The organism is Lysinibacillus sp. UBA6686 (assembly GCF_002455205.1).
Lineage (GTDB): Bacteria > Bacillota > Bacilli > Bacillales_A > Planococcaceae > Lysinibacillus > Lysinibacillus pakistanensis.
Genome location: NZ_DKJS01000036.1, coordinates 1 through 57,671 on the forward strand (window position 1 = coordinate 1; position 57,671 = coordinate 57,671).

The following is a 57,671-nucleotide window of genomic DNA, read 5'->3' on the forward strand; positions in this document are numbered from 1 at the left end:
ACCTTCATTTTGACTAAATATTTACAAAGGGTCCCTTGACCATTTAGTTTTTCAACACTATGAAAATAGTATGCTAATAATCAGCATACTACTTTGAACTTTTTATTTATCTTTGGAAATAGCTTATAAATTACTAAACATTGCAATGCTAATTATTTAAGAAAGGCAACAGCTCTAACTGGTGAGGCTGTTGCATTTTTTAATTTCAGTGGTAATGCCATAAAAGTAAAATGTTCATGTAAAGGTAGTTGTTCAAGATTTACTAGGTTTTCTACTATATATATAGGTGCACTTAACAGCTTTAAATGTACCTCACGTTTCATATTGTCATGTACATCAATATTGGCTAAATCTAGACCAATACATTTTACCTGCTTCTCCAACAACCAATCACCAGCACAGGTTGCGAATGCATGCTCTGCAAAAAAGTCTCCCTCTCCCCATTTTTCAGTTCGAGTACGCACAATAACAATATCACCAGGATTCACAGAAACCCCTTGTGTCTCTTCTGCATGTTTCAACAACTCTGCTGTTACTGGCTCATATGGTTTTTTAATAGAAGATACATCTAATAGGACTGCTTCACCGAATGTCTTAGTTAAGTCCATTTCAGCAGTCGATTCACCGTTTCTAATAAAGTGGATTGGTGCATCAATATGTGTTCCACTATGGTCTGACATACGTAAAAAGCGTGATTCAAAGCCCTCACATGGTTCAATATAACGGTGACCAGAGTTTTCAAAGGTAGATTCCTCTTGAATAGCAATTGGTGGGTGAGATGTGTATGAAACTAAGCCGTCATAAATTTCTAAAGTTAAATCAACAATCTTCATCTATATCTCCTCCTTAAACTCAATAACGACCTTGCCACTTACTTTATTTAACGCACTTTCAAAGCCCTGTATGCTGTCTTTAAATGGTACTGTACAAGCGACCAATTGTTGGAAAGGGAAGTTCGGATTTGCTGCCATCTGCAATATAGCTTCGTAATTCTCCTGTGTAATGCCATAGCTTCCTTTTATCATAATCTCACCACGTACAATTTGATCCATGGGCACAGAAAACTCAACTGAATTAATACCTACAAGTACAAGTTGCCCACCTCGCTTGAGTAAAGGGATTGCCTCAGTAGGGATAGTTGGGTGACCTGAACAATCAATAATCGCATCGTAACCAGAAAACATATCATCAACTAATTCATTTGAAGAGGTGAATGTTGCTTGTACGCCTATATTTTTCGCTAATTGTAGGCGACTTTGATCCTCTAGTACGCCTAGCATATGAACTTCTTTATTTCCTGACCCCACTAATATAGCTGCTACACCTAATCCTATCGGTCCTGGTCCAACTACCAGTATGGATTTCTTCTCAAACTCAGGAATCTTTAGCACTGCGGTATAACTTACTGCTAATGCTTCTGAGATTGCCGCCACCTGATCGGATACTGCATCATCTATAACAATAATGTTACGGCTATCTACTACCATATATTCTGCCATACCGCCATCTTCACGGAATCCGTAGCGCAATGCCTCGGAGGGTGTTTTTACAAATTTATAGTCATTAAAATCACAACAATTCGTGTCACCGTTCCTACAAAAATCACAAATACCACAGCTTTTATAAGGATTAACAACTACTCTTTTATTTAAGAAAGAAGGATGAACATCATCACCTAGTTTCATAACCACCCCTGTGACTTCATGTCCTAATACTAATGGATAATTGACCCAGTCATATCCACCATGGCCATCATACATATGAAGATCACTACCGCATATTCCAACTGCATTTACCTTTAATAAACACTCATTGTGCTTTAATTCAGGGACTTTATATGTTTTAAATTGAACATCTTTTTTCTCTGATGTACATTTTACTAATGCTTGATATTCCATACTTTCAGGTCAACTCCTATTCAACTTTTGACAGCTACTGCTATTGAATTAGCTTTATTATATCCCTCAATGTCTTTTCCTTTTTTGCTAAGTACTGTTGTTTATCAATGGATGACCAATTATAAAAGCCTTGCTCTGTTTTCATACCTAATTGCTTCGCATTGATTTTATCTTGATGGATTGTTAAAGGCTCTGTCCCATTCTCCAACGTTGGGTAAACGTAATTGACAATAGCATAATGTGTATCTAATCCGTTAATGTCTCGTTGTTCGAGTGGTCCTGTGTCTGCTAGACGAACACCTATGCTCATTTTAGCGATAAAATCTAACTCTTGCGCAGAAACGATTCCCCTCTCAACTAATGACATTGCCTCACGTGCAAGTGCACTTTGTAAACGGTTTGCTACAAAACCTTCAATTTCTTGTTTTAGTAGTACAGGTTTTTTCTTAGTATCTTGTAAAAACAGCATTATATCGTTTGCTACTTCCTTTGCTGTATAAGGACTAGGAATGACCTCTACTAAAGGTGTGATATCAGCTGGCGAAAAAAAATGTGTTCCTATCAAGCGCTCTTTATGCATCATTTTTTCTGCAACGTCACTAATAAGATAACTCGATGTATTGGTACAAAACGTTATATCTTTTGAAAAGAATGAATCTAATTGTTCGAATAAAGTTTGTTTGACCTGTAAATTTTCTATAATGGCTTCTATGACATAATTTAAGCCATCTATTTTTTCAAGTTGATGCAGAAAAGTAATGTTTTGCAATTCAGGCTGTTTCTTTAACTGTTGTAATCTTTCTACATCTGGCTCATATAGGAATACGCTTACATTATTTTGTTCTAAATATTTTGCAACTGCAGAGCCCATAAAGCCCCCACCAATGATTAGAACTCGTTTCATGGTTAAATCCCCTTTTTAAGCTTTTCTATCGGTATCATTCCAAATGGCTTTTAAACCAACTGCATAAATACATAGTGCTTTGATCTCGTCAAACATAGCAGCATTTGCTCCAAGTGCTGAGGCATTTGATTTATGGATTGAAATCCCCTTGTCATATGCATCACAAACATTAATAGCATATAATAATAATTCCTTTAGCAAACGTGATACTGCCCCATCACGTAGAGAAGTCGTACGAAGATTGCTATACTTCAACAATATATCCGGTGCATATTCAATTAAATATTGAATCCAGTTCGGCACAACCTCAAACTCTGATTGATAGTAGTTAATACATTCCTGCTGTGAAGAAAATGTAGCTACTTCATCTATACTTACTAGATGGATTTTACTTTCCTCTGAAAGACTAACTGCATATGAAATAGCCTCTATACCAGACAACCATGTTGGAATACCTCTTGAAATAATTGCTGATGCAATAAGCTCCGCAATTTCAACAACGCTATTGCCTGCTTCAACTGCTAACTCTACACAATACATCATTTCCTTTTCTTCACGTCTAGCCGCAAATAACCCAACCATTAGTAATGCTTTATTCTTTTTTGTTAAAACCCCTTCTACTAAGAGGGCTTGATATATGATAGACATTCATACTCCTCCTTGTTTGGAGAGCCTTCAAATCATTTCGCCTTGGCATAATTGTAGCTGCCGCTTTGCTTTCGCTTCAGAAAACATTTGTTGCTGTCGCTCCGCTTACGCGCATAAAACATCTTTCGCTATGCTTTCGATACAAATAACATTTGCTAAATGAAGATAAAGGCTCTCTGTCTACTAAAATAAGTATGACCAAGCTAAAGTAGCAATAATATAGATAACCCCAACAAAGAACATAATCATAACAAGGAAGCCCATAATATCTTTTAGCTTTAAACGTGAAAGTGCTAATGCTGGTAATATCCAGAACGGCTGTACTAGATCGTTCCAAGCATTCCCTAACATAACAGACATGGATGTCTCTGCTAAAGATGTTCCTAATTCTTTTGCCGCATCAATCATGAATGGTCCTTGAACTGCCCAGTGTCCACCTGCAGATGGTGCAAAGAAATTTATAAAGAAGGAACTAATTAAGCCCCAAAACGGTAATGTTTGTTCATTTGATAAATCAACAAATACCTTGGCAATTGTATCTACTAAACCAGAAGCAGCCATAATAGCCATGATACCTGCATAGAATGGGAATTGAAGTACAATCCCTGAAATTGTTTTAATACCATCTGCTAAATGCTCAGCATATTTTGCAGGTGTACCTAGTAAAATAATTCCCACGAATAAAATAATGAAGTTTAATATATTTAAATTTAGCGAACTGCCATTTGTAAAATAAATAACAATGTAAATTAGTCCAAGAATACCTATTGCATATGCTAAAATACGGCTATTATTTAATTTATTTGCCAGTGTATTCTCTTCTAATAGATTTAACTTTGCCTTAGGCTGATCCGCATATAATGCAGGATCAATTTCAATCACATTACTTGGATCTTTAGGATGTAGCATCGCATTAAATAAAGGTAATGTAATTAAGAGAACAATTGTAGTTAAAATCATTGGTACACTGAAAATTGTCTCAGAAAGTGTAACTAGGCCCATTGAATCCTCTAAAAAATGCCCAGGTGTTGAAATGAGGATTGGGATAGAAGCTGATAAACCTAATCCATAAAAAGTAAAGCCAGAGTATGCTGCAGCAATAATTAATGGATAATGAACTCCCTTAACTTGTAATGCTAATTTTTTCGCAATAATCCCACCAATTACTAAACCAAAACCCCAGTTTAAATAACTACCAATACCGCCTACAAGTGTTGCTACTATAATTGCAGTCTTAGGTGTATGAACCATACTGGCAATTTTATTTAAAAATTTATCAGTGATAGGAGCTGTAGCTAGTACATAACCCATAGCAAGAATAACGGCCATTTGTGTTGTGAATGCTAGTAAATCCCAAAATCCGCCACCCCAGGCTGTCGTTAAATCTACAAAGCTAATATCCTCAACAACTAATGCTAAAACAAATGTTACTAATGTTAACCCAATTGCAAATACAAAAGGATCTGGCAAATATTTCTTCATAATATTTGTGAAAAAATTCGTTAACTTTTCCATACTATTCTCCCCCTTGTTGTGTATGACTAAGTAATTTTTGGGAAGTGGCTCTTCCACGATAAAAAATGATAAACTATAATCACAATCTATCCATTTTGGAGGTCATTTCCTTGCAAAAACTTACTAGTATTTTAGTGACTGCTTATGCAAAAGCTCCCCAAGGCACATCCATGTATGAAATGTACAAGCATGCTGGCATTGTGTTAGAAATTGATAAAGAAACTCATCAGATTATTAATGCAGAATTTACATTTATCACTGGACTTGCCCAAGATTTCTTTAAACGTATGTTGATTGGCTTTGATCTTACAGCCAATATTGACGAGTTAATTGCTCGTGTAGATGACCACTATTATGCTCCATCAAGCGGCTCTGTTGTAGTGGCACTAAAATCTGCACAAAAGCGATACCTAGAAAAAATTCAAAAGGATTACTAAATATCCAGCACCGAGTCAAAAACTCGGTGTTTATTTATAGCTGGCAATTTTCAACGATAGTTGTTATACCTAGACCCCCAGCTATACATAAAGTGACTAGCCCATATCGCTTACCTGTTCGTTCTAGCTCATGAATGAGCTTTGTCATTAGAATAGCACCTGTTGCACCAATTGGGTGTCCCATTGCAATAGCCCCTCCATTGGGGTTAACACGATTGATATCTAATCCAAGCTCTCTGATTACTGCGATTGATTGGGCAGCAAAGGCTTCATTTAATTCAATGACATCTATATCCTGTATCGTTAAGTTCGCTTGCTTTAAAGCTTTGATTGTTGATGGTACTGGACCAATTCCCATGATTGTAGGGTCTACGCCAGCAGATGCTTGAGCAAGAATTTTTACTTTTGGTCGATATCCTAGCTCTAATGCTTTTTCTTTGGACATTAGTAACAATGCAGACGCACCATCATTCCGTCCACTACTATTTCCAGCAGTAACAGATCCACCTTTACGGAAAACAGGTTTTAGTGTACTCAACTTCTCTTCACTTGATAAAAATGGATGCTCATCTTTGTTAAAAATCTCAACTGTTTTTCTCTTTTTCACTTCATACGGAACAATTTGTTCTATAAAATACCCTTCTTGCTGAGCATTAGCTGTTCGCTCCTGACTTCGATGAGCAAAGGTATCCTGTTCATTACGAGTAATAGCATATTTCTCGGCTAAATTTTCTGCTGTTTCGCCCATTGTAGTAATACCATATACTTCAAAGGGCTGAGACCCTGGTTGACTTTCTGTATTCGGATCTAGAATCGAAGCATTTCCTACACCATATCCATAGCGAGCATTACGCAAATAATATGGCGCCGTACTCATTGATTCTGTCCCTCCAGCAATAATGATGTCGCTGTAGCCAAGAGCAATCTGTTGGGCAGCATTATTAATGGACTGTAACCCAGATCCACATTGACGATGTACTGTATACCCTGGTACAGAGATTGGTAAATCTGCTCTTAACGAAGCCACACGTGCCACATTCGATTGATCCGCACTTTGCTTGGCTTGTCCCAAAATTACCTCATCAATAATGGCTGAATCTAATTTTGTTCGTTCTAGTAGACCACGAATCACTTTTTCAGCAAGTTGATCTGCTGTTTCATTGACTAATGAACCACCTAATTTACCAATAGCTGTACGAACGCCATCTATAATAACAACTTCTCTCATGTTTCCTCCCCCTATTTCAAAGCATTCACAAAACTTGCTTCTGTACTTTTTTGCACTTGTTCTAATGTAACTCCTGGCATTAATTCGACTAAATGTAATTGCCCTTTAACAGACCTAAAGACAGCTAGCTCAGTAATAATTGTATCTACGCTTCTTGTTGATGTGATAGGGAATGTGCAATTCTTTAAGATTTTACTTTTCCCATCCTTTGAAGTATGAGACATCGTGACAATGACCTTTTTAGCTCCGATTAATAAATCCATTGCACCACCAACACCGATAATATTTTTCCCCGGGACTGCCCAGTTAGCGATACGTGCCTGTTCATCTACCTGAAGCACTCCTAATATCGCGACATCAACATGACCTCCACGGATCATGCCAAATGATTCTGCACTATTAAAAAAGGAAGAGCCAATTGCCTCTCCAACTGGCATTTTTCCTGCATTCACAATATTGGGATCAACATCCTCCTCATCGACCCCTACTACGCCAAGCATTCCATTTTCTGTATGGAAGAAGACATTGTTATTGTCAACGTACTTAGCCACCAATGTAGGAATACCAATTCCTAGATTTATAATTTGTCCATCCTGCACCTCTTCTGCTGCTCTTTTTGCTATTTGCTCTTGAATTGGGTTAATCATTTTCTACTACACCCTCCCTCGTTAAAATCTTTTTCGCTAAAATAATGCGATCTACAAATAAATGTGGAGTTATAATTTCATCGCTATTTAATTCACCAGGCTCTACTAATTCATCCACTTCAACAATTACAGTGCTAGCTGCCGTCGCCATTAAAGGATTAAAGTTTCGTGCAGTTTTGTAGTATACTAAGTTTCCTAACTTATCTGCCTTATGAGCACGAATAATAGCTACATCAGCCTTCAGTGCTTTTTCAAACACATACTCCTCACCGTCAATCATTTTTGTTTCTTTGCCCTTTGCTAAGTCAGTCCCTACGGAAGTTTTGGTATAGTAACCACCAATCCCTGCACCACCAGCTCGGATTGATTCAGCTAAAGTGCCTTGAGGTAGTAGATCAATTTCAATTTCACCTCGTTGGAATGCCTCACCGACATCACGATTCCCAGTAAAATAAGAGCCAATAGCCTTTTTAACCTTCTTTTGCTCTAATAATTTACCTAGACCCTTTCCTTTTTCTCCTAGATTATTGCTGATAATAGTTAAATTGTTTACATCCAGTTCCACAAGAGCATCAATTAACGTTAGGGGACCACCCACTAGACCAAATCCACCAACCATAATTGTTTGCCCACTCTTTACGCATGTTAATGCTTGCTCTACAGAATCATAAATTTTCATTGTACTCACTCCGTTATTTTTGAATAAGGGCATCACTCAACTCAAACCAAGAAGGTATGCCCGCTGTCAGTAGGCAAATATAGCCTAGCTCTGCTAATTCAGCTTCCACTACACCTACATCCCTCGATTTTTTAGCCCAATCATCTGTTTCTTTATTTTGTAGTGTAGTTGTATATATCCCTGTCATTAGGATGAATTTCATTTGAGTTGATACCACATTATCGTTAAGAAGTTCTTGCTTTAAAGCGTTTTCATCATTTGCTGTCAAGAAAGACAGTAATTTTTCAAAATATGCTTCACTTTTCTCTGTTGAAGCGAATGTACTGTAGTAACGTACAATATCAATGGCTGATGCTTCATGAGAAATCTTGTCTGCATCCATATTTGTTAGCTCTAAGGCATATTCAAATGATTGCAAGCCAAGCTGTAATGCTCTTTCTCCACCATAGTTAAAGGCTACAAGTAAATACTCAATTAGCTCTTCTAATGTAGCTCCACCATCTACTGCCCCCTTTGTGTGATACACCATGCTACGTGCATAATATCTTGCAGCATTTATACCAACTAACAGAATATCCTTCTCTTTCACCGACAGAGCTCCTGGTGCCATCGCTGCCCCTCGAAGCGCAGTATAATGATCAAGCATCGCTGGATTATAATCGTGCATTTTTTGTACCCATCCTGGTACAGCACCATAAACTTTTTTAAAATACGTTAAGCCTGTTGTCATCTAGTAACTCTCCTTTTAAGGTTGAATAAAAAAAGGCTACACTTTACCTAAAGCACGGACTTACCCGCACATTTAGAAAAAGTGTAGCCAACAGTCAAGCAGGGAAAATAGAAAAAGGTCATTTTTCTATAGCTGCTCGATAGGCATTTATTTTAGTTATTTAATTATTTGCACAAAATTTAAAAATCTGCAATAGTTTTTTATAAATTCTCTAAAAAACATTGAATAACTTGATTAACATCTTTTCTTTCTTCAAAGACTAATGTGTAATGATTGCTGCTAGATGTGTATTTCCAAATATTTTTAGCATTTTTCAATGTTTCAGTATAGGATTCTGCTAAAAACAATGCCGGCATAGCACCAATTTCACCTGTAGAATGTATTAAAAGAACTGGGCACACTATATTTTTGAAAACTTCCTCTGGTTTATAGGCATAAAAACTTTGAAAATCTTGACGTATTTTCTCTTCATCAGATTTATTTTCCCAATGACCATCTTTTTCTGCAATCTCATAACGACCTACATTTTCTAAATGATCAGTCCACTCAACACCAAGTCGACCATAGATTTCTTTAATTTCTTGAATATAGGCATTGGCATTTTCATAATGCTTACTAATACGACCAAGTGAAGGTTCAACAATTTTACGCTGATGATCCGTACAGGTTGCTGCCCCATCAAGTAAAACTACCCCTTTGACATCGGTACGTTTACTAGCAACATTCGCCATGATAAATGCTCCCATTGAATAGCCCATTAGAATGGGTTGCTTAATGTTCAATGCGTCCATTAAAGCCAAAATATCCTGTGTATGTAACTCTATTCCTGTATTTATCCCAGCGGGAGCACTTTTGCCACGCCCCTTTAAATCTACAGATATAAAACGATATTCACCTCTTAGCAACTCTGCATAATAATGCATTTGCATGTGATTACCTGTGAGACCGTGTACCGCGATAATCGTACCTTTCTCTCCTGGGTAATCAGCAAAGTGTAACTCACTACCATTCACATTTATTGCTTGATATTTCACTCCACTCATCCTCCTTGTAAAAGATAAAGCTAGTTTTACCACCCAAAATAAAAAAAGTCAAAAAAATTTTTATTTTTTAAGAATTTGTATATTGAATTTTATCTCTAAAAAGTTTTTTTACAATAATAAACCCCAGCCTAAAATATACACTATAATTTCTTTTTGGTACACTATTATAAAAAGTCAAAAAATGAGGTCAAAATGAAGAGAAAAGTATTTATTCTACATGAAATATATGGCATTAATGATTTTATAAAAATGCAAGCTAAAGCATATGAAAACGCTAGCACTAAAGTTGAGTGTATTTCTTTATATCCAGAAAATAAAATATTTACCTACGAACAAGAACAAGAGGCATATGTATATTTCATCAATAACGTTGGGTTTGAAGCTCCACTTAAACTACTTACTCACAAATTGCTGGAAGCGAAGAAGCAATATGATGAGGTCATACTAATAGGTTATAGTGTCGGAGCAACATTAGCTTGGAGACTATCCTCTCTCCCATTACATAGAGTTGTTTGTGTGTATGGATCACGTATTCGTCAATATCTTGATGTCGTACCTGTTTGTCCAACACTTGTTATTTTCCCTAGTAATGAGAGCAGCTTTAATGTACAGGAAATAAAGGAAGAGCTTGAGCAATTACCAGCAGTTGAAACGAAGCAATTTATTGGTCTACACGGTTTTATGGACTGTAATAATCCGAACTATTGTCATGAAAGCTATCTGCAGGCGCATTTTGATATCATCCAATTTTTAGAAAACCAACAATATCAAGGGGGACAACAAAATGAAACAAAATGAGGCAATAATGATTGACCCTTATATTGAAGGAGGCAATGTCATCTATCCATGTTTCCGGCTCTCCCTACAATCAGATAGTATTATAGGTATTTATACAGATGTTTCTAAAATACATACCTTAATGAATTGGTTTATGAAACACAATGAAGCTTTTACACATTTTCGTGAATGTGCTTTGTATGAGCGGCTTACAGTTCAAGAATACATCCGATTTTGCATAAAGCTTTTTAATACTCCTTCTGAAAAAACCGAGGATTTATTAGGTTTGTTTGCTTTAGTGGAGCAAAAAAACAAAAGAATTGACAAGCTTTCAAATGGAGAAAAACAGCGTTTAAAACTTATTCATACATATCTCCATCCTGCACAAATTCAAGTGTTAGAAGAGCCGTTTCAAAATCTTGATGAATTTTCTAAGCAAAATGTTCAGCAATTATTGGATGCTCTTCAAAAACAGCAGAAAAAAATTATTTTGCTGTCAAATAACATGGAAAATTTAATTATTTCGAGTACAGAAATATATAGATTAGATACAAATGGCTTACATACATTAGATGTAAAAGATGATGAATCAGAAATGATTATTCCTTCAATTGAAAATGCACCAATTCGATTTGATAAAATCCCAACAAAAAAGAATGATAAGATCATTTTATTTAATCCTCCAGAAATTGATTACATTGAAAGTGTTGAAGGATCTGTTTCTGTATATGTTGCAGGTGAAGCTTACCCATGTACATTATCTTTAAATGAGCTTGAGCAAAAATTGACACCATTCGGCTTCTTTAGAAGTCATCGTTCATATATAGTCAATTTACAAAAGGTACGTGAAATCATTACATGGACGCGTAATAGCTACAGTCTTTCCTTAAATAGCTCTGAAAAAACAGTAGTACCTCTGTCGAAAAATAAGCTAGCAGATTTAAAGGAAATACTCGGAATTTAGAAGATTTCCCAGGAAATAAACGACTCCTGTCAGATGAAATATCTCTCCATTAAAGATTATTTTTCTGCCTTTCACCTTTAATTTACTGCTGTGCTTTTAATTGTTGTTTATAGTGTAGACATCAACAACGCACAGGAGGTTAACACATGAACACAGTGATTGAAGTTCAACATTTAAAAAAGATATTTCATAAGGAAACAGCTTTACAGGATGTTTCCTTTAAGATTCAAAAAGGAGAAATCTTTGGATTCCTGGGACCAAGTGGCTCTGGAAAAACAACTACTATTAAAATTCTAACTGCACAAACAGACAAAACAGATGGCAATGTATTATTATTTGGTCGTCCAGCAAGTGAAATGAAAAAAAGCCAAAATCGTAAACGCTTTGGCATTTTAACAGATAATAGCGGTTTGTATACTAGGTTATCAATCGAGGAGAACTTACTTCTATATTGTAATTTATATCAATTATCAAAAACTGCTGTAAAAGAGGCTTTGGAGTTTGTTAATTTATACACTGAGCGAAAAAAGAAGGTTAGTCAGCTTTCTAAAGGGATGATTCAACGTGTAACACTTGCACGAGCAATCATGCATAAACCTGATTTATTATTTTTAGATGAACCAACTTCTGCACTCGACCCTGTTAATACACAGCATATTTATAATGGCTTACGTAAATTAAATGAAATGGGTACTACAATCTTTTTAACAACACACGATATGAGTGAAGCAGAAATACTTTGTGATCGTGTAGCCTTCTTACACAAAGGGAAAATTCGTGCAATTGGCTCACCAAAAGAATTAAAAAAAGAATTTGGCGATGAATCCATTTCAGTTGAATTAAAAAATGGTGAGATTGCTGTTATTCAAAACGGCTCAGAAGATGCGTCAAAATTGTATGAATGGATGCAATCTAACGAAGTTTCTCGTATTTATACAAACGAACCTACACTAGGTGATATTTTTATGCAAATAACAGGGAGTGATTTAGTATGAATATTTCAATGACACGTATTCAAGCTATATTTATGAAGGACTATAAGGAATTTTCACGGAACTATGCAGTATCTCTTATGATATTTGTACCATTTGTTTTAGCATTTTTTTATAACAAAACTGGAGTCAATTCTATCAGCGAGTATTATCTACCAATTAATATAGGTTTTTCTATGGTAACTGCCTATGTACAATGCTGTTTAATTGCTGAGGAGAAAGAAAGAAATACGCTTCGTAATTTAATGCTTTCCCCTGCTTCACTTGGAGATATTTTAATTGGTAAAAGCTTGTTTGTCTTTATTGTTACAATGATAGTAGTGGGAATCACTATTTTTCTTGTGGGCTATAATCCTGCCAACATATTCATCATAGCTATTGCTTTAATGCTTTCATCTGTGTTCTATATTGCACTTGGAACATTGTGTGGATTATTTGCGAAGTCTATTATGGAGGGATCTATAATCATCCTACCTGCTATTCTAATTTTCCCACTAGGCTCTTATGCTTCACCATTATCATCAATTTACCCAGCTTTGAAATTTATGGAGTGGTTACCAAGCTCCCAGTTGGTCCTATTAGCAGAGGCTTTAGAGGGAAGCTATTCAACAACAGATGTGATTATCCCGATTGTTACAATCATTGTTTGGTCAATTTTTGCTTGGATTATCACAGCATTTATCTATAAAAAAAGAATGGTCGACTAATTTTTATTAAAAGTCAAGAGTTAAAGTTATATATTTGAGATTCAAGTATTTTTTATATAATGTGTAACATCATAATTGGGTATTTTTAAGCTGAACTAAATAAAATAATTAGTTCAGCTTAACCTTTGATTAAAATTACATTTTGGAACATTTATGAAGTGGTACTACAAAAAGATGTGAATATTTGCTGTCAATATCTTAACTTAACTATTTTGTCCAAAATTTCGACTTAGATTTCCTCTTACTTTGTTAAGTTAGGCTCTCAATTTTTGCCTTTTCCACAGCTTCTTCACGGCTATGCACTTGCAATTTTAGGTAAATAGAGGAGATATAATTTCGTATCGTACCTTCCGACAAATGTAGCTTCTGTGCAATTTCCTTATTGCGAAGCCCTTCAGTCAAACACCAGAGAACTTCGATTTCTCGCTCGGTCAGCTCATACCGAGTTTGTACCTTATCTCCTGTCTTGTATTGAAACAATTGATGAGCTATATCTTGAGAGATCATTGTCCCTCCACTATATATGAGTCTAATGGTTGCGGCCAATTCCTTAGGATGTATCGATTTCAACATGTAGCCCTCTGCTCCGATACGAAGAGCTTCAGCCGCCAAGGAAACATCCTCTATTGTCGTAATCATAATGATCCGAATGTTTGGCCATGTCTCTTTAATAAACTTTGTGGCTTCGATGCCATCCATCTCAGGCATGTTGATGTCCATTAATACAATGTCGGGACGATCCTTCTCACATTCTTCGATAGCTCGCTTACCGTCTCCAACAACCCCCACTTCGAAATCCTGTTCTTCTCCTAACAGCAATCTTAGACTCTCACTGACCAAAGGTTGATCATCCGCCAACAAAATTTTTATTTTCTGGCCATCTTCATGAGATGGATTCGGAATCGTGCAGGTTACCACTGTGCCGACATCCAGCTGCGAATGAATAAAGAGTTTGCCTTGTAATGGAGCTAAACGCTCCTTCATACCTGTCAAACCGAATCCATATTGGAGGTTATCTTCACCCCTGCCGTTATCCTGAACCTGTAACATCATCTGTGTGTGATCATATTGCAATAGAACTTGAATTGTACTAGCTTGCCCATGACGACTGGCGTTAGTTAGAGCCTCCTGCAGACAGCGATACAAGGTAAGCCTGACCTGCTTCATAACAGGGTAAGGCTCACCCATTGTACGAAATACAATACGAATCCCAGTATTCGTCTTGAATTCATCCATAATTTGAAGCAGCGCTCGATCCAACGGTAGCGCCTCCTCGATTGGATCCATCTGATGCACCTGACGGCGAATATCATCCAGTCCCTTTCTAGCCAAGTTGAGCATTCCCTGCAGCTTGGCTTCTCCCTCTTTCGAATGAATATGAGACTTAAGTGTCTCCATTCCCAGAATCATAGAAGTAAAGGTATGACCGATTGTGTCATGAAGCTCACGTGCCATACGGTAACGTTCCTCCAACAGAGTCATTCTTTCAATCTGTGATGAATACTGTTCCAAAATCGTGTATTGCTCTTTTATCAACGAAAGCTTCTGCTTTATGGCATTAATCGCTAAGGCTCCTTTTTGCAACGCATAACTTACCCCGTAGAAGATAAGCGCATCTATTATGCCTTGCCATATGACGGGATGTGACAACGATGAACTGAAAGAATCCCCTGCACTTAGAACAAACAGTGTGACAGCGATAGGAATCGAGAACCAATGAGATAGTCTTCGGCTATAGAACGCAATCGTAAAAAGTGCCGGTGGAAACAGACGTATTAGCCCAAAATCATAAGCAAGAAATAATGATACTCCACCAGCAAACAAACACTCGGATATTAGGTATTGATAATAGTGACCCTTCACAAATAAAAAGGGGATAAGATTACACAGTAAAAGAGGAACAAACACTAGCCAAAAAGAAAATGTTGGCTGATCCTGATACATAAAAATGATAACGGCGACTACCCATAGACAACGAATAGCAAGCATAGTCCAGTCCTGCCATGACCACCGATTTTTATTTTTAATTTGAAAACGCATATGTACAACTCCTTTAATCTTTTTGGAATGGAAAAAAACAGTATGAACACGCCCAATTTTCTTTGTCATATCAAGGTTATGACTTCTTGTCACTCGGCTTTATGACAATCTTTCTGCTAGTTTGAAGTTGGATGAGATGCATCCCTAGAATACAGAAAAGTATATCTCATTCCAATTACTAATAAAAGGAGTGGTAGGAATTGTCGCTGCTACAAATTCGTGATCTCACGAAAAAAATAGGAAACAAGGTCATTGTCAATCAGGTAACGTTAAATATGGAAAAGGGAGAAATCCTGGGACTCCTCGGTCCGAACGGAGCAGGAAAAACATCAACAATTCGGATAATTGTCGGCCTAATGTCCAAATCAGGAGGCCAAGTACTTATTAACGGAACAGATACTCATACCAACTTTGAACAAACTATGAAACATGTAGGCGTAATCGTGGAGAATCCGGATTTGTACAAATATTTATCCGGTTATGACAATTTAATTCATTTTGCACGCATGACGCCTGGTGTGACAAAAGTAAGAATTCAGGAAGTCGTTGCACTAGTTGGTTTGGAGCATAGTATCGGTGATAAAGTGGCGACCTACTCCCTAGGCATGCGTCAGCGCCTAGGTCTTGCCGTAGCTCTCGTTCATAAGCCTTCCCTGCTTATACTCGATGAACCTACCAACGGACTTGATCCTGCTGGTATCCGTGAACTGAGAGGTCACTTGAAGCATCTGGCTCAAAAAGAAGGTGTGGGAGTTCTAATCTCTAGCCACCTCATGTCCGAAATGGAGATGATGTGTGACCGGGTAGCTATTATGCAAAAAGGAAAATTGATTAATATTCACAAGATATCAGATATCTCAGAAGATGAACAAACACAAGTTCGATTTGAAGTCGACCGACCAGATCTAGCTGTACAAATCCTTCAAACGCTAATGTCCGGTGATGAAATTACGACAGATCAACGACATATACAAGTCAGCATCGCAAAGGCGCATATTCCAGAGATTAGCCGTAAGTTAATGGAAGCAGGAATTAACGTATTTGGTGTTCACACGGTCAAAAAAACGTTGGAAGACAAGTTTATAGAGATAACAGGAGGGGAAGACCATTGATTTCAATCATTCGTAATGAAAATATGAAGATTTATAAACGAAAGCGAACGTGGGTCATGATTGCAATCGTCTTATTGTACGTAGCGCTTCAAATCGTGAATTTGAAAACGGCTGGAAGTGGCGCTACCAACAACGATTGGAGAGCGCAGTTAGAACAAGAGAATGCGCAATTCCGCAAAGAAGCCACCAAGCCAGATGCGTTGAACATTGAAATCAAGCAGGCGGAAAAACACATAGTGCTGAATCAGTACTATTTAGACAAAGGCATTCCACCTAGCACCAATGGATGGAGCTTTGCAGTGAGCCAAGTGCGGAATATCATTTTTGCGGTTTCCCTCATCTCCATTATTATCGCAGGCGAGATTGTTGCCGCTGAATTCGTATCTGGTACGATTAAGCTTCTATTGACCCGTTCGGCCAGTCGCACTAAAGTCTACATCTCCAAATATGCCGCTGCCATCTTGTTCGGGCTTATGTTATCAGTAGCTGGAATACTAACATCGATTTTCCTTGGTGGTTTCATATTTGGTTTCGATGGATTAGCAGACAGCCATTTCTATGTAAAGAACCAAGCTGTAGAAGAAGTTCCAATGCTGCAAGCTTTACTTGCGGGATATATGCTTAATATTCCATTCTTGCTCATCACGGTTACATTGGCATTTATGATCTCTGCCGCCTTTAGAAGTACAACCTTCTCCATTGTTATTTCCCTGCTCGTCTCGTTGACTGGATTTATTATTTCGATTGCAATGGACGGTTGGAGTTGGACGAAATACTTCGTTTTCTCTCATACTGACCTTACTCCGTACATATACGGAAATCCTTCTATTGATGGGGTAACATTGAGCTTTTCCCTCGTATTTATCGGGATTCATCTGGCGGTCATGTATTTGATATCATACCCTATATTTGTAAAACGTGATGTGGTCTGAGTGACAGCTTCAAGATTAAGCAACAAAATCGGAATTTTAGAACAACCTATCTCTGCAAAAAAGGAGGATAAATATGAACATAATGAAGAAAATAAAGGGCGCTATGCTTGTAGTGTCATTGATGCTGATTGCTGCCTGCGGAGCGAAAGAAGAATCAACGGCAAAAAACCTGGAATTATCGTCAGTCGGTCTGACAAAGCTTGTCATTGACCATCGGAATGGGGAAATTCAGATTTCCGGGAGCTCCGATTCAGATAAGATCGAAGTTGTTGCTTTGGCCAAGGGCAAAGGGGTCAGCATGGATAAATTGGAGCTAAAGTTGGAAGCACAAAAAGATATTGCTTATTTAGATGCACGGTTTAGAGGGCAATTCCTTGCTATGGGATCAGGGTCAGTCGATCTGGAAATCAAAATTCCGAAGCAACTTATGCTGGATATTAAGTCACACCGTGACGGCAATATCCAAGTTTCAGAGTTATCGTCTAGCGCCAAGATTGACAACATCAATGGCGATATTAAAGTATCGAACCTAATCGGCTCACTTGAAATTGATAATCGAGACGGTGACATCATCGCTCGTGATATCGGTTCAAATGTAGTTATTAATAATATCAATGGACATATTGCAGTTGATCAAGTAGGTGGCTCTGTAGAGATACAAGTGGGTGATGGTAGTCTGGATATCAACCATGTGGCGAAAGATGCGTCTATTTCGCAGTCAGGAAACGGAGAAGTTAAAATTGGTGAGATAAAGGGAAAGACTCTTAAGAATAAAAAATAACATCGTAAGAAAACAAATTTAGTCCAGAAGAATAAAAAAAGATTCCTTCCCAAGTTGATAAAGGAGAAATTATTTGGAAAGGAATAAAGAACAAGAGAAGAGCATTGCTTTTTAGCAGTGCTTTTCTTTTGATTCTAACGGATGTAACTGTGAATTTAGAAGTTTAATTTTGATCAATCTTTTTTCAAAATGAATTCTTTATCTATTTAAATTTTTCAAAATGACTTACAATCCACCGTTTTTGATTTTGAGCTACATATTGTTCTAGCGCTATTAGTTGATTCACTAACTGTTCCTTTGTGAGCTGCATATACTTCCTCTTAACCACGTTTATATCACGCTCTGGTGAAATTTTTCGTTATGCTGATTCATCAAATTTTGACGGTTCTACGGCCTTTTTACGTATTTTATTCACTTTATAGGTCTTACTATGTTTTTGGTAATAAATATATAAATCCTCATTACGTTTGTATTTGGATGAATCCCTTTGCAAGTTTGATCAAGTAGCTTAGAATACTCACTAATATTGTGATATGTTACTGGAATGCTTTGATTAACAAGCATATCAATTGTTTCCATACCGATTGAAATGGAACGTTCTCTACGCTGCTTATGAACCTTTTCGAGCCATTGTCGCTTATCGGAATGGGTTATGTTGGATGATTGGTTCATATTGTCGTTCCTCTCTATATTTCTTGATAAGGTCTATTTCTTCAATTCGATTTTTGCTTGCTTTGCCATTTCCTTTGCTTTCATTACTTCGATCTCTAATCCTAATTGTTTAAAACGCTTCTCATATCTTTTGATAATTGAATCACTTCTAAAAGTTCGTCCTCCTGGTCTGGTTCAGGAACTTTTGCTTTACAGCCCAAACATTGCATTTTCGAAGGGCAAACAAAATCTGTCACACATGTCCCACCTATTACTTTATTAAATACACCTACCTTTTCCCTGATAGATGCCCCCTATATATTTAGACTCGTTCTTGCTTGTAAACAATGTTACATACTATCCCTCTATTTTGACCAACGGAAATAAAAAATGTACACCACTAAAAGTTCATTTTAGTAATGTACATTTTATAATATGTGCAACATATTAAACAAGTAGGTGTGAATTTCAACTTCTTGTACCATTACTTGTCTTTAATAATACAGATTAGACCATTCTTTTTCTAATATAACAATTCACGTTCATATGTTTCTATTTTCTCTAATGTATCAGCATACCAGATTCCCACAAATCTCGATTCAACAGACTCAGGAAAATAGTCCCCATCATAAAAGGATAATGGAAATAGGACTCCTTGTGCTATGAATTTTTTGATTGTTTGATAAAAGGATTCATTTTGCTGAGGACTTTGAGCTACATAGGAGGCAAATTTATTAATAGGCTTGCCCAATGCATCATGAAACATTAGCATAGAGGTTGAGCCATTCTGTCTGAAATTCAAATCTATTGCCTGAACGTCTCCAGCCTCGGTAACAATTAAATCAAAGCCTGCTACTCCTACAAAGCCTTCCGCTACTCCTCTTTCCATAATATGTCGCCCCACCTCAATAACCTTTTTCGGTACTTTATCAATGATGATATTTCCTTCATAGATACCATTATCATCCGTTATTTGCTGAGAGGCTCCCAAAAATTGAATACCTAGCTCTTCCGAATATACAAACTGACAGCTATAGTTATCCTTTGTCTGTAATAGCTCCTCAATAATAACGCTCTCCGTACCAGTCATACGAAACTGTCGTAACCCATCTGTGAGCTCATTTTTGTTTTGGCAAATAATGACCCCATACCCTCCAGATGTGGGAGAATCATCACCGGGCTTCAATACGACGGGTGGCTGCCAATTTTTAATAGCATCTGACAGTCTATACGTTTCCACATTTAAACGACTAGGAACAAATTTACTATCAATTAAATGATCAATATATGCTTTTGTATTTAGCTCATTAAATTTCTCTGCGTCCATCCAATAACAATTCCGATTTATATGTTCTATATCATGAATATATTGGCAGACAATGGTTTTCCCCTCCTCACACCAAGCTTGCACTTGTGCAATATACTCTTCTTGTGTTTCATAACTATAAGGCTGTTCCACCCATGGTATCCCTGCCAATTCATGAAGCTCTTGTGCTTTTGCTGTTTGCGTAGCACGATGTACTAACACAGGTATATCTGCTATTGCCACTTCCCTAGATGTTAAGGCGTCTAGTTTATGTGGATCATCCATCATCCAGGGATTATCACTGTATGGCGTTCTCGGTGTATACACAGCATGATTACCGTAAATTTGCCTTAGTGTCAATTTTGGTTTCAAGTAGATTACCCTCTTTCAAGTTTTAGGTATTCTACCCTTCCACTTTATTTTCAACACTTTTTCAGATAAAAATAGATATATAGCGTAATTAAATACTATATTTTTCCTAATTAATAGGAGAATAAACCAATAACTTCTGTAAATGCGTTTTAATCTCTGGCCAATCCTCTTTTGTGATACTGTACATAACTGTATGGCGAATCGTACCGTCTTTACGAATCATATGATTACGTAAAACACCCTCTTTTATTGCTCCAATACGTTCAATTGCCTTTTGAGAACGGTCATTTTCATGGTCGGTTTTAATTTGTACACGTTGCAATTTTAAGATTTCAAAACAATATTGTAATAATAAATATTTACAATTTGTATTGATAGCGGTCCTCCAATAAGCTGGTATCAGCCAAGTTGTGCCTATTTCTAGCCGTTTATGTTTATCATCTATATCCATAAATCTAGTTGAACCGATAATTTGTCCAGATACCTTATCTATAATGACGAATGGAAATTCTGTTTTCTTCTCTTTCGTCGCTAAGGCATTATCCACAAAGCCATTCACATCCTCTATATTTTCCATAGCAGTAGACATGTGCAGCCATATTTCTGGAAAATTGACAGCCTCTAAAATACCCTGTACATCCCCTTTATCCAGTGGTCTTAATAAGACTGTTTCATTTTCTAATGCAATAAAATTCATGAGGCTTCACTCCTTTTTTAACTATTAAACGGCAATTTTGATATGATAGATAGAACCAAAAGTAAAAAAACACACCATACCAGGCGAGGTGCATAATGGAACTTTCCATTTCATTTACTAAAGATACAGCAAAATATGTTCAAATTTATGAAGAAATCAAAGTAGCTATCATCAACAAAAAACTTTGTACCCAGGATAAGCTTCCTTCCAAACGAGCTCTTGCTAAAACATTGAATGTTAGTATCCATACGGTACAGGAGGCCTATGAACAATTACTAGCTGAAGGCTACATCTATAGTAAGGAACGCTTAGGCTATTTTATAGCTCCCTTTGAATTTGAATGGAATCAGCATTTACAGGATCACTCCTTCTCAGCATCAACAGCAAACTCTCATACGATCAAATATGACTTTCACAACGGGCATGTGGATAAAACTGCTTTCCCTATTGCAAGCTGGCATAAGTTGTTGAAAAAACACTTAAATATGGAAAATTTAACGATTAGTCCGTGGCAAGGTGAATGGACATTGCGTGAAGAGATTGCACGCTATGTGGCACGTTCAAGAGGTGTGCAATGTGAGGCATCACAGGTGTTTGTTTATAGTGGTACGCAAAATCAGCTTCAAGCATTATGCCATTTCTTTGGCTCAAAATCACATGTGGGCATAGAGAACCCTGGCTTTAAACGGGTATGTTCAACAGTCCAGCAATGTGGATTGTTCACCCACGCTATTCCTGTTGATCAATCAGGTATTACAATCCCGAATGAAACTCTACACTTGTTATACACTACGCCTGCACATCAGTTCCCACTTGGAATGGTCATGCCTATTGAGCGCCGCGCTGCTATTTTGCAATGGGCTACATCTAAAGAGGCCTTTATTATTGAGGATGATTATGATTCAGAATTTCGCTTTAAGGGGCTTCCCATTCCCTCATTAGCGAAAATGGATCAGCTTCAGCGTGTAATTTATTTTGGCACGTTTTCTAAAACGCTAATCCCATCTCTGCGTATAAGTTATATGATCTTACCTCATTCATTAGTAGATGATTACCAGCTTTTTCATCAAGATCAAAAATCGGTTGTGTCAAAAATCGATCAGCTTGCTTTAGCCGAGTTTATTGCACAGGGTTTATTTGATAAGCATTTAGCTAAAATGCGTACGATTTATCGTAAAAAGCAACAGGTATTACTTGCAGCTATACATGCCCATTTTTCAGAAGAGTTCAAGGTGATTGGTGAAAAGTCAGGGCTTCATATTGTTGTGAGATTACCATCAAGGCTTTCCGAGCAAAATGCCATACAGCTAGCCATGCAAGTAGGAATTGCTGTCTATCCGTGCTCAACCTCTTATCAACAAGGTTCTCACGAGGCAATGGTCATTATAGGCTATGGTGGGTTAACACTTGAACAGATTCAAGAAGGTATCGCTTTACTTGCGTCTATCTGGTAAGCGATTCAATAGTTCATGAAAAGCGTTATGTTTTATAGAAATTGCTTATTTATTGAACTAGACAATCTTTAAAATATTATTATATCCAATGAAAGTATTAGAAAATGACCTTTTATTTAAATCCTAATTTAATACAACTTTTCCAAAAATAAAAGAGGTGTCTGTATGAAAAAATACTTTGTATTGATAATACTACTTGTCGTAAGCGGATGCTCCAATCCAACAACAACAATTGAGGATTACCCCTCTTCTTCCATTTCTGGCTATGTAACAGCTTTACAAGAAGGAAAATTTTTAGTAGTGAGTGAATCCCCAAAATCTAAGGATGCACACAACAATGAAATCTTTGATGCCATTTGGTTTTCATCAGAGGAAAGTGAAGATGTTGAAATCGGGGATTATTTGCATGTTTGGAGTGGTGCTTCCTTTTTATCGTACCCAGGACAAGCTACTGCCACAAAATTTGTTATAGAAGAACAAGAAAGACAAAGAACAAATTTAACAAAAAAAGAAGTTATTCAAAAAGCTATTATTGAGCTTGACAAACTTACTGAAGAACATTATTTCTCCCCAATTTTAACAAAAATACAGTATGAAAAACAAAAAGATAGTTGGAATATTAGCTTTGAAAATATTAATCTAAATAAGCCTTATCTAACTATACATATTAAAGATTCTAAGTAGAATAAGTAAAATCAAGCTTGGGAAAAGCGTCAAAAGGATTTATGATTTTAGGAAAAACTAGGACATATTCCATTTAAAATTTTAGACAAGATAACTTCTTCTTTTCTTCTATTATAAGATAACCACGCGTGTTTATTATCTAATTTCTACCAATAATGCTAAAAAAGAGAGATTCTCATGTATACTGTTAGTTACGACACAAAGCATTGAATCTTTTTTTCGTTGGATTAAGCAAAACTACAACACGTCAAACGTAAAGCTAGTTAAAATTTCACTAAACTATCGAAACCTTTTACCGAATTTCCTCGTATTGTAAATAAAGAAGACTTCATTCAGTAAAGATTTTCCTCATCTCTACTTAATGGTAGTTAAACAAATCGAGCTATCACTGGCAGTTCATCTCTTAATTTTTGAAGTGGTGGTCATACTGTCCGTTTTATGCAGGATCATGCATAACAAAGGGGAATCAACAAAATGGAGAATCAAGAGCAATTAGAAAATCTTTTGCAAGAAATTCAAGCTTGGGAAAAGGATCAAAAGGATTTATGGTTTTGGGAGAAACTTGGACGTATTCCATTTAAAATTTTAGACAAGATGACTCCTTCTTTTCTTCAAAATAAGATAGCCTTACTTGTCGATGAATTAGGGAGCTATGTTCAATCTGGCGGTAAATATTTAATTAATGAACAGGCCATGATGCAAAAAATTCGTAGCACTTCTTCGTTTCAGCATATTTTTGATATTTCCGATATTGGACAAATGCCTTTAGAGGATATGATTGCTCTTAGTGACAAACTACAGGAAGAACGTGTGAAATTAGCAACTGTGCAAGGTGCTTCTACGGGCTTTGGTGGTATCTTTACATTGGCCATTGATATCCCGTTTATTTTAGGAATGGCTTTAAAAACCTTACAAGAAATCGCCATTATTCATGGCTATGATCCAAATGATAAAATGGAACGTATTTTTATTGTTAAATGCCTACAATTTACTTCTGCTGATATCGTGGGCAAGGAGGCTATATTAAAGGAGCTTTCTTCTATGCATGATACAAATCATGCATCAGAAAACATGGTTTCACAGCTTCAGGGCTGGCAGGAAGTATTCTTTACGTATCGAGATCAGCTAGGCTGGAAGAAGCTATTTCAGATGATTCCTATTGCGGGAATGATTTTCGGTGCCTATGCTAATAAGGGGATGATGCAAGATGTATCTGAAACAGGAATTATGCTCTATCGAAAACGAAGAATCGTTGAAAAACTTAATACGTTGAATCAATAGATAATGTAAGAAAGACTCTTTTTCCTTCAAAATACTATCGAGGAGTGAAATCATGACAACAAAATTGACATCAGATGAAGCTATCCGATTTTTTAATGAGCATTTTCCTGAAGGCTGTTCCTATAATGAAAATTATTCACAAGTAGCCGCCATTCGTTCTGGAAGTAATGGTCAAGAAGTTAATCTTCGTTTTCAGCGTTTGGGCAATCAATTACAATTTTTAGCAAGCTTATACGATAAAGCCCCTTCCATAAAGGAACAGGTGAAAATAGCCATTTTAGCTACCTTAACTGCTATGGAAGAATTACAGAATGCCTCTGGTGAATCACTTTTATTTAGCAACGCGACTTTAGGTGGCTCTCCTTCTGGTGGTATTGTGTTAGCAGGCTTAGTAATAGCTTACGAGCGAGTTTACAACGATTTGGATACTATCGACCAAAACCGTCTACTGCATGCAACAGAATCTTTGGCCAATCAAATTGCCTCTTGGATGGATAGCACAGCAAATCCAAGTTTCAATGCTTTAGAGGACGCTGTTGATTGCTGGAGAAATCAAAAATTTGCCAATTTCGCCGTCAATGGCCCTATTTTGCATGTTGGGGGTCTTGGTTTATATTTAGATGTTTTGTCAAGTCATGCTTCTGCTATCGATTATCCAAAATATGATGTTTTATATAAATATGGAACATATGTGATGGACAGATGGTCTACCTTGGACCCTTCAGAAACAATGGCCTCTCTAGCTATAGGTGGCTTAGTAACTATAAATTCAGGTCGCAAGTTTTTCCCTTCATCAGGATATAATGCCTATGTTGGTATGGGCTTAGCTTGGTTAGCTCATGGGATTGCTTATACTGGCTCTACTGAAGTCATACCCGATTGTCGCTTAATCGATGATTCACAAAAAATAAATAATTTTTATAGAAATACTTTTGATTCTCAGCCTGATATGAAGGCCTATGAAATAAGTGAGCCAGCAGATTTTACAGGTGAGCAATTAAAAGAGGAAACCATTCTTGCAGTTGTCGAGCAAGGGTACACTAGAACAGAGATTGATCAATTGCGCTCTGCTCATCTTGATAGCTCTACCGGTTATTTATATACCCTCTCTTGGAATGGCGATGCGGCTTTTTTAATAGCATTGGACAAGGCTGTTAGAACTTCAGGCGAAACTGTGTTTTTAGCAAATGAGGTCAATGACGGCTCATCCGTAATTGTCGCGTACGCACGCGTAGGTGAGGCTGCTGCACATAGGGCTATGGCTGGATTTGCCGGTATGCTTCAACGTGGCATCTTGACCGTCACTGATGGAAAATAGAAACAATCAGCTCTCTGTACAATCATCCTACAGAGGGCTGACATATTTTATATTTTTATTAAAATCTTCCCTTGATGCTGACGACTTTCCATTAACTTATGCGCTTCTTGCATATCCTCTAATGCGAAAACTTTAGCAACTGGTACTTGAAAGCTCTCATTCTTTAATATAGTAAAAATATTTTGGGCAACCTGCTGCAATAACTCAGGCTTAAGCTTTCGGGAAGTTCCTAGACTAAAGCCCTTGATATTCCGGCAACTATTATGTAAATCTGAGGTCATGATTTGCCCAGCTCTACCACCGCTATTCCCAAATTGCACAAGGGTACCATATGGAGCTAAACAACTTAAGCTTTCTTCCGTTATATGGCCCGCAATAGAATCAAAAATGATATTTACACCAAGTCCATTTGTACAGTCATTGACTTGCTCACTAAAATTTTCATAGGTTAACACCTGATGTGCACCAAGCTCATAAACAATACTTGCTTTATCCATTTTACTAACCGTTCCAATAATCTTTCTTGCCCCTAGATTTTTGGCCATTTGAATAAGCATTGTCCCTACTCCGCCAGAAGCTGCATGAATTAAAACAGCATCACTTTTTTGAATTGGCGCAATTTGATGTGTCAACAGATAGGATAAAAATAAAACTGTTGGAGCTGCGGCTGCCTTCTCCACTGGCACACCATTAGGGATACGAAATACTAGCTGCTCCTTTGCCACTACAAATTCCGCATAGGCTCCATTTTTCGGAAATGCAATAACAAGATCTCCTTTTTTAAACATACTTCTCTCATCAAAAACCTTTTCAACTACCCCTGCTACATCCAAGCCTAAAATCATTGGAAAATTTGCTTTAGCCTTATTCCCTGTTCTGTTTTTAATATCAGCGAAATTTACACTTGTGTAGGTTGTACGTATTAATACCTCCCCAGAACTTATACTAGGTATTGGGCATTCTACATATTGCAAAACATCAGCAGAGCCAAACTCATTCAAAATCACAGCCTTCATAAATGTCCCCTCCTTGTTATGGTAACATTATAAAAGAGAATATTTTTTATAAAAAGAGACAAAAGGAGATAGTAAATGTCCACCTTTCTTTCGAAAAATAAAACACTTTTCTATTTACTTTCACTTTATTGCCATCAAAAAGGTAGCACTTTCAATCAACAGCAATTAGCAGCTTTACTACATATTAGTACGAAGCAATTAAATCGTTATCTTAAATTATTTCAGCAACACAATTGGCTAACTTATCAAGCAGGAAATGGGCGCGGACACTTATCCAAAATTCAATGGCACCAGGATATTGAAAAAATGATTGTAGATGCTTTGAAACCTCATATTTCAGTAATGACGATGATGGATTGGGAAGAGTTATTTGCATTTCCCCATTTAACAGATTCTCTAGCTATAAGCTTAAAGCAACTATATCAACAAAATATTACAAATAACATCCTATATAATGAACGATTGATAGTGCCTATCTATCACCCTATTTATAATCTTCAACCCAATCATGTGAATGATGCTTATAGTGCCGCACTTATATCCAATATTACAAATCGACTGGTCGAGGCAGATACTAATGGTGCTATTATTCCGTCTCTTGCCCATCACTGGAAAATGAATGGTCAAAAATTGCGTCTTTATCTGCGAAAAAATGTTACTTTCCACAATGGTGATTTACTAACAGCAAAAGACGTCGCATGGTGTTTATGCCAATTACTCCACCTTCCTCTATGGAAGCCCATTCAAGAAATCACAATCGTGGATATGTGGACAATAGATATTATTCTTTCGGAATCTTGCACATACGTGCTAGACTTACTAACCGATATTCAATCAAGTATCTATAAAATTGTAGATAATGTCGTTTACGGAACAGGTTCATTTGCAATTTCTACATATACAGACGATCAAATTATATTAAAAGCTTATGATAATTATTTTGGTATGAAGGCTTTATTGCAAACAGTGGAATTAAACTTACTACCCAAAACCTTAAATTCATTTTTTCAAACAAATTTCTCTACTTCTATTCATCATAAAAAGATGAATATCCAAAATGGGATTTGTGCCATTATATTAAATAAAAATACAGAGGTTTGTTCTACTAAAGCTCAAAGACAGCACATAAAAAACATTATACATAAGCACTTATTTACATTGCTTCAAAAGGATTCATCCTTAAAAAATCATTTAAGCTATTTTAGTAGTAATATCCCACCACTATGTAGAAATGAAAATTTAAAAATTACTGTTTCGAAAAGAAAGAGCAAATTGAACCAACTATTAATTTCATCTTTTAAACGATATGGTTATCAACCACAAGTGGATACATTAACACTATCTCAATATATTAAATATAGTCTACAACAGCTTAATCATGATGTATTTGTGTATACGAATGTTGTATCTATTCCAACAGCCTTTCATAAATTACAGGCTATGTTCAGCCCAGACTCCCCTATTTATAAAGTCTGCAAAGATGATTTATATTTTAACAATATACTTAACCAATTCAAATGTGCTTCAAAAACAGAATGGCCATTACTGTATGATGCTCTAAACGACTATTTAATGGAAGAAGCCATTTTGATACCATTATTTACAAATATTGATGAAATACCTTTTGCTCATGATATTTTAGAATTAAACTTTAATTACTTAGGGTATATTGATTTTTCAACCATTTGGTATGATAAGGAGGAATCTTTATGAAAGTTAAACAAAGAAAAGCTCAATACAATAATATCCCATACAATTTTTTTGATAATACGAGTAACAAAGTTTGCTTTATGTTCTCTGGCACAGGCTATACCTATGACAGACCGCTTCTTTATTACTCTACTCAGTTAATGCTAGAGCTGGGCTATGATGTTGTACAGGTGTGCTATGCATTTGAGCAACAGCAGTTTGAACAGGATCCAAAAGCTATATCAGATATGGTTTATCAAAAAGCAAACACTATCGTAGAATATATTTTACGCACAAAACCTTATCAGGAAGCTGTATACATAGGCAAATCACTTGGAACATTACCGATTATTGATTTTTATATGCAGCAGTGTCCAGCTATATTTTCCCGCTATGTTATTCTCACCCCACTGCTGTCATTTGAGCATATTGGACAAAGCCTTATAGACAAAAATACATTTCTAGCAATTGGAACGGCTGATCCTCATTATTCGAAGGAAATAGTCGAGCAACTTTCTTCCCATCATCTTTCTATTATCGAAAGTGCGGATCATTCTCTTGAAATAACAAATAACACCGTAGAATCCATAATTATATGTCAGACATTATTAGCAGAGCTAAAAAAATACCTAAAGAAAACTAGTGCTTTACCAAAATTATAGATTTATGCTACAATATGCAAAATACAATGAAGAGAAGAGTAAATAAGGCTGTTCTTCCCAGAGAACTCGGGATGCTGAAAACGAGTAAGAACGAATTATTGAAACAAGTCTCGGAGTAGCGCATTGGATTTCTGCATAGAATGATGGTGCGACGGGAGCTCCCGTTACAGAGGAACAGTATAAGCATAAGTCGTTATGCCGTACTGAAAAGGCTATTATGGTGACATAATGGCGAACTAGGGTGGCACCACGTGAATATAAATTCCACAATCTCGTCCCTAAGACAAATCGTCTTGGGGGTGGGATTTTTTTTATTTTGCAAATTATGACTTTGCTTAAGGAGGAATTTATATGAAAAAATCTTTAGAGACATGGCGCTATCCTGTCATTCTATTGTGTAGTATTGGTATCTCTAGTATTGGTGAATGGATCTATTTTATCGCCTTAAATCTCATTGTTTTAAAGCTTACAGAATCAGCTCTTGCTGTCTCTGGCTTGTATATTGTCAGAGCATGCTCATCCTTGCTCACTAATTTTTGGTCAGGAAGCCTAATCGACCGTTATAATAAGAAAAATTTAATGATTATTTTAAACCTTTTTCAATCTATACTAATCGTTTTACTCCCTTTCTTTTCTAGCTTAGTATCGATTTATGCCTTAGTGTTTATCATTACAGCTGCTAGCTCTATGTATCATCCAACTTCTATGACTTATATCACTAAATTGATACCTATTGCACAACGGAAACGTTTTAATTCATTGCGTAGCCTTCTCGATTCTGGTGCATTTCTAACTGGGCCTGCTATTGCTGGTTTGCTTTTTACACTTGGGACACCCAATATGGCAATATACTTAAATGCAATTGCCTTATCTCTATCAGCCTGTATAACCTTTAAAATGCCAAATGTTGAAGCCCATGAAAAATTTGATGGTGATACAGAAAAAGCATCGCTTTATCGTGTATTACTGCATGATTGGCAAATGGTCACACGCTTTAGCTTTAAAAATCGCTACGTAATGATGATCTATATGTTGTTTAGTGCTACCGTCGTCTTAATGACAGCAACGGATTCTTTAGAGGCAGCTTTTGCAACACAAGTACTAGCTTTATCAGAGGGGCAATATGGAATGTTAGTCAGTCTCGCAGGAGTAGGTGTTTTAATTGGCTCTTTAACCAATTCAGCTTTTGTTGAAAAAATTCCTACTGCATGGCTGATCGGTATGGGGGCTCTTATAACAGCATTAGGCTATTTAGTGTTTACTTCATCCTTTACTTTTCTTATTGCAGCTTTGGGATGCTTTCTATTGTCATTTGCAACGGCTTTTGCGAATACAGGGTTTTATACATTTTATCAAAATAACATTCCTTCTAAGATCATGGGCCGAATTGGAAGTATTTATGGATTCTTTGAAGCTCTTTTTATTATTATATTTACTGCTATATTTGGTTTAGTTGCTGAATGGATGACAATCCGTGTAGTTGTCGTTAGTGCTTCCTATATGATGTTGTTTATCGCCGTTATACTACTATTGTTAACGATACAACGTTCAAAAAGAAGCTACTATCAAGGTATTGTGAGTAGTAGGAAACAGTAATTCAAAAAGGAAGTAGATAAAAAAATTAACCATCTAATGTCGGCTTAATATTGACACTAGATGGTTATTAAAAAGTTTTTATATAAATCCTAATTCATGTGATAGCTGCTGTGCCGTTTTCATGACCTCTTGTGCTATACTCTCTAATTTTTCAGCATCTGTATCGTATTCAAAACACTCTGCACTAATTGCTGCAATAGGTTGTTTATTTGAATCAAAAATAGGTGCTGCTATTGATACTGTCCCCTTTGTTTTTTCCCCAAAGCTTATGGCAAAGCCTTTATCTCTCACACCATTCAGATTCTCAATCAATTCTTCTTTCTCCTGCTCCTTAAGCTGTTTTAAAAATTGCTGCTGTAGATCACTTTTAGAAAATGCAAGCAATACTTTATTAGGAGCTCCAATAGGATATGGAATTTTCTCGCCAATCATATCGATAATACGAACATTTTTAGGACTATCAATTCGATCAATAATAATGGATGCAAACTGTTTCGCAATACTTAAGTAGATAGTTTCACGAACATTATGGGCAAGGTTTTCTAAGAGAGGATGCGCTTTTTCCCTGATATCTGTTTCGTGATACATTTTCATGCCAAGCTGTAACCAAGTATAGCCAAGTCTAAATTCCTTTTTATTGTCATTCCTCTCTACTAAATCAAAGCTTTCTAATGTATATAATATTCTGTAAATTGTGCTAGTTGGTAATTCTGTTTCATTAAAAATTTCCTGCACAGAAAAAAAACGTTTTGGATGTCTTGCCAGCATATTTATGACTAACATTGCTCTTTCTATTGATTGAATCATTACATTTTCTCCCTTCCATTATCCTGTATTGACCTCTATTCTAATGCTTTTACAGATCCAAAATAGCTGTTAGGGGAATAATTAAGAAATTACAATACATGCCTTTGATGTACTTTAAAATAAAGCCCCTGCTTTTGAACGTAGTTTCATTTAATTTTAACTAATTTTTAAATATTTAAATAGATACTAGATGAAATATGTATATAGGAATCCACCTAATTAGTACGGAAAATTACAAGTATTCATAAAAATTAAAATTGACAATTTTATATTTTCCCTTTACGATAATTTATATTCCACTATGCAGATTAAATTTCGTATAGTGGAATATATAGTGATCAAAAATATCTTGCTTAATAATTAATATCTAAAAAATTCACAGTCTACTATAAAAGGAGCAATAAAATGAATACTTATATGTGGAATACACCTGAAAAACTACGTGCCCTACTATGTGAAATTGTTAGCTGGGAAAGCAGAACTTTAACAAAGGGAGAAAATGAATTCGCCTATAAATTAAAAGAAAAATTGTTAACGCTTCCATACTATAAAAAACATCCTGAGTTCATTGAGTTACACGATGCAGGACTTGGAAGAAATGCTGTTACGGCCTTATATAAGCATCCAACTGCAACTGAAACAGTTGTGTTAATAAGTCACTTTGATACAGTGCATACAGAGGAATACGGAGAGCTAGAGCCATTAGCTTTTTATCCAGAAGAATTAACTAAAAAGTTGATGGAACCTAAATATAAAAAAGATTTACCAGAGGCAGCTAGAATGGATTTGGAGTCAGGCAATTATTTGTTTGGACGCGGCACAATGGATATGAAAATGGGACTGGCATTACACATGCAGTTGGTTGAAAAAGCAAGCTTTGAGCAATGGCCCATTAATCTGATTTTGACAGCTGTTCCTGACGAGGAAGTCAACTCTGCTGGAATGAGAGCAGCAGTTGTAGAGCTTGTGAGAATACGAGAACAACATGGTTTAACTTATAAATTATTTTTAAATAGTGAACCGTCCTTTTCACAAGGGCCATCCGATACGAATGAATATATCTATTCAGGAACAATTGGTAAGATCATGCCAGCTGCACTGTTCTATGGTAAGGAAACCCATGTAGGTGAACCATTAAAAGGGATGACGGCTAACTTTATTGCTTCCTATATGACACAGCATATGGAGTGGAACCCACTTTTCCGTGAAACAGATTTGGGTGAAAGTACACCATTACCAGTCTCTTTACAATTAAAAGATTTGAAAATGGAGTATTCTACACAAACACCATACCGTGCGGCGGCACTTTACAATGTCTTTTTGCTAAAGCGTACAGCTGCGGAAGTCATGACTATTTTTGAGCAAGTAGCGTTACAGGCTATGGCTGCATGTAATGAGCAATATCAGCAAATTTGTACACGAGAAAAAGTTCAGGGTGTGGGCAACGTAAAGGTATTACGCTACGAAGCACTATTGGAGCACGCTACTCATAAATTAGGCGCTGAAGAAGTTCATGCCATTAAACAGCAAGTTCTGCAGCATAGTGAATGGGATGATCGTGAAAAATCGATTCGCATCGTGGATCAGCTCATGATTCGCTGTCAGGAATTAGCACCAGCGACGGTACTGTTATATGCACCACCCTACTACCCTGCCATTAATTCATCCAATCATCCATTAGTGATACAGTCGATTGAATTAATGAAAAAGACGGCACAAACTTTCGACGTTGAAGTGGAGCAAATTCACTATTTTAATGGTATTTGTGATTTAAGCTATGTGAACTATACAGATAATTCCAATGAGTGGCTAGCATTTGAACGGAACACACCAGTATGGGGGGATACGTATAGTATTCCATTTAAAGAAATGACAGCCCTACAAGGTCCTGTGTTAAATGTCGGTCCATTTGGCAAGGATGCACACCAAAAAACAGAAAGGTTGCATGTAGATAGTGCTTTTAAAGAAATGCCTATGATGATTGATACGTTAATTAAAAGTTTATTTTAAGAGGAACCTCATACAAAAATGGTTTCCACTTTCTCCAATTTGAATTGTTACCTATTTATCTGAGTAGAAATGAGGTTATTATATGGATTTTGCCACTTTAACAGGGAAAATAGCAGGAATCATCTGGAGTAATGCTTTAGTTTTTCTTTGTTTAGGAGCTGGCGTTTACTTCTCGCTTCTTATGAAGTTTCCCCAGCTACGTCTTTTTAAAGATATGATTACACAATTGTTTGATAGAAATAATTCAGCTAATGGCGTTTCATCTTTTCAAAGCTTTGCTATGGCATTAGGTGGACGTGTTGGTATTGGGAATATCGCAGGGGTAGCTACAGCTATTTATTTCGGAGGACCTGGAGCTATATTTTGGATGTGGGTCATTGCCTTTTTAGGAGCTGGAGCTGCCTATATTGAATCAGCTTTAGCACAAGTTTGGAAACAAGAAATTGCGGGAGAATATCGTGGAGGACCAGCCTACTATATCGAAAAGGGGCTAAAAAACAAGCCATTTGCTATACTTTTTGCCATCGCTACTATTTTAGCAACTGGTTTTACTGGCTCTGGTGTCCAAGCCTTTAATATTGCAGATTCTACAAAAAATGCATTCGGTATTTCACCAATAATCACTGGTATTATTGTTTCTGCAATATTTGGATTTGCTATTTTTGGCGGTATTAAAAGAGTTGGTAAAGTTGCTGAGTATGCTGTACCGTTTATGGCAACTGCTTATATCCTTCTTGCATTCGTCATTTTATTTATCAATATCAAAGAAGTACCTGCTATATTTGCTTTAATTTTTAGCTCTGCCTTTAATTTAAATGCTGCATTCGGGGCCGTGTTTGGGAATGCAATTATGTGGGGAGTAAAAAGAGGTGCTTATTCAAATGAGGCAGGTCAAGGTACAGGAGCACAAGCAGCCGGTACCGCAGAGGTATCTCATCCTGCCAAACAAGGGCTTGTTCAAGCATTCTCTGTCTATGTAGATACATTACTTGTTTGTACAGCAACAGCCATTATGATTATCTCCACAGGTAGTTACAATATTGCCCATCCTAACGGTGGATTTATAGTCGAGAATCTTCCAGGAGTTGAAGCTGGTACTGCTTTCGCTCAAGAGGCAATCAACTCATTTATCCCTGGCTTAGGAAGCCCGTTTGTAGCTATCGCTGTATTTTTCTTTGCGATTACTACTATGCTTGCTTTTGGGGTATATACGGAAAGTAATGTTGCTTACTTATTTAAAAACAATAAAAACTTTCCGACTATTGCAGTTGTTGTAAAAGTATTATTGGTTATTTCCATCTTTTTTGGAACTATTCGTTCATCCTCAACTGCTTGGAATCTTGCGGATATTGGTGTAGGTACTCTTGCTTGGTTAAACTTAATTGCTATTATCCTCTTAACAAAGCCAGGTATTGCTACGTTAAGAGATTATGAAGAACAAAAGAAGATGGGCCTTGATCCAGTCTTTATTCCAGAAAGATGCGGTATTAAAGATGCAGAATTATGGACTGAAATTACTGAAAAGAACTATCCAGATCAATTAGCTGCATTAAAAGAAAAAGTTGGCGATTTTAAATAATCAAATGAACCCTGTAGTAGACACTTTAGAAGGAGCTCTGCAGGGTACTTTCTTTTTTAAAATCTCCTTAAAAATTTTAGAGTGGTTTCAAGAGTTAAACATATCTTCATTTACGAAGTTTTATTATTTACTTTCGGTTGGAAAATGTTTCACTTGCTCTACTGCTTCTAATAATTTTTTTGTCACGATTTCGGACTCATCGATATGGCTTATTAGAACACGATTTGTTTCATCGAATAAGGCAGTTGTCGTCTTAAATTTATGCATAACATCTTCGTTTGATAGTTTTTGATCTTTAATGGAGCCTAGTAGCTCATTAATCCCAGTTTGAACATTGGTCATAATTTGTAGTAATTGATCAATTTTTACTGAGGTTTTAGTGCTTTTATCAATTCCTTCCGTTACTAGCTGCATATTATTTTTATTATCCTCGTAAGCAAGTCCAATTTGCTCCTCAATTTTCTTTGTTAAATTTGCAATATCCTCTGTGCTAGTCTTCGTGCTTTCAGCTAATTTGCGAACTTCCTCAGCAACAACTGAAAAGCCTTTACCATGCTCTCCTGCTCTTGCTGCCTCAATAGATGCATTCAGAGCTAGTAAATTGGTTTGATTTGAAATTTCCCCAATAACATTTACAATTTCTGCAATTTGTTTTGATCGCTCACTTAAATTAGTCATGCTTAAAGATGTTTTTTGAGATTGCTCTCCTAATGCATCAATAAGCTGTTCTACTTCATGGACAGCCTGCTTGCTTTCTACTGATAATGTCATCATTTGGTTGGAGGAAGAAATTAATAAATTACCCTTATCTAGTGCGTTTTCAGAAATTTTATTTGATTGAATTGTGCTAACCTCAACTTTATTAAATTCTCCAACAATATCAGTAACCATTTCTCCTAAAATGGCATGCTGATTATTTACCTTATTATGTTGTTCAATAGTTTCAATGATATCCTTATGTAATAGATTTAAAAATAGTTGAAATTCATTATCTTTTTTATCCAGCGTCTCATTCAATTCATCAATTTTCTTTTTAAATTGCTCAACATCCTCTTCTTTTGATCGAAATATCGTGAACATCGTCCTATCACCCCATGAAAAATTTCCTATCTCCTTGATTTTATCCATTTTCTTATGATTAATCAATGATATCCCAGTATTTTACACATAAAAAAAATCCCCTTAAACACAAATTGCATTTAAGGAGATTCCTTATTTTAATATGCTAAACCGAATAAAGCTTTAATATGAGTTAAATAACGAATGTTAGAAGCTTCTTTCATTAATGTTGCTGGAAGACCTTTAAGCTCTGTGTTGCTAGCACCAATCGTCGCAACAGCATCTTTACGACCTAAGCTTGCAAGTGTACCAGAGTTTACAGCAGAGAATGATTTCATTTCTTGGTTTTTGTATTGTGCGAATACGTTGTAGCCAGCACATTCACCCATTTGCCATGCAACTTGAGCAGTTGGAGCGTACAGTGGACGACCACCATCAGCTGGTAATGCAACAGATGCGTCACCAATAACAAATACATCTTCGTGAGATGTAGATTGTAAGAATTCATTGATTGTTGCTTTACCGCGATCTGCTGCAAGACCTGATTCGCCTACGATTGGAAGTGGTGCTACCCCACCAGTCCAAACAAGCGTGTTTGCAACGATTGGTTCACGGTCTTTAAGAGAAATAACATTACCATCTACACCTGTTACAGGCGTACCTGTAATAAATTCTACTCCGCGTTTTGTTAAGCTTTCAGTAGCGCGTTGGATAAGTGTATCTGGAAGTACTGGTAAGATTTTTGGACCAGCTTCAACAAGTTTAATTTTAAGATCAGCAAAGTTAACACCGTGTTTGGCAGCGATTTTCGGGAAGTTGTCCACGATTTCACCAACAAGTTCAACACCTGTTAAACCGCCTCCACCGATAACGATTGTTGCATCTGCTTCATCTTTAGATTGTGCATATGCTTTAATACGGTCTTCAATATGTCTGTTAATTTTATTGGCATCATTTACAGATTTAAGTACCATTGAGTTTTCTTCTAATCCAGGGATACCGAAGAATCCAGTTTGGCTACCTAAAGATACCACAAGTGTATCGTAAGTTAATGTATAGCCTGTATCTAGGTCTACTTTTTTAGTGTCTACATTGAATTTTGTTACTTTCGCAATTTGTAGATCAATGTCTAACCCTTTAAAGATTTTTTTAAGTGGTAATGCAACAGCACCTTCAGCAATTGTACCACCAGCTAAACGGTGAAGTTCAGTGATGATTTGGTGTGTTGGGAATTGGTTTACTACAGTAATTTTAGCTTCATCAGCTGATAGATACTTACGTGCTGTTAATGCAGTTAGAACGCCAGCGTAACCAGCACCTAAGATGACGATTTCTTTTGACATGATTAATTAATCCTCCGTCCTTACGAATTGAATTTACCTTGAGTCTTATTTAGCTTTGCGTTCTGAGCTTACTTGTAAGAAAGCATTAACAAAACGGAAAACATTTTGAACTTGAGGGTCTTTTAACATTTTCACAAGACCGAATAAACCAATTACTTCATGGCTTTCAGATGCACGGTCTTTTGCTTCAATTGCAGTTGCTGCAAGGTTTTTTGCAGAGCCTACTACAGGACCAGCCATTTCTGTTACTGCTCCCACTGTATCGTTTTTAAGCACTTCGTCTGTTGCAACAGCTTGAGCAAACTCGTATGATTTCGTTAATAATGTCATCATTTCAGTTAACTTTGGTAATTGCTCAACTAAAGTTGTAAGAGATTCTTGAACTTCAGGCTTTAATAATTGATCTAGGACATCTAATTGTTCTTTACTCACAGTTACTTGCTCAGCCTGTGTTTGGTTATTCGTTTCTGACATGTTGAACTCTCCTTTGCCATCACTAATACTTTTTTTTATTACTTACATGTAAAAAAGACCATTAAGGTAAAACTTAACAGTCGTTACAGCGTATATCTTCCACATTCACCAGTCACAAGGGCTGGATAGCAATTCGTATGACTTGTTATTACAGTGTTAACTTCAATCCGCAAAAAGCGCATCATAATTCCATCCTTATCTTATCTTGGTGACATTACAACCTTCATTATAAGACTGTTTGTCCATTATTTCAATGAGCTAAATCACAATTTCGACAATCTTTTCAAAATTCATTGTTTTGGTCAACTATTAACTGTTTAACTATAATAAATTTGGCTCTTCACCATAACTTATGGTTGACTTCCGCTCCGCCAGTGTGCTTTCCAGGGGGCGTCCGATGAGCCGCTTCACTGCTCGCTCCAGGGTCTCATCCAGGACGCTTAATCCCCTAGGAGTCACACTGGCTCCGCTCCAGTCAATTACTATTACAATTAAAAATGTCAACCACATCTTTTGATGATGACCCATAAATTTTCCAAATTAGCAAAATTAAGAATCGTCGTTTTTTGTCGTTCATCCTTTTGTCCCCCACTTTTTGGAAGCAGATAAACAGCGACTTGATGTTCCTTATTAAGGTCATCATTCGCCTATTGGGGTCTTGCTCTGCGTGAAAGCGAAACGTTAGCGACAAAGCGATAGTCTGGAACGAAAATCTCTTTCATTTTGACTTTTGATTTTTTAGGACATTACCGGATAATACCTTTCGAAAGGAGTTTAAAGGGGCTTATTCATTATTATGAACAGATTGCCAAAAGAAAGTGGTCACTTCTTTAGCAGTTTCTTGTACTGTGTTAAACAATCGCTTTCCTTCCCCATCTTTGAAATATCCAATGGACATCATCGCCATAAACGTATGTGCAAAGAAGGTAGCATTTCCTTTACGTATTGTCCCCTTCTCCATCTCTAGCTGCATGGCTTGTTCAATTGTTTGATATATTTTATTTTCTGAGATATGTACTTCCTTTAACTGAGATTCCGATAAATTAATGGATGCCTCTCTCATAAAGTTTTTCATATCAATATCTACAGTAGCAGATAAGTGAACTTCAACAAGTTGTTCTAGTCGTTCTTTAAAGAGGCTTGGCTGCTCTAAAATATGTAGAATAGCTAGTCTAATCCTATCCATCATTGCAATTAATGCAGATGTATATAGATCGCCTTTAGTTGGGTAATAATAATAGACTGTTGCCTTTGTCACGTTACAAGCTTTTGCTACATCATCCATCGAAATATTTTTGTAGCCCTCTTTTATAAAAAGTCTTGTGGCCGTTTCAAGGACAATATCTTTTGTTGGTTTTGCATTTTCATTATGGCGAGGTCTTCCGAGAACACGCGGCGATTGTTTCATCATATCGCCTCCTTTTAAAGCATTATTTTTAAACATAGTATAACATATTAGTATTTCGTAATTGATTAATTAACCTACTAGTATATATAATTAATAATACTCATATGGAATGGAGGTCTTCTTGTGAAAAAACATCCACTCGAGCAATGGGGCTCGATGGTAGCAAGTAAAAAGGGACGCATTTTAACTCTTGTCTTTTGGGTTTTACTTGTTACTGCACTATCCTTTGCTTGGCCACAAATCAATAGCATTGAAAGTGAATCAGGTAAAAATCTACCTAGTACAGAAATGTCAGAACAAGCCGCTGCTATTATTGCAGAACAATTTCCTAATGAAGCAGGTACACCTTTATTACTTGTTTGGCACCGAGAAAATGGTCTAACTACTGATGATTTTGGTGTTATCCAAAAGATTTATGGAGAGCTAACAGATAAACCTTTAGCTCACCAAACACTGATTCCACCTTATGATCAAATGCCTACACAAGCCATTGCTGCATCCGCATCTGAAAACAGCACAACCATTGTTACTCCTGTTTTCTTTGAGAAAGGGCTAGCAACTGATGTTTTGCAAGAGAGTTTAAATGCATTAACGAAAACAATGGATGAATATAATGTCCAATCAACAAAGGACTTGGCCAGTGATGCACTTCATGTCCGTTATTCTGGACCAGTTGGCATTGCAACAGACGCCGTCAGCCTTTTCTCAAAAGCTGATACAAAATTATTAATGGCGACTGTACTCCTTGTTTTAGTGCTATTAATTATTATTTACCGTTCACCACTATTAGCTGTTATTCCTTTAATCGTCGTTGGTCTTGCTTATGGTGTCATCAGTCCGACACTGGGCTTCTTTGCTGATCAGGGATGGATTGCTAAGGATTCGCAGGCTGTTTCTATTATGACCGTATTACTCTTTGGTGCAGGTACAGACTATTGTCTATTTTTAATCTCAAAGTACCGCGAAATTCTCTTTGAGGTTGAGGATAAATCAACTGCTATGAAGCTTGCTGTAAGGGAATCTGGCGGCGCAATCTTGATGAGTGCCTTAACTGTTGTGATTGGACTAGCTACTCTTAGTCTTGCCCATTACGGTGCATTTCAACGCTTTGCAGTTCCATTTAGCTTTGGCATACTTGTAATGGGAATTGCGGCACTTGTTGTCCTACCAGCAATTCTTGTCTTAATCGGTCGCGTAGCATTCTTCCCATTCGTACCTAGAACAGAGGACATGGCTCAAAGGAAAGGCAAAAAACAAAACAAGCCTTCCCATAAAACAAGTCATAAAATCGGGCATTTCGTGACACATAAACCATGGATTGTGATTGTAGCAACTTTATTATTATTAGGTGGTTTAACCGTATTTGTGCCACGCATTCAATATACATTTGATTTATTATCTTCCTTCCCAGAGGATATGCCGTCACGTGAAGGCTTTACTTTAATAGAAGAAAATTTCTCCCCTGGTGAATTAGCACCTATACAGCTAGTCATTGACACTAACGGAAAAGATATTAACTTACAACAGCAATTAGCATCTATCTCTTATATTGATAGTGTTTCAAATGTTCAAATTGGAGAAAAGAATAATCATATACAATTGTATGAACTGACTTTAAATTTAAACCCTTATGCTAAGGAGGCATTAGCACATATTCCAGAGCTGAAAGCAGAAGTTGGAAAAATGCTTGAAACTGAAGGCATTAAGGAGGCAGATCAGCATCTATGGATTGGCGGCGAGACAGCTAGTCAATATAATACGCAGCAAATTACTGTAAGGGATGAAACAGTTATTATGCCAACGATGATTGCCTTGATTGCTCTATTATTATTTATCTATCTTCGTTCCCTTACAGCGACAGTTTATTTATTAGCCACTGTTATTATTTCCTATTTCGGTGCACTTGGGGCTGGCTGGCTTATTTTACATCATGTTATGGGGGCTGAAGCCATTTCAGGAGCTATTCCACTATATGCCTTTGTCTTTTTAGTAGCACTTGGAGAAGATTATAATATCTTTATGATTTCAGAGATATGGAAAAAACGTAAGACTTCAGATCATTTAACTGCAGTAGAAGAGGGTGTTGTTAGAACAGGCAGTGTCATTACATCTGCTGGGCTAATCTTAGCCGGAACATTTGCAGTACTTGCAACATTACCAATTCAAGTATTAGTGCAGTTTGGTGTTGTTACAGCAATTGGCGTACTTCTAGATACATTCATTGTGCGTCCTTTACTAGTTCCAGCGATCACTACCGTTCTGGGTAAATATGCTTTTTGGCCAGGGGCATTATTTAAAAAAGATATTTAATATCAACCCGTTTTGTATTCACTATTGTGTCTACAAAAACGGGTTATTTTTATTCCTACTACAAAGAAAAAACCTGCCAGTATAGAATTTTTTCTGGCAGGTTATAAATTATTTAGTTGGTTTTTTCAAATCCATATGTGCAGCTGTACTTTCAATTTTTACACGTTTTAAGAAGAATGCAAGGACAAAGGCAATTACTGTAACACAAGCTGCTATAAAGAATGAGTGTGTAATCCCATCCAATAAGGCATTTTGCATAATTTGGTCCTGCATTTGCTGCATTTGTTCAGGTGTTGGAGCTACTCCTGATTGCGCTGCATTCGCTTTAGCTTCTGCAATTAAATCCTGGGTTGTAGCTTTTGTACGGTTATTCATAAACGTAACCATTACAGCACTACCAATTGCTCCTGCCACTTGCTGTACAGTATTATTAATGGCTGTACCATGGGGGTTCATCATTTGTGGTAATTGATTTAAACCATTTGTCATAATTGGCATCATAACCATTGACATACCGAACATACGAATTGTGTACATAGACACGATAAATGTATAGCTTGAATCTAATTCTAATTTTGTTAACCCGAATGTTGCAGCTGTTGTAATAGCTAACCCGATAATTGCTAGGATACGCGGTCCGAATTTATCAAAAAGTTTCCCTGTAATCGGCGACATAATCCCCATTACAAGTGCTCCTGGAAGCATCATTAGGCCTGCTTTAAATGGATCAATTCCACGAATCGATTGTACATAAGCAGGAGTTAAAATCATACCAGAGAACATAGCCATTGACACGATAATTGAGATAGCTGAACCCAATGCAAACATTGGATATTTATAAATACGTAAATTTAGCAAAGGTTGATCCATGCGTAGCTGTTTAAAGATAAATATTAGTAAAGCAATAGATCCAACTGAAATTGGGCCATATACCCAAGGACTTGACCAGCCCTTATCCCCTGCAGTACTGAAACCATATAAAATACCACCGAATGCGATTGTTGATAATAGGACTGAAAGTAGATCTAAATGAACCTTACGTGTCTCCATCACGTTCTCTAATTTCCAAATACCAAACAACAAACTAATAACAGCAAACGGAATAATCATTTGGAATAGCATTCGCCAATCATGGTGCTCAACAATATATCCTGATAATGTAGGACCTATTGCTGGCGCAGAAATCATTACTAGACCGAAGATTCCCATTGCTGCACCGCGTTTTTCTTTCGGAAAACTAATCAGCATTACATTCATTAAAAGCGGGGACATACTTGAAGCACCAGCTGCTTGCACCATACGACCTGCTAATAATATTTCGAAGTTAGGTGCAAAGCCAGCCATAATTGTACCAATTGTAAAGACTGACATCGCTGCAATAAACAAATGTCTATTTTTAAAGCGTGTAACGAAGAACGCTGAAGCTGGCACTAGAATACCACTTACTAGCATATAACCTGTTGCGAGCCATTGTACCTTTGAATACGTTATACCAAAATCATTCATGATTGTTGGTAAAGCAACATTTAACAATGTGTTATTTAGAAAAGCAACAAATGCCCCCACAAATAAAATCGAAATCATTCCATATGGGGGCTTTTTCATTGTTTGCTCACTTTCCATATAAATCCCTCAATTCTTTCTTGTTTTTCGATAAAACTTATTTTATACTCGCAGTCTACTTTTTTCAAGAATTAAGTCTATAAAAATTTTAAACGTTGATAAATAAGCATTTTAGCTATAGAATAAGAGTATAATATTGATAAAAAGGTGAGGTTATGAATAAAAGAAAAAGACAAATTATTTCTGCAGCTAGAGACTTATTTATTGAAAAAGGATTCGTTGATACATCCATTAACGACATCATCGGTGCAGCTAAAATTTCAAAGGGCACTTTTTATAATCATTTTGCTTCTAAAAATGAATGCTTAATTGCCATATTGGATGAGGGGCGTGAGGAAGCTAGTAATCGTCGTCATGAGCTTCTATACGGGAAAGATCCTACCGATCTAGAAGTCTTAACTCAGCAAGTAGCAGTACTTATGTATGTCAATCGTGAGCATAATTTAATCCAAATCTTTGAGTCTATATTCCATTCTCGGGATAATGAACTTAAAAAAATCATTATAAATTATCACTTACAAGAGCTGGAGTGGCTTGCAAATCGACTTGTTCAAGTATTTGGAGAAGAAATTAGTCCAATAAGCTATGAATGTGCCGTGCAAACACTTGGTATGATTAACCTGACATTGCGAGCTGTTTTAATTGCTGATTATAAATATATAAATCGCGAGGCCATTGTACGTGTAGCATTACGCAATATTAGCGTAATTATACCTGCTATGCTTGAATCAAAAGAAATCATTGTCAGTGTTGAAATGATTAACACCATCCAAAATGTTGTGAATTATAAAGCAGTTAATAAAGACACAGTTATTGAGCAATTAAGAGGCTTTAAAAAGGGTTTATCTAAGAATGAAACAGTGGAAGGCTTAGAATACGTGGAATTTTTATTAGAGGAACTACAGCGTGAAAAACCAAAGCTTTTTATCATTGAATCACTTCTTACACCTTTCCGTAAAGCTTTCGTTGGAACGGAGCACGTAGCAGAAGCACGCGATATTGCCAATAGCCTTTGGCGATATGTAAAAGTTGAGCAGCCATCTGAGAGATGCAAAAAATAAAGCAAAGGGTAGTACAAAGTGAATCATCACCTGTACTACCCTTCTTTATAATGATTGACATTGAAATGTTAAAACAAAAACTGTGCCATCCGAGTCTGTTCGAACGCTGATCGATCCATTATGCAGATCAATTAATTGTTTCGTAATAGCTAGTCCCAATCCTGTACCAGTAGTATCATCCGTAGTATTAGTACCTCTATAATATCGTTCAAATAAATTATCTAACTCTTCCTGTGGTATGCCAGGTCCTTGATCAGTGATTGTCATTACTACAGATTTATTGATTTGCTGTGCATCTACCATTACTTTGGTGCCTTTAGGTGTATATTTTTTCGCATTGGTAATCAAATTATCTAAAATTCGTTTTAACAAAAGCTCATCAGCTTCCAACATAACATCTCCATATACATTTACAGATACTTGCTCATCCACGAACTTTGGTAGCCACGAAGCAAGTGGTATCAATACTTTTTCAAGTTGAATGGCTTTATTTTTTAATTGATACGTATAGGTTAAATCCTGAATAAGTGCATCCATATACGTTGCTTTTTCCTGCATTGTACTTGCAAAAATACGCATTTCCTCCATTGACCAATTATAGTCTTCTGAAGCAAGCATAGTGGAGTAGCCATAAATTGAGCTAAGAGGTGTTTTTAAATCATGTGATAGCCCTGTAATCCACTCTTCGCGTAATTGCTCTGCTTGTTTAATTTGCCGTTCATTAAAAGAAAGTCGTTCTGATAAATGGTTGAGAGATTCATCCACAGGTTGAAATAATTTAAATTTCTTTTTTAGCTTCCCTGTCTTCTGATGATGAATATTCTTGTCACTTACCTCACTATAATCAAACTGAGTAAGTCGGTCGATTCGAGATAATACATAAACAAGTGGTCGTACAAATTGACGAGAAATGCTTATCGATAAAAATATTACACCAATTAACAAGATAATGTGCCCTCCAAAAAAGGTGGAGATAAATAACAGCATTGCTTTATTAAATGGCTCCTCAAATGGCTTATACGATGGATTTGGCATGCGCACAACCAGTGTTGAACCATTTTCTAAAGCTGCACTCTGTATTAACTCAGCATGCTCAAAAATATCGTATTTTTCTTCTAGCAACTGTGGCTTATGGAGTTTTTTATAACGCTCTCCAATGACTTCTACACGGTCCCATTGCTCATTATAGATTTCAATAGATGCCTTTTTATCCTGAATACGTTGAAGTAGCTCTGACGGTATCTCTCCTTTTTCTTCCCAACCTTGAAGTGAATCCTCAATAATTGACTGAACAGGTGATATTGGCAGAAATAATAAATAATAGCCAGGAATCTCCCATGTATGCATACCTAGTCTCTTAAGATTCAATACCTCACTATCCGTCATTCCACATAGCTCACATATGTCTCCTGTGTAATCAACAATGTTCATGGATTGATCAAATAAGTATAATTGTCCTGCATTCTCATTCGCTCTCTTCACTAAATAATCAGCAATTTTAATAGATGCTCCCTTTTCTACAACAGCATCATCTTTAATTTCGTAGGAGGTCATTACATGAATATTATCGCCCACTCGTTTATTGATAAAGATCCCGAAGGACACCAAACTAATGACAAAGCCTGAGATAATTAACAAATAAAAAACAATGAAATAAGATACAAAGCGAAGTGTTAATTTTCTGGCTGGCTTCATGAAAGAGCATCTCCGACAAGTTTATAACCAATGCCTCTTACAGTTATAATGCAAGTTGGTTTACCTGGATTCTTTTCTATTTTTTCTCGCAGTTTTCGAATATGCACCATTACAGTATTATCATCAAATAAGCAATCGCCCCATACACGCTCATAAATTTGCTCCTTAGATAATACCTGCCCAGTATTTTCACATAAATATTTTAATAAATGAAATAAACGCCCACTAATAATTTCCTTTGTCCCATCTACGATTATCTCTGCTGCATCGATATTAAATGTAAATCGACTACATACAAAAAGATGGTTTTGTGATACATCCTTCTTTTTAAGATAGCGTCCAAGCTGTACCTTCACCCTCGCTACCAGCTCAAGTGGATTAAATGGCTTTGTAATATAATCATCTGCTCCATTCATAAACCCCCGAAGCTTATCAGCATCACTACCCTTGGCAGTTAAAAAGAATACAGGCGCATCGCTACGCTCACGAATTAAATTCGCCATTTCTATCCCATTTCCATCTGGTAGCATTATATCTAATAAATAAAAATCAAAGGCTTTCATCTCTAAGTTCTTTTTCGCTTCTTCTACAGTGCTACATAATGTAATGTTTGAAAATCCATCTTTCCCCAATATAATTTCAATCATTTCCGCAATAGCACGTTCATCCTCTAACACTAAAATTGATGCATCTTGCATTCTACCACCTACTTTTAAGATTACTTTAAGGCTGTCATTATTTAGCCATAAGCTTTACTAAGTACACTATGTATAAGATAACCAATTAAGGAGATAAAACGCAATGACAACAAACCGTGTAACCTTCATTGATACAATGCGTGGCTTTAGTTTATTTGGCATCTTAATGGCGAATTTACTGATTTTCCAATTTGGCATGTATGGTAAAGATGAGCTTCAACATCTTTCAAACATCGATAATGGTGCTTTATATTTCGTTAAAATCTTCATCGAAGGATCATTCATGCCTATTTTTACAATTTTATTTGGCTTCTCTCTTATTAAAATGATTGAATCCATTCGTAAAAGAAAAAATAAAAGTCGCTGGTCCATTTTACGTCGTGCCACTGGGCTTATTGCACTTGGCTGGCTTCATTCAACATTGTTATGGGAAGGAGATATACTTTTATCCTATGGCTGTATGACTCTATTTTTACTCCCTTTTATTAACCGTAAGCCAAAAACGCTTTTTATTTGGGCTGGGATTCTTTTTGTACTGACAACCGCTTTAACATTCGGTCACATGGATCCAACTAAAAAGGAACAAAAAGAATTAGAGACTTACATCGAGCAAGCCGATCATGTGTATGCAAATGGAAGTTATTTAGATATTTATGATTTCCGAGCAAATACTTTACCTCCTGGAATGGATGATCCTTCCTATATTTTCATCATCATTATATTTGCACCTATCTTCTATGCTCCTTTGTTCCTACTTGGTATGGGATTCGCTAAAAAGCAAGCATTTGTGAATATGGAGGACGAGAAAAAATGGTATAAACTAGGTGCATTACTTGTTCCGATTGGACTAGCTTGTAAAAGTTTTAGTTATATTGAAAATAATTTCTCGAATCTTTTAGCTATGGGAGGCTCACAGCTTTTAGCAATTGGCTATGTCTGCCTAGCAGCACTATTATTTAAATCACGTCCTGTTCAATTGCTCTCCCCTGCCTTTGAAAGTGTTGGTAAATTATCACTTACTAATTATCTTATGCAAACCATTATTTGTACAACAATCTTTTACGGATATGGTCTAGGATTATATAGCAAGTTGGGCGTTCTTGGCGGCATTGTATTCGGGATTATAGTTTATAGCTTGCAATGCGCGTTTAGCATTGCCTATTTAAAGAAATTTAAGCGCGGACCATTCGAAGCTGTACTCCGAGCATGGACAAATTGGTCATGGAATGGACAGATTAAAAAGAAAGGACAGGTAACCCATGAATAGTGACACCAAAGAGGACTTTACAGACACATGGTGGTTTTTAGGCATCTGTGCTGTTGTAGCTGTAGTCCTAACACTATTTGCATTTTAACTTTTTATAACGACTGTAAAGCATAAAGGAATTCGTCTTCTATTGCCTCCTACTGTATACTATTACTACTATACAGATTAGGGGGCATTTTATTGTTACAACGACTCATTATCACTGGCTATAAGCCTCATGAACTCGGAATTTTCAATGACAAGCATCCAGGTATAGCCATTATTAAAAAAGCGCTTGAAACCCGTCTACGTATACTAATGGATGAAGGATTAGAGTGGATTATCATTAGTGGACAGCCCGGTGTAGAAACTTGGGGAGCTGAAATTGTCTTGCTATTAAAAAAAGAATTCCCTCATTTAAAATATGCTGTTATTACTCCCTTCCTTGAGCAGGAGAAAAATTGGCAGGACCATAAAAAGGAAAAATATCAAGCCTTACTAGGTCAAGCAGATTTTGTGACGAGTGTTACGAAAAAGCCATATGAGGCTCCCTGGCAATTTATCGAGAAGGATAAATTTATCATTCAAAACACAGATGGTCTGCTCCTTGTTTATGATGAAGAAAACGAGGGCTCCCCAAAATATATGAAGCGTCTAGCAGAAAAATATATGGACACTCACGACTACACACTTATAACAATTAATGCCTACGACTTACAGGTAATAGCTGAGGAAATAGCGCAGCAAGATTGGTAGAAAAATATTGATATAATTTTCTGACAATTATATACTTAATTATAAGGTTAACTCATTAAAATAACCATCTTTGAATTTCATCTAGTCATGTTGCTAATATCCTAAAAGGAGCTGTTGACATTTGAATAAAAAAATCGAAATGATTCTTGAGCCTTCCCCAGTCAATGTTTCCCATGATACGTATCGCAGAGAATGCAAATATACGCGCGGAATTCATATTGAAGAGCAAGAGTTTAAAGCTATTTTGGATACAATGTGCCACGATTCACGCTTGTATTTTGATTTTCATAATCCACGCAAGGAAATTATAAAGGGAACATATTTAAATGGTCACTCCGGGTTAGCACGCAATATATACGATTATTATAAAACCAATTATGCCATTGAACTTAGCGAACTAATTAATGGTAAGGATTTTTATGTCAAAATAATTTAAATGCCCAATTATTAAAAACAATGGCTATTCACAAGCAGTTAAAAAGGAGCTACTCTCAATAGAGAATAGCTCCTTCTTAATTTTTTATAGGTCTGATACTTGGGCACCTAATTCTTTATTATTGTACATGTCTGTGTCCAATTCTTTGGTTACACGTGCAGTTGTTACACCCGCTGTCATAGAACCACTTACATTTAGTGCCGTACGACCCATGTCGATTAATGGCTCAACAGAGATTAAAATACCTGCAAGCGCAACTGGTAAATCAAGAGCTGATAAGACTAGAATTGCTGCAAATGTTGCACCTCCACCAACACCAGCTACACCAAATGAACTAATTGCCACTACTGCAATCACAGTAATGATGAACACTGGATCAAGTGGATTAATGCCAACAGTAGGCGCAATCATGATGGCTAACATCGCAGGATAGACACCGGCACAACCATTTTGACCAATCGATAAACCAAATGAACCTGAGAAGTTCGCAATTCCCTCTGGTACACCTAGACGGCCAGTTTGCGTTTTAATGTTCATTGGCAAAGTACCAGCACTTGAACGTGATGTAAATGCAAATAATAGTGTTTCTGCAGATTTTTTCAAATACGTAAATGGATTTAAACCACTTAAAGTTAAGATTAATAAGTGTACTATTAACACAATAAATAGTGCTGCATAGGATGCAATGACAAATTTACCTAAATTATAAATTGCCCCAAAATCAGATGTTGCTACTGTACGTGCCATAATGGCAAGGATACCGTATGGTGTTAAACGTAAAACGATTGTTACAACACCCATTACTAATGCATAGATGGCATCTAGACCCTTCTTAATCGTTGCACCCATCGCTTCATCCTTACGTGCTACACGTAAATAGGCAAAGCCTAGGAATGCTGAAAAAATTACGACAGCAATCGTAGATGTTGAACGAGCTCCCGTTAAATCAAGGAATGGGTTTGCTGGGAACAGCTCAATAATTTGCGTTGGTAAATCTGGTGCAGCTAATCCGGAAGTTTTTTCTTCGATATATGCACCACGCTCAGTTTCTGCATCACCTTGCATAATTTGTGATGCATCTAAATCAAATACAGTTGCTGATAAAATACCTACTGCTGCTGATACAGCCGTCGTACCAATTAAAATGGCTAAAATGAGTGCAGCCATTTTACCAAAATTTTTACCCACCTTCATTTTTGTAAAGGCGATTAAAATTGAAATAAACACTAATGGCATAGCAACCATTTGTAGTAATTTCACATAACCCGTACCGATAATATTGTACCAAGAAGTCGTTTTAGCCAATACCTCAGAATCGATACCATAAATTAAGTGAAGTCCAAGACCAAGTGCAATTCCTAGACCTAAACCTGTAAAAACACGATTTGAAAACTTAACGTGTTTTTTGTTCATAAAATATAAAATTCCAACGAACACGAGCAAAACGGCTACGTTAAGAATTATTTGTAATGTAGACAATGGAAATCCTCCTAAGATGCTTAATTAAGATGTAAATCGAATTATATACCCATAATCCCTATAATTCAAGTATGTTTTATTAAGATTAATAATTTCCTAAAATGAAAGTGATTCCTTGTCTTTGATTATGCCCCAAACACGAAATATAATAAATTTAGTTTAACGTTAAATCTTTTTACTTTGAGAAAGAAGTTCTTTATATAGAAAATACAAGATAAAGTAGTGATTATGACTGGTAATGGTGTAGTAATAGGAAAGAAATATAAAATGTAATACATTCAATTTGAATTGAACAAAATAAATGTTGTTTTTACAGAAAGTCCTTCATGGCCAAATTCTTTATAATTACGAACCCAGCTTCGCACAGACAGAGCTATCCGATAGATCATATTTTTGAGTAAGTAAGTGGTATCCTAGATTACCCTCTAAATACTCTTTTATCATCTTTAATTTCTTCGCTATATTTTGCCATACAAAAACACTCCAAAAGTTAGTTTGTTAGCTCTAACTTTTGGAGTGCAGACCCATTAATGAATGAGGTAGGGTTCTTTTTTGTATTCATTAATTAAATAACAGCTTCCTGAAATCTTTTTGCATTGTTTTTTTACACGCGTCACAGCATCTGACAATTGCTCGACAGAGGTGAATTGTTGATTTTGATTGGTAATCACCGCGATTGATAGAGATGTACATCTAAAGGGCTCTAGCTTCCCCATTCTATTATGAAATTGTAATGAAGCTAAATCCTCTGGGTTATAAAAGTCTAGAATTTGAGCATCGAACTCATTTATAATTTTTTCGCAAATAGGAAGGGTATCAAAATGAGGGAGAATTGCGACAAAATCATCTCCTCCAATATGCCCTAAAAAATCTTCTACACCAACGATATTTCTTTTCAAAATATCTGTTAAATATAGTAGGATTTTATCTCCTTTATTAAAACCGTACGTGTCATTATAGGTTTTAAAATGGTCTAAATCGAAATAGATTAAGCTATACTGTGGTAATAACAACGCTTCTTCTAGTTTTTCATCAATCAATTTATTACCTGGAAGGCTACTTAATGGATTTAAGAAGCTTGCAATAGCTACTTGGGTATCTACAAGCTTTAGTAATAGTTCGCGAATGCTAACTACCCCAACATATATACCATTTCGTGTAACTATAACATCATCATATAAATCTTCTGGAGGTCTACTCATTGCAACTGTGCTAACTTCAGTAATAGGTGCATGATGTTCTACCATTAAAGGATTGTCCTTAATAACAAGCTGGTTTTGACGTCCCATAAATAAATTATAGCCATAACGTGTACCAATTTTTTGATAGAAATGTGTGCGTGTAATATGCCCAATTGGTCTCTCATCTCTGACAACAACAACACTGCGCAACGATAGATTATTAGTAAACAGTAAATCCACCTCTCTGTTTTTCACAAATTCATCAATACAAGGAACCGTTTCAATGACTTCCCCTATCTTCATGGTCACCCATCCTTATTTCCCCCAAATGTATTTCCTTTGCGGGCTTTCCTATCGCATATCCTTGGGCATAATGAATACCTATTTTATGCAAATATTCAAGCTCCTCTTGCCGCTCTATACCCTCTGCAATAATTTTTGTTTCTACCTGCTCTGCATATCCCATCAACAATGTCACAAGCTGTTGCTGTTCACTATTTTGATCGATAAATTGAATTAAAGAGCGGTCTAGCTTAATAAATTCGGGCTTTAAATAAATAAGTGTTTTTAGGCTGTTATAGCCTGAACCCATATCATCCACTGCAATTCTATAGCCCTGTGATCGATAATGTGATAACACACGTTCAAACTCTACAAAATCTACCACTGCACTACGCTCTGTAAGCTCAAATACAACCTGCTGCGGTTTAATTCCCAACTCCTTTAACAATTGCAAGGTTTCACCACTATGATATTTCTTATCTAGTAGTACATTCGGATGTATATTTAGAAAAACTAAAAAATCTCTATTTATCAAATCTTCGGGTAATCTCTCTTTAAAACGCTGCAATGAAAGGTTACGACAAAAGCATTCAAATAAAAAAACACAGTCAGTCTGTCCAACGAATTCATAAAACTGATCGACATTTGAAAACAGTTGAGAAGGCTCTGGACGATTTAGCGCTTCAAACCCTAAAGTCTGCATAGTCTGAATATCAACAATTGGTTGAAAATAAGTATGTAAAGCATTTTCTTGAATAATTTGCTTTAATATCTTTAAACGTTTTATAAACAATGTATTGTTTTGATGCTGCTCGTATAGATGCTTCAAATAAGAAAATACATTATTATTTTTTATGCTTTGTCTCACAACAGACTCCATTCTTGCACCTCTTAAATTGGTTATTATGATCTATTGTACCCCTTTATTGTAAATGTACTGTGAAGAGGATGTAAAAAGAGGTAGCCCAAGACTAGATTTCTATCAAACAAACTCATTGCTCTCTTAAAAGTAAGCTTTTTTAATTATTTTTAACCATAGTACATTTTTAGCAATATACAAACTATTCAAATATAATTTTGATATATTTCATAATTAGTGTATGCTTGTAATAATAGTATTTTATTAACTTTTATAAAAATTTGTTCTTAGTAGGGAAACCTATTTAGATAAAAACTTTTTTTCCAAGGGAGGATCCTGTTAATGAGCTTGTCTATTCAACAAATATTGGAGAACAAAGGAATTACACCAAAATCTGAACACCTTGAACAATTAAAAATACGGTGGGAAGGCATGCAGTCGCTTCGAGGTAATTTAGAGGGAATCGCTATCGATGACGCTGATATTGCTATCCGTAATCTCCCTGGAGGTGATCATATTGACAACTGATTTACATTTAAAGTCTGTTGAAGAGCTGGCACCTTTACTGGAGGCTAAAAAACTTTCTCCCGTGGAATTGACGAAATCAATCTTAGATTTTGCAGAAGAAAGTCAGCCAAAGATTAACGCATTTATGGCATTTTACCGTGAAGAGGCCTTAGCACAGGCACAAATTGTAGAAAAAGAGATTTTAAACGGACAATACCGTGGAATGTACCATGGAATTCCAATGGCTTTAAAAGATAATCTGTATTTTAAAGATAAAATTACAACGATGTCTTCCAAGATTCATAAAGATTTTGTATCAGGCTATGACGCGACTGTCGTAGAAAAGCTTCGTGATGCTGGTGTGATTTTCACAGGAAAATTAAGCATGCATGAATATGCTTGGGGGATTACTAATAATAACCCTCATTATGGACCTGTTCGCAACCCATGGAACTTAGAGAAGATTCCAGGTGGCTCTAGTGGTGGATCTGGTGCAGCTGTAGCTGCAGGAGCTAGTGTTGCCTCATTAGGTACTGATACTGCTGGCTCTATTCGAATTCCTTCATCAGCCTGTGGAATTGTTGGCTTAAAGCCTACTCATGGACGTGTAAGTAAGTATGGCTGCTACCCGCTTGCCTGGAGCTTAGATCATATTGGACCTATGACTAAGACAGTCAAAGATGCAGCAGGTCTGCTTGAAATTATCGCCGGTTTTGACCATAGAGACCCTACTTGTGTAGATGTCAAAACTGAGAGTTACAGCCAGCAAATCACAGGCGATGTAAAAGGTTTAGTTATTGGCATCAACGAAGATTATTTCTTTAATCGCGTTGATTCAGATGTAGAAAAGGCTGTACGAGCAAGTATCCAAAGCTTAGTGGATCAGGGTGCAAAAGTTGAAACTGTTCGTATCCCTTCCCTGCAATATGCTGAATGGGCTGAGCTGGTTACTTCCCTTTCAGAGGCTGCAGCCATCCATCATTCAGATTTACAAAGCAGACCACAGGATTTTGGTGATGATATTCGTCTGTTATTTGAGCTAGGTGAATTACCATCTGCAGTGGATTACTTGCAGGCTCAGCAAGTGCGTCGACAAATTAAACAAGAGTTTTCACAAATATTTAATCAGGTTGATGTATTAATATCACCTACATTGCCTGTAGTAGCTAGTACTATCGGTGATAATTTTGCCACTTTAAATGGTGAAAAGGTTGATTTAATTGACAATATNNAATATCATTCGTTTTACAGGCCCAAGTAACTTAACAGGATTACCTGCCCTTTCCGTCCCTTGTGGCTTTAAAGACAATTTACCAGTAGGCCTACAAATCATAGGGCCAGCCTTTAAAGAAGGTCTTATTCTGAATGTTGGCTATGCCATTGAGCAAACAAATCCACTGAAAAATAAAAAGCCTAATATTTTTGCAAACCTTTAAGCATTAAATATTTTACTAGAAATCTGCTGATTGTAATCGTCAGCAGATTTTTTTCGTTGAAATCTGTGATTCATCAATTCTAATAGAATTTTATTGACAATTACTTTTATAATAAGTAGTAGAAGCTCAATCTCAAGAAAGGTTGCTTGATATCCTTATGAACGTGGAGAACTTTTTACAACTACCTATTACAAAAGCTTTTACAGTCGTTGCTGGTCGCAATGGATTACATAAATCAGTTCAAAATGTTGAAATTCTAGACTTTGAATTTTCACCTGATATTCAAACTGTGCGTGACACAATTTTCACACCAAATAGTGTTGTGTTAAGCAGCTTATTATTTGCTAAGCAGCAGCCAGAATATTTATTGAATGCAGTGAAAAATCTTATTGAGCTCGGGGCAAGTGCTTTAGCTTATAAGCCTGTAATCTATGAAGATTTACCAGAGGAAGTTTTAATGTATGCGGATAAAAACAATTTCCCAATATTACGATTTGGGGGAGATGAATTTTTCGAAAAAATCATTTTAGAAACGATGGCCTATGCAAAAACACAGGATTATTCATTTTTTTTAGAGACGATGATGAGACGTCTTATCGAGGAGGATGTCCCTGATGAACAAATCAAGTCCTTTTTACAGCAAATCAATAAGCCCTTTGATAAATATGTATTTGTCGCAAATATTCAAATACAAGAATATGTCGAAAGTCAATGGATGCAACCCCTATTTCAATTAGAGCCCCTAATGAAATCTGGGATGATTTGTTCTTATAAACAGAGTCTCTTTGTTCTATTTACACATTCATCTGAGCAGTTTCAATTTGAAAAATTTCTAAATGAATGGTTAGGGATGTATGCCATTTCAACTGAATCGTTAACCTTTGGCTATAGCAGTTGTCATGTAGCTCAATCGGAACTAGCCATTGCTGTTCGTGAGGCTTACTATGCACGCATCATGGCTGAAATCGAAGCAATTCCTCATCTTCAGTACCAAACCCTTGCATCAGACGGTTTGTTAATTGAATTACATCGTAAGGACGCTAAATTTGCTATGGACTATGTGAATAGCTATCTAGGCCCCATACTTGAGGAAAAGGCTGATCCAGATTTAATTAAAACCGCCGTTACCTATATTACAAAAAAAGGGAATATCAAAGAAGTGGCGGTTGCTCATTTTTGCCACCCAAACACTATTCGCTATCGAATGGCAAAAATTCGTCAGCTATTAGCACCTATGGAGAATGAGTATGTTTTCTATGAACGTCTGGCAGCAGCCGTTAAATTGTACTTATTACATAGCAAAATGAATAATTAATTAGCAGCTTTGGAATAAGTACAAAGAAACGCCTGAAAATTTAGAATTAAAATCAAAATAATTTCCTTCCTCTCATGCTATTCTAGTAAAGTTAGGAGGAAGATAGATGAAACAATATATGGCTGACGGTATGCTTTTAGTTACGGCTATCGTTTGGGGTAGCGGATTTGTTATAACAGCTATCGCTTTAGAATATTTAACAGCTTATCAAGTAATGGCAGGGAGATTTTTATTAGCCGCCATTATACTAACCATTATATTTGGCTATAGATTAAAAAAAGCTTCAAAATCAGTAATTTGGAAAGGGATTATATTAGGCACCATATTGTACATTGCCTTTGCTCTTCAGACTGTTGGTTTACAATATACGACCCCATCTAAAAATGCCTTTTTAACAGCAGTCAATGTTATAGTTGTTCCATTAATCGCATATGCCGTCTACAAACGTCGTATAGATGGCTATGAAATTATTGGTTCAATTATGGCTATTGTCGGAATCGGTTTTTTATCACTACAGGGCTCATTGACAATGAATATAGGAGACGCACTTTCCTTAGCATGTGCTGTTGCATTCGCCTTTGATATTTTCTGTACAAACCTCTTTGTCCAAAAGGAAGATGCCATAGCCCTAACAATTATTCAATTTATCACAGCATCATTATTAGGTATTCTGGTTGTAGTCAGTCAAGGTGACATCCCTACTACGCTTGAAAAAGAAGCTATTTATTCTATTATATACTTAGCTATTTTTTCAACTACCCTTGCCTATCTATTTCAAAATGTAGCTAATCAATATACTTCTGCTACAAAGGCTGCAATTATCTTGTCGACAGAATCTTTCTTCGGTATGGTATTGTCAGTCATATTCTTACATGAGGTATTAACAGGTCGCATGGTTGTAGGTGCGATACTAATTTTGCTTGCTATATTAATTGCGGAGGTCAAACCCGCTCATCCCAAAAAAAGAATGATGAAAAGCTCTCGCTAGTACTTTAAATAGTTTCAGTCTTACTGAAGCTATTTTTTATTTTGGATGACTAGTCATTAAGCTGGTAGTAATGCCGACAACAAATACTGTGATAATGGACAGCATCAGTGTACTAGAGGATAAAAGGAACCCACCTACAACGATAACAATGGAATCAATCATAAATATAAGAATCCCTACATTAATGCCAGTTTTATCACATATGAACTGCGCAATTAAATCTGTACCGCCAGTGCTTGTCTGAAATCTAAGCATTAAACCTATCCCAAACCCCATAAGAATCCCACCTAATATGGCACTATAGATGGCTTCTATTTGAATAAGATTGCGAACAGGCTTCAATAAATCGATAATAAGTG

At 36.4% G+C, this 57,671-nt stretch carries 52 protein-coding genes, 2 pseudogenes and 1 other annotated feature (1 of these 55 running past the window's edge); of the genes and pseudogenes, 26 read left to right on the plus strand and 28 right to left on the minus strand.

The genetic code is table 11. The annotated features are described in order from the left end of the window. Nucleotides 1-152: 152 nt before the first annotated feature. From B2R82_RS08695 to B2R82_RS08715, 5 genes are all read right to left on the minus strand, one after another. Entirely contained in the window at nt 153-833 is a 681-nt protein-coding gene (locus B2R82_RS08695; RefSeq protein WP_286924481.1) for a cyclase family protein, read from the minus strand. Next, the gene (locus B2R82_RS08700) at nt 834-1,898 is read right to left on the minus strand and encodes a zinc-dependent alcohol dehydrogenase (RefSeq protein WP_286924482.1); all 1,065 of its coding nucleotides are present in this window, start codon (nt 1,896-1,898) and stop codon (nt 834-836) included. A gap of 40 nt (nt 1,899-1,938) precedes the next feature. After that, nucleotides 1,939-2,802, minus strand: a complete 864-nt coding sequence (locus B2R82_RS08705; RefSeq protein WP_286924483.1) for a 3-hydroxyacyl-CoA dehydrogenase NAD-binding domain-containing protein — start codon at nt 2,800-2,802, stop codon at nt 1,939-1,941. A 15-nt stretch (nt 2,803-2,817) separates the two neighbouring features. Further along, nucleotides 2,818-3,450, minus strand: a complete 633-nt coding sequence (locus B2R82_RS08710; RefSeq protein WP_286924484.1) for a carboxymuconolactone decarboxylase family protein — start codon at nt 3,448-3,450, stop codon at nt 2,818-2,820. 183 nt (nt 3,451-3,633) lie between these two features. Then, nucleotides 3,634-4,965 carry a short-chain fatty acid transporter gene (locus B2R82_RS08715; protein WP_286924485.1) on the minus strand — a complete coding sequence of 444 codons (1,332 nt, stop codon included), beginning with the start codon at nt 4,963-4,965 and terminating at the stop codon, nt 3,634-3,636. A gap of 110 nt (nt 4,966-5,075) precedes the next feature. On the opposite strand from B2R82_RS08715, the gene B2R82_RS08720 reads away from it, so the two are divergent. Next, nucleotides 5,076-5,402 carry a DUF3870 domain-containing protein gene (locus B2R82_RS08720; protein WP_283870466.1) on the plus strand — a complete coding sequence of 109 codons (327 nt, stop codon included), beginning with the start codon at nt 5,076-5,078 and terminating at the stop codon, nt 5,400-5,402. A 34-nt stretch (nt 5,403-5,436) separates the two neighbouring features. Here B2R82_RS08720 and B2R82_RS08725 read toward each other — a convergent pair whose 3' ends face one another. The 5 genes from B2R82_RS08725 to B2R82_RS08745 form a co-directional block, all read right to left on the minus strand. Further along, nucleotides 5,437-6,630, minus strand: coding sequence for a thiolase family protein (locus tag B2R82_RS08725; protein WP_286924486.1), 1,194 nt, complete (start codon nt 6,628-6,630; stop codon nt 5,437-5,439). Between the two features lie 11 nt (nt 6,631-6,641). Next, entirely contained in the window at nt 6,642-7,277 is a 636-nt protein-coding gene (locus B2R82_RS08730) for a 3-oxoacid CoA-transferase subunit B (RefSeq protein WP_286924487.1), read from the minus strand. Next, a complete protein-coding gene (locus tag B2R82_RS08735; protein WP_286924488.1) occupies nt 7,270-7,956 on the minus strand; it encodes a CoA transferase subunit A in 687 nt (228 codons plus the stop codon). Before B2R82_RS08735 ends, B2R82_RS08730 begins: the two co-directional genes overlap by 8 nt. Nucleotides 7,957-7,969: 13 nt before the next feature. Continuing rightward, nucleotides 7,970-8,686 (minus strand): carboxymuconolactone decarboxylase family protein, encoded by a 717-nt coding sequence (locus B2R82_RS08740; protein WP_286924489.1) that lies wholly within the window; start codon nt 8,684-8,686, stop codon nt 7,970-7,972. Between the two features lie 200 nt (nt 8,687-8,886). Beyond that, entirely contained in the window at nt 8,887-9,729 is an 843-nt protein-coding gene (locus B2R82_RS08745; RefSeq protein WP_376781230.1) for an alpha/beta fold hydrolase, read from the minus strand. Between the two features lie 192 nt (nt 9,730-9,921). Here B2R82_RS08745 and B2R82_RS08750 point away from each other — a divergent pair, with 192 nt between their 5' ends. The 4 genes from B2R82_RS08750 to B2R82_RS08765 all read left to right on the plus strand — a co-directional run bounded on the left by B2R82_RS08750 (nt 9,922) and on the right by B2R82_RS08765 (nt 13,169). Next, nucleotides 9,922-10,527, plus strand: a complete 606-nt coding sequence (locus tag B2R82_RS08750) for a dienelactone hydrolase family protein (protein WP_286924491.1) — start codon at nt 9,922-9,924, stop codon at nt 10,525-10,527. Then, nucleotides 10,514-11,470: a LytTR family transcriptional regulator DNA-binding domain-containing protein gene (locus tag B2R82_RS08755; RefSeq protein ID WP_286924492.1), complete on the plus strand. Its 957-nt coding sequence runs from the start codon at nt 10,514-10,516 to the stop codon at nt 11,468-11,470. Before B2R82_RS08750 ends, B2R82_RS08755 begins: the two co-directional genes overlap by 14 nt. A gap of 146 nt (nt 11,471-11,616) precedes the next feature. Next, nucleotides 11,617-12,465 carry an ABC transporter ATP-binding protein gene (locus B2R82_RS08760; RefSeq protein ID WP_286924493.1) on the plus strand — a complete coding sequence of 283 codons (849 nt, stop codon included), beginning with the start codon at nt 11,617-11,619 and terminating at the stop codon, nt 12,463-12,465. Further along, entirely contained in the window at nt 12,462-13,169 is a 708-nt protein-coding gene (locus B2R82_RS08765; protein ID WP_286924494.1) for an ABC transporter permease, read from the plus strand. The genes B2R82_RS08760 and B2R82_RS08765 overlap by 4 nt, the downstream gene beginning before the upstream one ends. 249 nt (nt 13,170-13,418) lie before the next feature. Here B2R82_RS08765 and B2R82_RS08770 read toward each other — a convergent pair whose 3' ends face one another. Continuing rightward, nucleotides 13,419-15,209, minus strand: coding sequence for a hybrid sensor histidine kinase/response regulator transcription factor (locus tag B2R82_RS08770; RefSeq protein WP_286924556.1), 1,791 nt, complete (start codon nt 15,207-15,209; stop codon nt 13,419-13,421). A 200-nt stretch (nt 15,210-15,409) separates the two neighbouring features. Here B2R82_RS08770 and B2R82_RS08775 point away from each other — a divergent pair, with 200 nt between their 5' ends. The 3 genes from B2R82_RS08775 to B2R82_RS08785 all read left to right on the plus strand — a co-directional run bounded on the left by B2R82_RS08775 (nt 15,410) and on the right by B2R82_RS08785 (nt 18,034). Further along, complete coding sequence (locus tag B2R82_RS08775) at nt 15,410-16,321, plus strand: ABC transporter ATP-binding protein (RefSeq protein WP_286924495.1); 912 nt, start codon at nt 15,410-15,412, stop codon at nt 16,319-16,321. Next, nucleotides 16,318-17,253 (plus strand): ABC transporter permease, encoded by a 936-nt coding sequence (locus B2R82_RS08780; protein ID WP_286924496.1) that lies wholly within the window; start codon nt 16,318-16,320, stop codon nt 17,251-17,253. The genes B2R82_RS08775 and B2R82_RS08780 overlap by 4 nt, the downstream gene beginning before the upstream one ends. 73 nt (nt 17,254-17,326) lie before the next feature. After that, on the plus strand, nt 17,327-18,034 hold the full coding sequence (locus B2R82_RS08785) for a hypothetical protein (protein ID WP_286924497.1): 708 nt from the start codon (nt 17,327-17,329) through the stop codon (nt 18,032-18,034). 411 nt (nt 18,035-18,445) lie between these two features. On the opposite strand, the gene B2R82_RS08790 is transcribed toward B2R82_RS08785, so the two are convergent. From B2R82_RS08790 to B2R82_RS08805, 4 genes and pseudogenes are all read right to left on the minus strand, one after another. Further along, nucleotides 18,446-18,706 carry a hypothetical protein gene (locus B2R82_RS08790; protein ID WP_286924498.1) on the minus strand — a complete coding sequence of 87 codons (261 nt, stop codon included), beginning with the start codon at nt 18,704-18,706 and terminating at the stop codon, nt 18,446-18,448. Further along, nucleotides 18,672-18,987: pseudogene (locus B2R82_RS24095) on the minus strand (site-specific integrase); the annotation flags it as partial. The pseudogene B2R82_RS24095 and the gene B2R82_RS08790, both read right to left, overlap by 35 nt. A 221-nt stretch (nt 18,988-19,208) precedes the next feature. Beyond that, nucleotides 19,209-20,363, minus strand: a complete 1,155-nt coding sequence (ldmS, locus tag B2R82_RS08800) for an L-aspartate--L-methionine ligase LdmS (protein WP_286924499.1) — start codon at nt 20,361-20,363, stop codon at nt 19,209-19,211. Between the two features lie 106 nt (nt 20,364-20,469). Next, on the minus strand, nt 20,470-21,060 hold the full coding sequence (locus B2R82_RS08805; RefSeq protein WP_286924500.1) for a GNAT family N-acetyltransferase: 591 nt from the start codon (nt 21,058-21,060) through the stop codon (nt 20,470-20,472). A 95-nt stretch (nt 21,061-21,155) separates the two neighbouring features. Here B2R82_RS08805 and B2R82_RS08810 point away from each other — a divergent pair, with 95 nt between their 5' ends. The 4 genes from B2R82_RS08810 to B2R82_RS08825 all read left to right on the plus strand — a co-directional run bounded on the left by B2R82_RS08810 (nt 21,156) and on the right by B2R82_RS08825 (nt 25,797). Further along, nucleotides 21,156-22,514, plus strand: a complete 1,359-nt coding sequence (locus B2R82_RS08810; protein ID WP_286924501.1) for a PLP-dependent aminotransferase family protein — start codon at nt 21,156-21,158, stop codon at nt 22,512-22,514. Nucleotides 22,515-22,679: 165 nt separating this feature from the next. Beyond that, nucleotides 22,680-23,198, plus strand: coding sequence for a DUF3221 domain-containing protein (locus B2R82_RS08815; RefSeq protein ID WP_286924502.1), 519 nt, complete (start codon nt 22,680-22,682; stop codon nt 23,196-23,198). A gap of 474 nt (nt 23,199-23,672) precedes the next feature. Then, nucleotides 23,673-24,479: an EcsC family protein gene (locus B2R82_RS08820; RefSeq protein ID WP_286924503.1), complete on the plus strand. Its 807-nt coding sequence runs from the start codon at nt 23,673-23,675 to the stop codon at nt 24,477-24,479. 52 nt (nt 24,480-24,531) lie between these two features. Further along, complete coding sequence (locus tag B2R82_RS08825) at nt 24,532-25,797, plus strand: hypothetical protein (protein WP_286924504.1); 1,266 nt, start codon at nt 24,532-24,534, stop codon at nt 25,795-25,797. A 47-nt stretch (nt 25,798-25,844) separates the two neighbouring features. On the opposite strand, the gene B2R82_RS08830 is transcribed toward B2R82_RS08825, so the two are convergent. Then, entirely contained in the window at nt 25,845-26,813 is a 969-nt protein-coding gene (locus tag B2R82_RS08830; RefSeq protein ID WP_286924505.1) for a quinone oxidoreductase family protein, read from the minus strand. Between the two features lie 75 nt (nt 26,814-26,888). On the opposite strand from B2R82_RS08830, the gene B2R82_RS08835 reads away from it, so the two are divergent. From B2R82_RS08835 to B2R82_RS08845, 3 genes are all read left to right on the plus strand, one after another. Beyond that, entirely contained in the window at nt 26,889-28,526 is a 1,638-nt protein-coding gene (locus tag B2R82_RS08835) for an ABC transporter substrate-binding protein (protein WP_286924506.1), read from the plus strand. Beyond that, nucleotides 28,523-29,164, plus strand: coding sequence for a hypothetical protein (locus B2R82_RS08840; RefSeq protein WP_286924507.1), 642 nt, complete (start codon nt 28,523-28,525; stop codon nt 29,162-29,164). Before B2R82_RS08835 ends, B2R82_RS08840 begins: the two co-directional genes overlap by 4 nt. A gap of 17 nt (nt 29,165-29,181) precedes the next feature. After that, nucleotides 29,182-29,447 (plus strand) — a binding site (T-box leader). A 68-nt stretch (nt 29,448-29,515) separates the two neighbouring features. Beyond that, the gene (locus B2R82_RS08845; RefSeq protein ID WP_286924508.1) at nt 29,516-30,760 is read left to right on the plus strand and encodes an MFS transporter; all 1,245 of its coding nucleotides are present in this window, start codon (nt 29,516-29,518) and stop codon (nt 30,758-30,760) included. 78 nt (nt 30,761-30,838) lie between these two features. Here the strand turns inward: B2R82_RS08845 and B2R82_RS08850 are convergent, their stop codons facing one another. Further along, nucleotides 30,839-31,567: an IclR family transcriptional regulator gene (locus B2R82_RS08850; protein WP_286924509.1), complete on the minus strand. Its 729-nt coding sequence runs from the start codon at nt 31,565-31,567 to the stop codon at nt 30,839-30,841. A 405-nt stretch (nt 31,568-31,972) separates the two neighbouring features. Here B2R82_RS08850 and B2R82_RS08855 point away from each other — a divergent pair, with 405 nt between their 5' ends. Both B2R82_RS08855 and B2R82_RS08860 read left to right on the plus strand, forming a co-directional pair. Next, complete coding sequence (locus tag B2R82_RS08855) at nt 31,973-33,577, plus strand: M20/M25/M40 family metallo-hydrolase (protein ID WP_286924510.1); 1,605 nt, start codon at nt 31,973-31,975, stop codon at nt 33,575-33,577. A gap of 82 nt (nt 33,578-33,659) precedes the next feature. Continuing rightward, nucleotides 33,660-35,156 (plus strand): alanine/glycine:cation symporter family protein, encoded by a 1,497-nt coding sequence (locus B2R82_RS08860; protein ID WP_286924511.1) that lies wholly within the window; start codon nt 33,660-33,662, stop codon nt 35,154-35,156. A gap of 123 nt (nt 35,157-35,279) precedes the next feature. On the opposite strand, the gene B2R82_RS08865 is transcribed toward B2R82_RS08860, so the two are convergent. From B2R82_RS08865 to B2R82_RS08880, 4 genes are all read right to left on the minus strand, one after another. Then, the gene (locus B2R82_RS08865) at nt 35,280-36,236 is read right to left on the minus strand and encodes a methyl-accepting chemotaxis protein (RefSeq protein ID WP_286924512.1); all 957 of its coding nucleotides are present in this window, start codon (nt 36,234-36,236) and stop codon (nt 35,280-35,282) included. A gap of 137 nt (nt 36,237-36,373) precedes the next feature. After that, a complete protein-coding gene (locus B2R82_RS08870; RefSeq protein ID WP_283870443.1) occupies nt 36,374-37,558 on the minus strand; it encodes an NAD(P)/FAD-dependent oxidoreductase in 1,185 nt (394 codons plus the stop codon). 45 nt (nt 37,559-37,603) lie between these two features. Continuing rightward, nucleotides 37,604-38,032, minus strand: a complete 429-nt coding sequence (locus B2R82_RS08875; protein ID WP_205446557.1) for a DUF1641 domain-containing protein — start codon at nt 38,030-38,032, stop codon at nt 37,604-37,606. Between the two features lie 784 nt (nt 38,033-38,816). Beyond that, complete coding sequence (locus B2R82_RS08880; RefSeq protein WP_286924513.1) at nt 38,817-39,440, minus strand: TetR/AcrR family transcriptional regulator; 624 nt, start codon at nt 39,438-39,440, stop codon at nt 38,817-38,819. Nucleotides 39,441-39,563: 123 nt separating this feature from the next. Here B2R82_RS08880 and B2R82_RS08885 point away from each other — a divergent pair, with 123 nt between their 5' ends. Then, complete coding sequence (locus tag B2R82_RS08885) at nt 39,564-41,750, plus strand: MMPL family transporter (RefSeq protein ID WP_286924514.1); 2,187 nt, start codon at nt 39,564-39,566, stop codon at nt 41,748-41,750. Between the two features lie 108 nt (nt 41,751-41,858). Here the strand turns inward: B2R82_RS08885 and B2R82_RS08890 are convergent, their stop codons facing one another. Continuing rightward, nucleotides 41,859-43,373 carry a DHA2 family efflux MFS transporter permease subunit gene (locus B2R82_RS08890; RefSeq protein WP_286924515.1) on the minus strand — a complete coding sequence of 505 codons (1,515 nt, stop codon included), beginning with the start codon at nt 43,371-43,373 and terminating at the stop codon, nt 41,859-41,861. Nucleotides 43,374-43,528: 155 nt separating this feature from the next. Between B2R82_RS08890 and B2R82_RS08895 the strand changes: the two genes are divergently transcribed. Further along, the gene (locus B2R82_RS08895; RefSeq protein WP_286924516.1) at nt 43,529-44,434 is read left to right on the plus strand and encodes a TetR/AcrR family transcriptional regulator; all 906 of its coding nucleotides are present in this window, start codon (nt 43,529-43,531) and stop codon (nt 44,432-44,434) included. 45 nt (nt 44,435-44,479) lie between these two features. On the opposite strand, the gene B2R82_RS08900 is transcribed toward B2R82_RS08895, so the two are convergent. Both B2R82_RS08900 and B2R82_RS08905 read right to left on the minus strand, forming a co-directional pair. After that, entirely contained in the window at nt 44,480-46,129 is a 1,650-nt protein-coding gene (locus B2R82_RS08900; protein WP_286924517.1) for a sensor histidine kinase, read from the minus strand. Continuing rightward, entirely contained in the window at nt 46,126-46,827 is a 702-nt protein-coding gene (locus B2R82_RS08905; protein WP_283870436.1) for a response regulator transcription factor, read from the minus strand. The genes B2R82_RS08900 and B2R82_RS08905 overlap by 4 nt, the downstream gene beginning before the upstream one ends. A gap of 103 nt (nt 46,828-46,930) precedes the next feature. Between B2R82_RS08905 and B2R82_RS08910 the strand changes: the two genes are divergently transcribed. The 3 genes from B2R82_RS08910 to B2R82_RS08920 all read left to right on the plus strand — a co-directional run bounded on the left by B2R82_RS08910 (nt 46,931) and on the right by B2R82_RS08920 (nt 49,265). Then, nucleotides 46,931-48,094 (plus strand): DUF418 domain-containing protein, encoded by a 1,164-nt coding sequence (locus tag B2R82_RS08910; RefSeq protein ID WP_286924518.1) that lies wholly within the window; start codon nt 46,931-46,933, stop codon nt 48,092-48,094. Nucleotides 48,095-48,274: 180 nt separating this feature from the next. Continuing rightward, nucleotides 48,275-48,829, plus strand: coding sequence for a DUF1273 domain-containing protein (locus tag B2R82_RS08915; protein ID WP_286924519.1), 555 nt, complete (start codon nt 48,275-48,277; stop codon nt 48,827-48,829). 121 nt (nt 48,830-48,950) lie between these two features. Then, nucleotides 48,951-49,265: a hypothetical protein gene (locus B2R82_RS08920; RefSeq protein WP_283870433.1), complete on the plus strand. Its 315-nt coding sequence runs from the start codon at nt 48,951-48,953 to the stop codon at nt 49,263-49,265. 84 nt (nt 49,266-49,349) lie between these two features. On the opposite strand, the gene B2R82_RS08925 is transcribed toward B2R82_RS08920, so the two are convergent. The 3 genes from B2R82_RS08925 to B2R82_RS08935 form a co-directional block, all read right to left on the minus strand. Then, the gene (locus tag B2R82_RS08925; protein ID WP_286924520.1) at nt 49,350-50,744 is read right to left on the minus strand and encodes an L-cystine transporter; all 1,395 of its coding nucleotides are present in this window, start codon (nt 50,742-50,744) and stop codon (nt 49,350-49,352) included. Nucleotides 50,745-51,271: 527 nt separating this feature from the next. Then, on the minus strand, nt 51,272-52,228 hold the full coding sequence (locus tag B2R82_RS08930) for a GGDEF domain-containing protein (RefSeq protein WP_286924521.1): 957 nt from the start codon (nt 52,226-52,228) through the stop codon (nt 51,272-51,274). Next, nucleotides 52,206-53,087: an EAL domain-containing protein gene (locus B2R82_RS08935; RefSeq protein WP_286924522.1), complete on the minus strand. Its 882-nt coding sequence runs from the start codon at nt 53,085-53,087 to the stop codon at nt 52,206-52,208. Before B2R82_RS08935 ends, B2R82_RS08930 begins: the two co-directional genes overlap by 23 nt. Nucleotides 53,088-53,408: 321 nt before the next feature. Here B2R82_RS08935 and B2R82_RS08940 point away from each other — a divergent pair, with 321 nt between their 5' ends. The 4 genes and pseudogenes from B2R82_RS08940 (at nt 53,409) to B2R82_RS08955 (ending at nt 57,312) form a co-directional block, all read left to right on the plus strand. Then, the gene (locus B2R82_RS08940; protein WP_283870429.1) at nt 53,409-53,594 is read left to right on the plus strand and encodes a hypothetical protein; all 186 of its coding nucleotides are present in this window, start codon (nt 53,409-53,411) and stop codon (nt 53,592-53,594) included. Next, a pseudogene (locus tag B2R82_RS08945) lies at nt 53,539-55,009 on the plus strand (amidase). The gene B2R82_RS08940 and the pseudogene B2R82_RS08945 overlap by 56 nt, the downstream one beginning before the upstream one ends. A 157-nt stretch (nt 55,010-55,166) precedes the next feature. Further along, the gene (locus tag B2R82_RS08950) at nt 55,167-56,324 is read left to right on the plus strand and encodes a PucR family transcriptional regulator (RefSeq protein ID WP_286924523.1); all 1,158 of its coding nucleotides are present in this window, start codon (nt 55,167-55,169) and stop codon (nt 56,322-56,324) included. 106 nt (nt 56,325-56,430) lie between these two features. After that, the gene (locus B2R82_RS08955) at nt 56,431-57,312 is read left to right on the plus strand and encodes a DMT family transporter (RefSeq protein WP_286924524.1); all 882 of its coding nucleotides are present in this window, start codon (nt 56,431-56,433) and stop codon (nt 57,310-57,312) included. Between the two features lie 36 nt (nt 57,313-57,348). Here the strand turns inward: B2R82_RS08955 and B2R82_RS08960 are convergent, their stop codons facing one another. Continuing rightward, nucleotides 57,349-57,671 carry the 3' portion of a YitT family protein gene (locus B2R82_RS08960; RefSeq protein ID WP_286924525.1) on the minus strand. Its footprint extends 250 nt past the window's final position, so only the last 323 of its 573 coding nucleotides appear in the window; the start codon falls outside the window, past its right edge; its stop codon occupies nt 57,349-57,351.

What these genes read in the sequence shown, in the direction of transcription:
- B2R82_RS08695 (WP_286924481.1), bottom strand. Translation starts at nt 833, where the DNA reads ATGAAGATTGTTGATTTAACTTTAGAAATTTATGACGGCTTAGTTTCA.
- B2R82_RS08700 (WP_286924482.1), bottom strand. Translation starts at nt 1,898, where the DNA reads ATGGAATATCAAGCATTAGTAAAATGTACATCAGAGAAAAAAGATGTT.
- B2R82_RS08705 (WP_286924483.1), bottom strand. Translation starts at nt 2,802, where the DNA reads ATGAAACGAGTTCTAATCATTGGTGGGGGCTTTATGGGCTCTGCAGTT.
- B2R82_RS08710 (WP_286924484.1), bottom strand. Translation starts at nt 3,450, where the DNA reads ATGTCTATCATATATCAAGCCCTCTTAGTAGAAGGGGTTTTAACAAAA.
- B2R82_RS08715 (WP_286924485.1), bottom strand. Translation starts at nt 4,965, where the DNA reads ATGGAAAAGTTAACGAATTTTTTCACAAATATTATGAAGAAATATTTG.
- B2R82_RS08725 (WP_286924486.1), bottom strand. Translation starts at nt 6,630, where the DNA reads ATGAGAGAAGTTGTTATTATAGATGGCGTTCGTACAGCTATTGGTAAA.
- B2R82_RS08730 (WP_286924487.1), bottom strand. Translation starts at nt 7,277, where the DNA reads ATGATTAACCCAATTCAAGAGCAAATAGCAAAAAGAGCAGCAGAAGAG.
- B2R82_RS08735 (WP_286924488.1), bottom strand. Translation starts at nt 7,956, where the DNA reads ATGAAAATTTATGATTCTGTAGAGCAAGCATTAACATGCGTAAAGAGT.
- B2R82_RS08740 (WP_286924489.1), bottom strand. Translation starts at nt 8,686, where the DNA reads ATGACAACAGGCTTAACGTATTTTAAAAAAGTTTATGGTGCTGTACCA.
- B2R82_RS08745 (WP_376781230.1), bottom strand. Translation starts at nt 9,729, where the DNA reads ATGAGTGGAGTGAAATATCAAGCAATAAATGTGAATGGTAGTGAGTTA.
- B2R82_RS08750 (WP_286924491.1), top strand. Translation starts at nt 9,922, where the DNA reads ATGAAGAGAAAAGTATTTATTCTACATGAAATATATGGCATTAATGAT.
- B2R82_RS08755 (WP_286924492.1), top strand. Translation starts at nt 10,514, where the DNA reads ATGAAACAAAATGAGGCAATAATGATTGACCCTTATATTGAAGGAGGC.
- B2R82_RS08760 (WP_286924493.1), top strand. Translation starts at nt 11,617, where the DNA reads ATGAACACAGTGATTGAAGTTCAACATTTAAAAAAGATATTTCATAAG.
- B2R82_RS08765 (WP_286924494.1), top strand. Translation starts at nt 12,462, where the DNA reads ATGAATATTTCAATGACACGTATTCAAGCTATATTTATGAAGGACTAT.
- B2R82_RS08770 (WP_286924556.1), bottom strand. Translation starts at nt 15,209, where the DNA reads ATGCGTTTTCAAATTAAAAATAAAAATCGGTGGTCATGGCAGGACTGG.
- B2R82_RS08785 (WP_286924497.1), top strand. Translation starts at nt 17,327, where the DNA reads ATGAACATAATGAAGAAAATAAAGGGCGCTATGCTTGTAGTGTCATTG.
- B2R82_RS08790 (WP_286924498.1), bottom strand. Translation starts at nt 18,706, where the DNA reads ATGAACCAATCATCCAACATAACCCATTCCGATAAGCGACAATGGCTC.
- B2R82_RS08805 (WP_286924500.1), bottom strand. Translation starts at nt 21,060, where the DNA reads ATGAATTTTATTGCATTAGAAAATGAAACAGTCTTATTAAGACCACTG.
- B2R82_RS08810 (WP_286924501.1), top strand. Translation starts at nt 21,156, where the DNA reads ATGGAACTTTCCATTTCATTTACTAAAGATACAGCAAAATATGTTCAA.
- B2R82_RS08815 (WP_286924502.1), top strand. Translation starts at nt 22,680, where the DNA reads ATGAAAAAATACTTTGTATTGATAATACTACTTGTCGTAAGCGGATGC.
- B2R82_RS08820 (WP_286924503.1), top strand. Translation starts at nt 23,673, where the DNA reads ATGGAGAATCAAGAGCAATTAGAAAATCTTTTGCAAGAAATTCAAGCT.
- B2R82_RS08825 (WP_286924504.1), top strand. Translation starts at nt 24,532, where the DNA reads ATGACAACAAAATTGACATCAGATGAAGCTATCCGATTTTTTAATGAG.
- B2R82_RS08830 (WP_286924505.1), bottom strand. Translation starts at nt 26,813, where the DNA reads ATGAAGGCTGTGATTTTGAATGAGTTTGGCTCTGCTGATGTTTTGCAA.
- B2R82_RS08835 (WP_286924506.1), top strand. Translation starts at nt 26,889, where the DNA reads ATGTCCACCTTTCTTTCGAAAAATAAAACACTTTTCTATTTACTTTCA.
- B2R82_RS08840 (WP_286924507.1), top strand. Translation starts at nt 28,523, where the DNA reads ATGAAAGTTAAACAAAGAAAAGCTCAATACAATAATATCCCATACAAT.
- B2R82_RS08845 (WP_286924508.1), top strand. Translation starts at nt 29,516, where the DNA reads ATGAAAAAATCTTTAGAGACATGGCGCTATCCTGTCATTCTATTGTGT.
- B2R82_RS08850 (WP_286924509.1), bottom strand. Translation starts at nt 31,567, where the DNA reads ATGATTCAATCAATAGAAAGAGCAATGTTAGTCATAAATATGCTGGCA.
- B2R82_RS08855 (WP_286924510.1), top strand. Translation starts at nt 31,973, where the DNA reads ATGAATACTTATATGTGGAATACACCTGAAAAACTACGTGCCCTACTA.
- B2R82_RS08860 (WP_286924511.1), top strand. Translation starts at nt 33,660, where the DNA reads ATGGATTTTGCCACTTTAACAGGGAAAATAGCAGGAATCATCTGGAGT.
- B2R82_RS08865 (WP_286924512.1), bottom strand. Translation starts at nt 36,236, where the DNA reads ATGTTCACGATATTTCGATCAAAAGAAGAGGATGTTGAGCAATTTAAA.
- B2R82_RS08870 (WP_283870443.1), bottom strand. Translation starts at nt 37,558, where the DNA reads ATGTCAAAAGAAATCGTCATCTTAGGTGCTGGTTACGCTGGCGTTCTA.
- B2R82_RS08875 (WP_205446557.1), bottom strand. Translation starts at nt 38,032, where the DNA reads ATGTCAGAAACGAATAACCAAACACAGGCTGAGCAAGTAACTGTGAGT.
- B2R82_RS08880 (WP_286924513.1), bottom strand. Translation starts at nt 39,440, where the DNA reads ATGAAACAATCGCCGCGTGTTCTCGGAAGACCTCGCCATAATGAAAAT.
- B2R82_RS08890 (WP_286924515.1), bottom strand. Translation starts at nt 43,373, where the DNA reads ATGGAAAGTGAGCAAACAATGAAAAAGCCCCCATATGGAATGATTTCG.
- B2R82_RS08895 (WP_286924516.1), top strand. Translation starts at nt 43,529, where the DNA reads ATGAATAAAAGAAAAAGACAAATTATTTCTGCAGCTAGAGACTTATTT.
- B2R82_RS08900 (WP_286924517.1), bottom strand. Translation starts at nt 46,129, where the DNA reads ATGAAGCCAGCCAGAAAATTAACACTTCGCTTTGTATCTTATTTCATT.
- B2R82_RS08905 (WP_283870436.1), bottom strand. Translation starts at nt 46,827, where the DNA reads ATGCAAGATGCATCAATTTTAGTGTTAGAGGATGAACGTGCTATTGCG.
- B2R82_RS08910 (WP_286924518.1), top strand. Translation starts at nt 46,931, where the DNA reads ATGACAACAAACCGTGTAACCTTCATTGATACAATGCGTGGCTTTAGT.
- B2R82_RS08930 (WP_286924521.1), bottom strand. Translation starts at nt 52,228, where the DNA reads ATGAAGATAGGGGAAGTCATTGAAACGGTTCCTTGTATTGATGAATTT.
- B2R82_RS08935 (WP_286924522.1), bottom strand. Translation starts at nt 53,087, where the DNA reads ATGGAGTCTGTTGTGAGACAAAGCATAAAAAATAATAATGTATTTTCT.
- B2R82_RS08940 (WP_283870429.1), top strand. Translation starts at nt 53,409, where the DNA reads ATGAGCTTGTCTATTCAACAAATATTGGAGAACAAAGGAATTACACCA.
- B2R82_RS08950 (WP_286924523.1), top strand. Translation starts at nt 55,167, where the DNA reads ATGAACGTGGAGAACTTTTTACAACTACCTATTACAAAAGCTTTTACA.
- B2R82_RS08955 (WP_286924524.1), top strand. Translation starts at nt 56,431, where the DNA reads ATGAAACAATATATGGCTGACGGTATGCTTTTAGTTACGGCTATCGTT.